Source organism: Hydrogenophaga electricum, from assembly GCF_030160815.1.
Classification (GTDB): domain Bacteria; phylum Pseudomonadota; class Gammaproteobacteria; order Burkholderiales; family Burkholderiaceae_C; genus Hydrogenophaga; species Hydrogenophaga electricum.
On record NZ_BSPB01000009.1, the window covers coordinates 55,742 to 112,006 of the forward strand.

Genomic DNA, 56,265 nt, shown 5'->3' on the forward strand with positions numbered 1-56,265 from the left:
AAAGTCCTGGGGTTCGGGAAGGGAAGCCGGGCGCCGCCGCCGGTCATTGCAGCTTGAGCAGCTCCGCGCCTTCGGTCACCTGATCGCCGGGCGCATACAGCAGCTCGGCCACGGTGCCATCGGCCGGCGCGGCGATGGTGTGCTCCATTTTCATGGCTTCCATCACCGCCAGCGGCTGGCCCTTCTTGACCGCGTCGCCGGCCTTGACCGCGAAGCTCACCACCTTGCCCGGCATGGGCGCGGTCAGGCGCCCGCCCTCGGCCGCCGCTTCGCCCGCGTGGGCCAGCGCGTCCAGTTCCGTGATCACGGTGGCGCCGCGGTCGCCGAACACATGCACCGTCTCGTCGCGCTGCCAGGTCTGCACCGTCTGGCGCTGGCCGTCCCACTGCAGGTCCAGCCGCGTGCCGCTGTCGGCCGGCAGCGCCTGGAAGCGCAGGACCGCCGCTTCACCGCCCGCCACGGCGAGCTGCAGCGCGCCGTCGTGCAGGTAGGTCAGCTGTGCCGTCAGGGTTTCGCCCTGGTAGGCGAAATCGAAGCGGCGCCGCGCCAGGCCGAAGGGGCGCCAGCCGTCGGTGCGCGAGAAGGGGTCGGCGCCCTCACCGGCTTTTTCGTGCACCAGGGTCTGGGCCACGGCGGCGGCCACGGCCGTGTCGCGGCCGACCGGGTCCTGCTTGAACAGCACCGCGGCCTCGCGCGGGATCAGCGCGGTGTCGAGCCGGGCCTGGGCGAAGGAGCCGCTGCGCACCACGTGGCGCAGAAACTGCACGTTGGTCGCCAGGCCGATGATGCGGGTGTCGGCCAGCGCCGCGTCCAGCCGCGCCAGCGCCTGCTCGCGCGTGTCGCCGTGCACGATCAGCTTGGCCACCATGGAGTCGTAGAACGGGCTGATGGCGTCGCCCTCGCGCACGCCGTCGTCGAAACGCACGCCGGCCGCCGGGCCGGCCACGGGCGGCCGTTCGAAGCTCGCGTGCGCCGGCTTGCGGTAGACGTGCAGCTGGCCGGTGGCGGGCAGGAACTGGTTGTCGGGGTTCTCGGCGCAGATACGCGCCTCGATGGCGTGGCCGGTGATGCGCAACTGGTCCTGCGTGCACGGCAGCGGCTCGCCACTGGCCACGCGCAGTTGCCACTCGACCAGATCGAGCCCGGTGATGGCTTCGGTCACCGGGTGCTCCACCTGCAGGCGGGTGTTCATTTCCATGAAGTAGAACTTCATCTGCTCGGGGTGCTCGTAGCCGCCGGGCTGCTCGACGATGAATTCCACCGTGCCGGCGCCCACATAGTTCACCGCCTTGGCCGCGGCCACCGCCGCTGCGCCCATCTGCTGGCGCAGCGCGGGCGTCATGCCGGGTGCGGGCGCTTCTTCCAGCACCTTCTGGTGGCGCCGCTGCACCGAGCAGTCGCGCTCGAACAGGTAGACGCAGTTGCCATGCGTGTCGCCGAACACCTGGATCTCGATGTGGCGCGGGCGCTGCACGTACTTCTCGATCAGCACCGCGTCGCTGCCGAAGCTGTTGATGGCCTCGCGCTTGCAGCTCGCCAGTGCGGCCGCGAAATCATCCGCCTTCTCCACTGCGCGCATGCCCTTGCCCCCGCCGCCCGCGCTGGCCTTGATCAGCACCGGGTAGCCGATGCGGTCGGCCTCGCGCTGCAGCAGCGCCGGGTCCTGGTCTTCGCCGTGGTAGCCCGGCACCAGCGGCACGCCGGCCTGCTCCATCAGGCGTTTGGATTCGGCCTTCAGGCCCATGGCCTGGATCGCCGACGAGGGCGGGCCGATGAAGACCAGCCCCGCTTTCGCGCAGGCGTCGGCAAAGGCCTCGTTCTCGCTCAGGAAACCGTAGCCGGGGTGGATGGCCTGGGCGCCCGTGGCCTGCGCGGCCTCGATGATGCGTTCCCATTGCAGGTAGCTCTGCTTGGGCGCGCTGCCGCCGATGTGCACCGCCTCGTCGCAGGCGGCCACGTGCTTGGCACTGGCGTCGGCATCGGAATACACAGCCACGGTGCGCACGCCCAGGCGGCGGGCGGTGGCGGCGACACGGCAGGCGATTTCGCCGCGGTTGGCGATCAGGATCTTCTGGAACATGTGATTTCCTTACCCGGAAGCGGGCGGTGTTGGTTCAAGACAAGGATGTGTTCAACACCTCGTCGAGCAGCGTTTCGAAGTGTTGAACTACTCCACTCATGTGCTCGCGCACTTCTGCGTTCTGCGTCAATGCGACCCCAAAACGCGAATAAAAGGCCTTTTGCCCTGCGAGCCAAACATGACTCCACGCTTTGTCTTTTTGGGCGGTGGTCCAGGGAGTGGATGTCGGTGCCAAACAGGTTTCCCATGCATTTGCACAGAACGAGGCTGCGTCGCCCACATTGGCATATCTACGCACCAAGGTCTCCAGCGCCCCGACCGAATCTGGATCGGGCAGCACACGCTGCAGATAGGCGAAGCGATGTTGTTGCGCGATGGTGGGGAGCTCGCGAAGGAGCGCAAGGTCCGAGGCACCCTGCTCTTCAGCATCCAGCACCACGGCAACCAGTTGAACATCAGACCCACCAGACAAGAAACGAAGGTCGCCAAGCAAGATTGGCAAATTTGAGCGCCCTTTGGCATCAAGGAGCTCCACGTCTCCCTCGCCCAACCCGCGCTGCTCACGAATCCAGCCCAATATTTCGAACTCATCGCGCCCTTCGCACACGATCACGCGAGAGGACTGCAAAGGGCGGTCGGCGGTTTTCTGCAACTTGAAGGCCATCTCAACGAACCTCCCGCTCTTCGGCCATGAGCCGCAGCATACGTTCGCCGTCGATGCAAACCGCCTTCACGTCGTCTTCGTGCCGCTCCAGGCGAATGACCTGAAACATCTCAGGAGAATCTTCAAACTCTTCACATGCGGCGCGCAGACAATCCCAGCTGTGCGTGGTGATCAGAGACTGGACTTGACGCTCTAGGGCGACGGTCTTTATCCCTTTAAACAGGGTGGGCAGCGCGCTGTAGTGGATACCATTTTCTATTTCATCGATCAATGCGATTTCGGATTCAGAGACCAGCAATTCGGAGAATAAGTACACCAAACGGCTAAAGCCATGTCCCAAATGACTAAGAGGCAGGGCTTGTGGAAGGCCATCAAGCTCGGCATAGACACGCTGCTCCCCATCGGGAGCAATTGCATCCAGACTTTCTAGTCGAGGATCCACTGCTCGAAGCAGGGTCAAAAGCGCTTTTTTTCTTCTTGCAAGAATAACTTTTCCGAAAATCTCGACCAAGCGCATTTGTCCGGGCAAATAAAATGGGATTGCTGTACAGCGCCAACGATCAGACCCCCCAATAAACCAACCTTGAATGGCCTCCTTCAGCACTTTGGATTTCTCTCCGTAGAGAACGCCGCCAACCATAGATATAGGAAACGACGAGTGATCACGTCCTCTTGCCCCCAACGCCAAGCCGCGCCGATCACCAGAAAGTACGCACACGAACATTTGGGGATCAAGGAACGCCGTGTCGTACCTGCTCGTGTCCGCGCCTTCATTTGGTCGAAAAGCAGGCCCTGAATCGTGCGGCTTAAGCAACGCGGCAGCGTACACGGCCTCCAGCAGACTGGTCTTCCCTACGTTCTGCCCTCCAATGATCAGATTGACCATCCGAAACGGACCAATTGAGGTCTTCTTGAACCCTTTGAAGTTCTGGATCAGGACTGACTCAAGCATGTGTGTTCTCCAAGACGGAATCAGCCTGCGACTCTAGCCGAGCCCACAAACCAGTTGCGCAGGCGACGGAACGCCGCGCGCAGGAAGGTGAACAGCATCCAGGTGACGATCCACATCAGCACCAGGACGATGAGCAGCAGCACGCCGAAGAGCAACGGGTGGTGGGTGGCGAGCCAGATCGCGGCGACGACCAGCCCGTCTTCGACCAGGCTCATGCCGATGTTGGACAGGGGTTCGGGCGAGGTGTTGATGGCCGCGCGCGTGGTGGTCTTGGCGGCCTGGCTGCTGGCGGCCAGGGTGCCGCCCATCAGCGCCGCCACCAGCGCCATGGTGGTGTTGTCGGCGCCGAACACGCCCGCCGCCAGCGCGGCGCCGGCGGGCACGCGGATCACGCTGTTGACGATGTCCCACAGCGAATCCAGGCCGGGAATCTTGTCGGCGAAGAACTCCACGAACAGCAGCGCGCCGCTGGCCGCGAGCACGAGCGGGTGCTGCAGCACCTGCAGGCCCTCGGGCAACGGCATCCAGCCCACCGCGCCCAGGGCGCCCACCAGGAACACCACCGCATAGAGCCGGAAGCCGCTGACCCAGCCCAGCGCCGCAGCGAGCGCAAGCAGGCTGGGCATGTCCAGGTGGCTGGCGGCCGCCCCGACACCGTCGGCCACCTGGCCGCCGGCCTGGGTGCTCCAGCCCGCGATCCATGCCATCAAGCCGTTCCAGATGCTGTCCATACGCTGACCTCCTGTGAATGAAGGATCAGATTACCCCGCCAGCCAGGCCGGTTTGCGCTTTTGCAGAAACGAAGCCACGCCTTCGCGACCTTGTTCACTCGCGCGGATGTCGGCGATGCCTTCCACCGTCGCGGCGATCAGCGGGGCATCGATGGCGCGCCCGGCCACGTCCTGCACCAGCTTCTTGCAGGCCCGCACGGCGGCCGGGCTGGCGCTGACCAGCGCGGCCGCGAGTTCGGCCACCTTGGCCGCCAGCGCGTCGGCTTCGACCAGCTCGTGCACGAAGCCGATGCGGTGCGCCTCTTCGGCGCTGAAACGCTCGGCCGTGAGGAAGTAGCGGTGCGCCGCGCGCGCGCCCATGGCGCGGATGACGTAGGGGCTGATGGTGGCCGGGATCAGGCCCAGCTTCACCTCGCTCAGGCAGTAGGTGGCGGTGCGCACGCTCACCGCCATGTCGCAGGCCGCGACCAGGCCCATGCCGCCCGCGAACACGTCGCCCTGCACCGCGGCGATGGTCGGCTGGGGGCATTCGTAGATGGCCCTCAACATGGCGGCGAGCTGGCCGGCGTCGGCGATGTTTTCGTCGCGCGTGTAGTCGGCCATGCGGCGCATCCAGTTCAGGTCGGCACCGGCGCAGAAGGCCGGACCTTCGGCGGCGAGCACCACGGCGCGCACGTCGTCCCGGGCACCGACCGTTTCAAAAGCGGCCTTGAGTTGCTGGATCACGTCGTCGTTGAAGGCGTTGCGCACCTCGGGACGTGTGAGGGTGATGCGGGCGATGCGGTCCTGCACCGCCACGGTCAAGGCTGGGGTCATCGGGAAGCTTCCTCTTGCAGCAGGTAAACCAGATCCAGCTCGGGGCTGGCATGGCCGAGCGCGGTCAGCGCGGCGGTGATCTGGCCGCGGTGGTGCGTGCCGTGGTTGAACACGTGGGCCAACGTGGCGGCAAACGGCAGGCTGGCGGCCGTGCCACGCATGGTGGTGTAGGCCAGCACGCCGTCGAAACGCTCGGCGGGCCAGGTTTCGATCAGCGGGGCCCAGCGCGCCACGCCCGCGCGCAGCGCCTGCGCCAGCGCGGCGCGATCGGTTTCCACCTCGGCGTCCAGCGCCAGTTGGGGCGACACCCCTTCGGCAAAACGCCGGAACCACAGCCTGTGTTCGCCCACCAGCAGGTGGTTGAGCGTGCCGTGGATGCTCTTGAAGAACAGGCCCACGTCCTGGCGGTAGCCGGCTTCGGGCACGGCGGCCACAGCGTCCAGCAGGCGCTGCGTGGCCCACACGTTGTAGCGCGCCAGGGTCAGGAAGTGGTGGGTCGCGTGCATGGTCGGGGGTCTCAGCGGACGGCGGGTGCGGCAAACCCCTGGGCATCCAGAAAGGCCGACACCACCGGTTGCCAGGTCGCGGGAAAACGGGTGAACAGGCTGTGCCCGTCGGCACCCTGGGGGCCGAACTGCACGAACTGCGCCGTCCCGCCAGCCTGGGTGAAGGCGGCGTGCCATTCGCGCGGCAGGCGGGCGCCGAAATAGCGGTCGTTGTCGGCGTACACCCACAGCATGGGCACACGCGCCGTGCGGCCATAGGCGGCAAACAGTTGCGCCAATTGGGCGGGCGAACACGGCTGCTCCGGATGGCGCTCCGGTGAACCCCCGCCGCCACCGGCAAAGTTGATCGCGGCGCGCACGCCCGGCGGATTCATTGCCGCCAGGGCCACCGCCGTCGCACCGCCGAACGACTGCCCCAGCACCAGCACGCGGTCCGGGTCCACGTCCGGACGCTGGCGCACGGCCTCCAGCACGGCCAGCGTCTGTTCGGCGGCCGCGGCGAACACGGCCGGATAGCGGCGCTGCGCGCAGGCGCCGGAAGCCTCCACATCCTCCCCACCCGACACGCCGTAACCAACGCGCGTGGGCACGGCGACGACAAACCCCCGGCCCACCAGGTAACGGGCGGCATCGCTGTAGCGCGCCCGGCCCAGCGCCGCCCGCCCCGACGCGCTCGGGGCGCGGCCGTGGTTGATGAGCGCGATGGGCGCCGGCCGGGGATTCGTGGTGTCGGCAAAAACGGTCACGCGGATGGGCTGGGCGACCGCCCGGCCCCAGGCGTCCTGAACCCGCACCGGCACATCGATCTGCGTCTCGACCAAGGCCGCCTGGGCGCGCCCGACCAGGGCCCACAGGGCCAGCGCGCAGCAGAGAAAGCCCAACGGACGCATGCTCACCGGCTCACATCCGGAACAGACCGAACTTGGTGTCCGGGATCGGGGCGTTCAGCGAGGCGGAGAGGCCCAGGGCGAGCACGCGGCGCGTGTCGGCCGGGTCGATCACGCCGTCGTCCCACAGGCGGGCGGTCGCGTAATAGGGGTGGCCCTGCACCTCGTACTGCTCCTTGATCGGGGCCTTGAAGGCGGCTTCTTCTTCCGCGCTCCAGCTGCCGCCCTTGCCTTCGATGCCGTCGCGCTTGACAGTGGCCAGCACGCTGGCCGCCTGCTCACCGCCCATCACGGAAATGCGCGCGTTGGGCCACATCCAGAGGAAGCGGGGCGAGTAGGCGCGGCCGCACATGCCGTAGTTGCCGGCGCCGAAACTGCCGCCGATGATCACCGTGAACTTCGGGACCGCGGCGGTCGCCACGGCCGTCACCATCTTGGCGCCGTTGCGGGCGATGCCTTCATTTTCGTACTTGCGACCGACCATGAAGCCGGTGATGTTCTGCAGGAACACCAGCGGCGTCTTGCGCTGGCAGCACAGCTCGATGAAGTGCGCGCCCTTGAGGGCCGATTCGCTGAACAGGATGCCGTTGTTGGCGATGATGCCGACCGGCATGCCTTCGATGCGCGCGAAGCCGCAGACCAGGGTGGTGCCGAAGCGCGCCTTGAACTCGTCGAACTCCGAGCCGTCGACGATGCGGGCAATGATTTCGCGCACGTCGAACGGCTTGCGCGTGTCGGTGGGAATCACGCCATACAGCTCTTCGGCCGGGTACCGCGGCGCCACCGGATCGATGGTCGTGATGGGCGGCACCTTGCGGGCATTCAGGTTCTTCACCGCCTGGCGCGCCAGCGCAATGGCGTGCAGATCGTTCTGCGCCAGGTGGTCGGCCACGCCGCTCAGGCGCGTGTGCACGTCGCCGCCGCCCAGGTCTTCGGCGCTCACCACCTCGCCGGTCGCGGCCTTCACCAGCGGCGGGCCACCCAGGAAGATCGTGCCCTGGTTCTTGACGATGATGGTCTCGTCGCTCATGGCCGGCACGTAGGCGCCGCCCGCCGTGCACGAGCCCATGACCACCGCGATCTGCGCGATGCCCTGCGCGCTCATGTTGGCCTGGTTGAAGAAGATGCGGCCGAAATGGTCGCGGTCGGGGAAGACCTCGTCCTGGTTGGGCAGGTTGGCGCCGCCCGAGTCCACCAGGTAGATGCAGGGCAGGTGGTTCTGCTGCGCCACTTCCTGCGCGCGCAGGTGCTTCTTCACCGTCAGCGGGTAGTAGGTGCCGCCCTTCACCGTGGCGTCGTTGCAGACGATCATGCAGTCCACCCCGCTGACGCGGCCGATGCCGGCGATGACGCCGGCGCAGGGCGCGTCGCCGTTGTACATGGCGTGCGCGGCCATGGGGCTGAGTTCGAGGAACGGCGTGCCCGGGTCCAGCAGCATCTGCACGCGGTCGCGCGGCAGCAGCTTGCCGCGTGCGGTGTGCTTGGCGCGGGCGGCCTCGCCGCCACCGAGTGTGGCCTTCTCGATCTGGGCCTTCAGGTCGTTCACCACGGCGCGCATGGCAGCGGCGTTGGCCTGGAAATCGGCAGAGCGGGCGTTGAGTTGGGTGTCGAGGATCGTCATATCAGGGGTCCAGCGTGCGGCGCAGGGGCCGCTGTCAGGCGGTGTGGGCTTCGGCCAGGCCCAGTTCTTCTTTCATCGCCTCGCGAATCCTGAATTTCTGGATCTTGCCGGTCACGGTCATGGGAAAGGCGTCGACGAAGCGGATGTAGCGCGGCACCTTGTAGTGCGCGATCTGGCCCTTGCAGAAGGCGCGGATGTCGTCCTCGCCCAGCACCTGGCCGGGCTTGGCGATGATCCAGGCGCACAGTTCTTCGCCGTACTTCTGGTCGGGCACGCCCACCACCTGCACGTCCTGCACCTGGGGGTGGCGGTAGAGGAATTCCTCGATCTCGCGCGGGTAGACGTTTTCGCCACCGCGGATCACCATGTCCTTGATCCGGCCGACGATGTTGACGTAGCCCTCGTCGTCCATGATGGCCAGATCGCCGGTGTGCATCCAGCCTTCGGCGTCGATGGCTTCGGCGGTGCGCGCCGGATCGTCCCAGTAGCCCTGCATCACCGAATAGCCGCGCGTGCACAGCTCGCCGCGCTCGCCCACCGGCACGGTCCGGCCGCTGTCGGGTTCGATGATCTTCACCTCCAGGTGCGGCTGCACCAGGCCCACGGTCGACACCCGCTTGTCCAGCGGGGTGTCGGTGCTGCTCTGGCAGCTCACCGGGCTGGTCTCGGTCATGCCGTAGGCGATGGTGACCTCGCCCATGTGCATCTCGGCCTGGACCCGCTTCATCACCTCGATCGGGCAGGGCGAGCCGGCCATGATGCCGGTGCGCAGGGTGGACAGGTCGAACTCCGCAAAACGCGGATGGTCCAGCTCGGCGATGAACATGGTCGGCACGCCGTGCAGGCCGGTGCACTTTTCCTGCTGCACCGCCTGCAGCACCGACAACGGCTCGAAAGCGTCGTTCGGGTACACGATACAGGCGCCGTGCGTGAGGCAGGCCAGGTTGCCCAGCACCATGCCGAAGCAGTGGTACAGCGGCACCGGAATGCACAGCCGGTCGGCCTCGCTCAGCTTCATCGCCTCGCCGATGAAGAAACCGTTGTTCAGGATGTTGCGGTGCGTGAGCGTCGCGCCCTTGGGGAAGCCCGTGGTGCCGCTGGTGAACTGGATGTTGATCGGGTCGCGCGCCGTCAGCAGCTTGGCCACCACATCCAGCCGGGGGTCGGCTGGGTCGCCGCTGCGCATCAGATCGGAGAACCGGCGGAAGCCGGGCACGTCCTCGCCCTGCCCGGCCTCGTCGATCCAGATCGCGTGCTTCAGGTGCGGCAAGCGCTCCGACTGCAAGGTGCCCGGCTGCGCGTGCGCCCATTCCGGCGCCAGCTCGCGCAGCATGCCGATGTAATCGCTGGTCTTGAAGCTGGGCATGGTCACCAGCGCCTGGCAATCCACCTTGTTGAGCGCGTATTCCACCTCGGCCGTGCGGTAGGCCGGGTTGATGTTGACCAGCACCAGCCCCGCGCGGGCGGTGGCGATCTGCATCAGCACCCATTCGGCGTTGTTGTGCGACCAGATGCCCACGCGGTCGCCCGCCTTGAGCCCCAGGCCCAGCAACGCGCTCGCCAGCCGCCGGCTCTCGGTCTGCAGCTCGCGGTAGGTGTAGCGCCGCCGCTGGTGCAGCACCACCAGCGCCTCGCGCTCGGGCACCCGTTCCACCATGGCATCGAAAAAGGCACCAATGGTCTGCTCGATCAGCGGCTGGTCGGTAGCGCCGCGGGCATGGCTTTCGCTCAGGGGGCCCATGTGCGTTGTCTCCTCAGGGTCTGTGTGGCAAGCGTGTGCCCTGGCAATGTATACCCGGCGCGCACGACCTTGAACCGGCAGCTTACCCGCGACCGCACCACCTTTGGCGTCACCATGGTTGCAAAATGCGCCACCATATCGCCCCAAAGTGCTCCACCATGCCCACCCGCCCCAGCCTGCCGCCCGCGCGCACACCCTTTGCTTTCGTGCAATGTGTGCTGACCGCCTACGAGCGCCGGCACCAGGCCGCCGACGCGGCGCTGGAAAAGGCACAAATTGCGCCAGATGCGAGAGGCCGGTGGCCGGCGCGGGTGTCCTCGCTGCAGTTCGAACGCCTGTGCGCCGCCGCGATGCAGGAGCTGGACGACGAGGCCCTGGGCTGGTTTGAGCGCCCGCTGCCCTGGGGCAGCTACGGCATGCTGGCCCGCGCCTCCATCAGCGCCCCGACCCTGCGCGTTGCCCTGCGCCGCTGGTGCCGCCACCACGGCCTGCTCACGCGCGACGTGCTGCCCGCGCTGGACGAAGCCGACGGCACCGCCTGCATCACGGTGCACGAACACCGCGACCTGGGCCCGCTGCGCGAATTCGCCCTGCTCTCGCTGATGCGCAATGTGCACGGCCTTTCATGCTGGTGGGTGGACTCGCGCATCCCGCTGCAGGCGGCCGAATTCCCGGTGCCGAAACCGGCGCACGCCGATGTCTACGACACGCTGTTTCCCGGTCCGGTGCGTTTTGGGGCCCCGCTCGCCCGGCTGCGCTTCGACGCCGCCTACCTCGACCTGCCGCTGCACCGCGACGAAACCGCGCTGGCCCAGATGCTGCGGCGCGCCCTGCCCATCATGGTGCTGCCCTACCGCCGCGACCGCCTGCTGGCCCTGCGCGTGGGCCAGCAGCTGCAGTTGCGGCCCGATCTGGGTACCGAAGCGCTCGCGGCCACCCTGTCCCTGTCCTCGCGCACCCTCCAGCGCCAACTGGCCGACGAGGGCACCTCGCTGCAGGCGCTCAAGAACGAAGCCCGGCGCGACCGCGCCATCGCCCTGCTGCAGCGCACCCAGCGCCCCATCAAGCAGATTGCCGAGGCCACAGGCTTCCGCCATGAAAAGAGCTTCATGCGCGCCTTCAAGGACTGGACCGGGCTGACGCCCGGCGAATGCCGCCTGGGCGGCTCCCCGCGCACGCCCTGAACCGCGCGCCCACGCGCACGGCCACGCCCGGCCCACCCGTTTTCCGCGCCCGTGGCCGGGCGCCCCTGCACGCGCAAGCCTGGGTGGTGCGCGCACCACCACAAGGCGCCCGCACGCCCCATTTCGGCACAAGCCGCCGCCCGATCGCGCGCCGTCCCGGGGCACCCTGCGGCGGGGCATGCCGCGCTCAGCTCCACGTCTCCCGCAGGCCACACGGTGCGTCAGAGGGCACACCCCTGGGGCAGGGCCGCCAGCCCCCGATCTGGCACAGGCATTGCTTATTTTGATCAAGAGATTTTTGGATCCAATTATCAAAACCCCAGTCATGCGGAACTTCGAACAACCCGGCCGGTCCCTGGTGCGCTCCACGCACGGCATGGCCGCCACGTCCCACCCGGCCGCCTCCCTGGCCGCCATCGACACCCTGCGGCAAGGCGGCACGGCCATGGACGCGGCCGTGGCCGCCTGCGCCGTGCAATGCGTGGTGGAACCCGGCTCGACCGGCATCGGGGGCGACTGTTTTGCCCTTTACGCCCCCCGCGGCACCGACCGCATCGTGGCCTTCGACGGCTCCGGCCGCGCGCCCATGGCCACCACGGCCGCCGCGCTGCGCGACATGGGCATGAGCAGCATTCCCCGCAGCTCCGCACACGCGATCACCGTCCCCGGCGCCGTGGACGCCTGGTGCCAGTTGCTGCGCGACCACGGCGCCCTGCCGCTGTCGCAGGTGCTGGCCCCGGCCATCGAAGCCGCCACGCAAGGCTATGTGGTGGCCGAGCGCGCCGGCACCGACTGGGCCAAGCAGGAGAAGCTGCTGGCCGGCGACGACAACGCCCAGCGCCACCTGCTGGTGCAGGGGCGCGCGCCCGCCATCGGCAGCGTGCACCGCCAGCAGGCGCTGGCCGCCACGCTGCAGGCCATCGCCGCCCAGGGGCGCGACGCCTTCTACACCGGCGCCATCGCGGGCGACATGGTCGACTACCTGCAATCGCTGGGCGGCCGGCACACGCTGCAAGACTTCGCCGCCTGCCAGGGCCACTACGTCACACCGATCAGCACCGGCTTCGCGGGGCACGAGGTGCACGAATGCCCACCCGCCGGCCAGGGCGTGATCGCGCTCATGATCCTGCGCCTGCTGCAGGACCTGCCCGCCGGGCACAACCCGCTCGACCCCGACCGGCTGTTCCGCGAACTGGAAGCCTGCCGGCTGGCGTATTCGGTGCGCGACGCGGTGATCGGCGACCCGGCCGGCGCCGCGGTGGACGTCGACTGGCTGCTGTCGGACGGTCTGATCGACGCGCTGCGCCAGCAGATCCTCGACGGCCGGGTGAACCGCGACATCCCGGCCTTCACGCCGCCCACACACAGCGACACCGTCTACATCACCGTGGTCGACAAGGACCGCAACTGCGCCAGCTTCATCAACTCGGTGTTCAGCCCGTTCGGCAGCGGCCGCGTGTCGCCGGCCAGCGGTGTGCTGTTCCACAACCGGGGGCAGAGCTTCACGCTGGCCGAAGGCCACCCCAACGCCATCGGCCCCGGCAAACGGCCCATGCACACCATCATTCCCGGCATGGTCACGCGGGATGGCCGGGTGCGTTTCTCCTTCGGCGTGATGGGCGGCCAGTACCAGGCCATGGGCCACGCCTGGTTCCTCTCCCGCGTGCTGCAGTACGGCATGGACATGCAGGCCGCCATGGCCCTGCCCCGGGTGTTCGCCAGACCGGGCGGTTGGACGGTGGAGCACGAAGGTACGCTGGCCCCGGCCACCGTCGAGGCGCTGCGCGCGCGCGGCTACGACATGGTGCCGCCCGACTGGGCCATCGGCGGCGCCCAGGCGATCGAAATCGACTGGGAGACCGGCACCCTGACCGGCGCTTCCGACCACCGAAAGGACGGCTGTGCGCTTGGATACTGATCTTCACCGGGTGGCCAACGCCCACCAGCTTTCGGCCGTGCAGGAGGCCTACGCCTTCATCGACAACCGCATCCGCAGCGGTGTCTATGCCGCCGGCCAGCGCTTGGTGGCCGACGACATCGCGGCCGAGCTGTCCATGAGCCGAATGCCCGTGCGCGAAGCCTTCCGCCGCCTGGCGGGCGACGGGGTGATCATGCTGCGCGCCAACCGCGGCGCCATCGTCACCTCGCTGGGCGAGCAGGACGTGCGCGAGGTGTTCGAGATGCGCGCAGCCCTCGAAGGCCTGGCCGCCGGCAACGCCGTGGCCCGCATCAAACCTTCGCAGATGCGCGACCTGGAGCTGCTGCTGGAGCGCATGGAGGAGGCCAACCTGGAGCACCAGACCTGGGTCACGCGCCACCGCGAATTCCACGAATACCTGACCGACCTGGCCGGCATGCCGCGGGTCAGCCGCCAGATCGCGGTGCTGCACACGGTGATCGAGCCATACATGCGCGTCTGGGTCTCGCGCGAGGTCAACTCCATGCAGTCCAAGGCGTGCCACGAGCACATCCTGGAAGCGCTGCGCACCGGGGAGCGCGAGGCCGTCGAGCAGGCCCTGCGCACGCACGTGCTGTCCACCATCCCGCCGTTCGCCGGCTGCCTGCCGCCCGGAGTCTGACCATGGCGTATTTCGAACAGCTGGTGCTCAACGGCCTGCTCATGGGGGCGATCTACGCGCTCGCGGCCGTGGCCTACACGCTGGTCTACGGCGTGGTCAAGATGGTGAACTTCGCGTTCGGCGAACTGTTCATGCTCGGCGGCTTCCTCACCGCCACGCTGATGCTCGACAAGGTCACCCTTTTTGGCACAGACATCGCCATGCCGGGCCTGGGCTTCGGCACCGCCGCGGCGCTGGCGATGGCGATGGTGGCCGCGCTGGGCGGCCTGATCGACCAGGTGGCCTACAAGCCGCTGCGCAGCGCGCCGCGGCTGGCCCCGCTGATCACCTCGATCGCGGTGTCGGTGGTGCTGCAGAGCCTGGCGCAGGCCGCCTGGGGCCCGGGCTCGATGCTCTTTCCGGCGATGCCTTTCGAACACGTGCCCGCCATCCCGCTGGGGCCGGACCTGCTGATCGAAGGCACCGAATGGGTGGTGATGCTGGCAGCGCTGCTGGCCATGCTGGGCGTGCACCTGTTCGTGCACCGCACCCCGATGGGCAGCGCCATGCGCGCAGCGGCCATCGACCCCATGGCCGCGTCGCTGGTCGGCATTCCGGTCAACCGCGTGATCGGTGCCGCGTTCATGATCGGCTCGGCCCTGGCCGCGCTGGCCGGCCTGCTCTACGCCCAGACCTTCCAGTTCACCAGCGCGACCATGGGCTTCCTGCCCGGCCTCAAGGCGCTGACCGCGGCCGTGCTGGGCGGCATCGGCAGCGTGCCCGGCGCCGCGCTCGGTGGCCTGCTGCTGGGCCTGATCGAATCGCTGGCCGCGGGCTACCTGCCCGAGGGCGCGGTCTACCAGGACGTGGTGAGCTTCGTGCTGCTGATCCTGCTGCTGCTGTTCCGACCGCAGGGCCTGCTGGGCAAAAAGGAAATGAACAGCGCCGCACCGGGCAGCCTGACCTCGGGGCGCGGCCTGCAGCCGGGCCGGGTGATGGCGGCCGTGCTGGGCGGCTTCGACCGCCTCTTCACCACCCCGGCGCTGCAGAAACCCCAGGCCCGGCTGCTCCTGCTGGGCGCGGCCATCGCGCTCGGCTTCGTGGTGCGCTCGGACTACTGGCTCGGCATCTTCGTCATGGTGCTGATCTACGGTCTGCTGGCCACCGGGCTCAACGTGGTGGTCGGTTTCGCCGGCCTGCTGGACCTGGGCTTCGTCGCGTTCTGGGCCATCGGCGCGTACTTCACCTCCATCCTCTTCATCGACGTGATCCAGCAGGGCTGGGGCCTGGACACCAGCGCCTGGTGGTGGCTGCTCTACCCCAACCTGCTGGTGGGCGGCCTGGTCGCCGGGCTGGCGGCCATGCTGATCGGCTACCCCACGCTGCGCGTGCGGGGCGACTACCTGGCCATCATGACCCTGGGCTTCGGCGAGATCATCCGCATCGTCGCCACCAACTGGGTCAGCTTCACCAACGGCCCCATGGGCCTGCGCGGGATTCCGTCGCCGCAGTGGTTCGGGTGGGTGCTCGACACCCCGCGCTCGCAGTACTTCTTTGCCCTGGCGCTGGCGGTGCTGCTGATCCTGTTCGTGAGCCGGCTGGCCCGCTCCTACGTCGGCCGCGCCTGGGTGGCGCTGCGCGAGGACGAGCACGCCGCCGAGGCGATGGGCATCTCGGGCACGCGCTACAAGCTCATGGCCTACGCCTGCTCGGGCTTCGTCGGTGGCGTGGTCGGCGTGTTCTTCGCCCACTTCATGCGCTTCATCAGCCCGGCCAATTTCACGCTGTTCGAAAACATCCTGATCCTGCTGCTGGTGGTGCTGGGCGGGCTGGGCACGCTGGCCGGCCCCTTCCTGGGCGCCGCCGTCTGGCTGCTGTTCCTGCAGCTGTCCATGCACATCCCGCTGGTCACCCAGTTCCCCGAACTGCGCTTCGCCCTGCTGGGCATCCTGCTGATCGTGCTCGTGCTCTACCGCCCCGACGGGCTGGCCGGCAAGGCGCGCAGCCGCCTGACGATGGGATGAGACCCGCCATGACAGCCCCAACCACCCTGCACCCTGCGGCCGCCCCGGTGGCCCCCGCCGCCCCCACGGAGGTGGCCCTGAAAGCACGCGGCCTGAGCGTGGTCTTCGGCGGCCTGACCGCGGTCGACGCGCTCGACCTGGACATCCGCAACCACAGCATCCACGCCATCATCGGCCCCAACGGAGCGGGCAAGACCACGGCGGTCAACGCGCTGTCCGGGTTCCAGGCCCCGACCCGCGGCCAGGTCTGGATCGGCACGGCGACCCGCCCGCGCTGGAGCGCCCACCAGATGGCGCAGGCCGGGCTCGCGCGCACGTTCCAGAACATCCGCCTGTTCGGCGGCATGACGGTGCTGGAGACGGTGCTCGTGGGTGCGCACAAGCGCTTTGGCAGCACGCTGCCGGCGCTGCTCTGGCGCTCGGCCCGCGCACGCGCCGAAGAACAGCACGAGGAAACCCGCGCCCGCGAGCTGATCCGCTTCGTCGGCCTGCCGGACACGGCCGTGCTGCAGCCCGCCTCGTCGCTGTCCTACGGCAACCAGCGCCGCGTCGAGATCGCCCGTGCGTTGATGTCCTCGCCCGCCGTGCTGCTGCTGGACGAACCGCTGGCCGGCATGAACGTGAGCGAAAAGGCCGAGGTCAGCGCACTGATCCGCGCCATCCGCCAGCAGGGCACGGCCGTGCTGCTGATCGAACACGACATGGACGTGATCCGCAGCCTGGCCGAGCGTGTCACGGTGATGCACCGGGGCCGCAAGCTCACCGAAGGCAGCGCCGCCGAGGTGCTGGCCGACCAGCGCGTGCAAGACGCCTACCTGGGGAAAGTTCAATGAGCACGCATCCGTACGAACTGCTGCGCGTGGAAGACCTGCGCGTGGCCTATGGCGAAGTCCAGGCCGTCAAGAACGCGAGCCTCACCGTCGGGGCGCACCAGATCGTGTCGCTGGTGGGCAGCAACGGCGCCGGCAAGACCACCTTGCTGCGCGCGATCTCGGGCGTGCTGCCGCTGCAGGCCGGGCGCGTGGTGTTCGGCGGGCAGGACATCACCCGCCTGCCGGTGCACGCGCGGGTCGGCATCGGCCTGGCGCATGTGCCCGAAGGCCGGCACGTGTTCGGCCCGCTCACCATCGCGGAGAACCTGCGCCTGGGCGCCTACAGCGGCACCGACAAACCGGCGATCCGCCGGCGCATGGAGGAGATGTTCGAGCTCTTCCCCATCCTGGCGGAACGCCGCAGCCAGCAGGCCGGCACCATGTCGGGCGGCGAGCAGCAGATGCTGGCCATTGCCCGCGCGCTGATGAGCCAGCCGCGCCTGCTGATCCTGGACGAACCCACCATGGGCCTGTCGCCCAAGATGATCGGCCTGGTGCTCGAAACCCTGGTGCGCATCCGCAGCCAGCAGATTCCCATCCTGCTGGTCGAGCAGAACACGGTGGAAGCCATCCGCATGGCCGACACCGTCTACGCCCTGCGTGTGGGCGAAATCGTCGCCCAGATGCCCGGCACCGGCGTGACCGAAGACGTGCTCAAGCACTTCTACCTCGGCTGAAGCCGTCCCCCCTTTCCCGTTTCCCTCGTTTCTCCGTTTTCCTCTTTTCATTCTTTAGGAGTTGGACATGCGCACCTCTGCTTCGCTTCTCGCCGCCACCGCCCTGATGGCCGCCTCGGCCTGCGCCTCGGCGCAGGACACCGTCTCGGTGGCCTTCACCGGCACGCTGACCGGCGACTTCGCTTCCTACGGCGTCACCGGCAAACAGGGCTTCGACCTCGCCATCGAGGCCTACAACGCCAAGAAAGGCCCCCAGGTGAGCGTGACCGTGGTGGACGACCACGGCAACCCGGGCGACGCCGTGCTCGCGGCCAACCGCTTCTGCTCGGACAAGAACGTCTCCGCCGTGGTGGGCTACACCTTCAGCTCCGTGGCGCTGGCTTCGATGCCCATCCTCGACAAGTGCAAGCTGCCCGTGATCGGCACCGCCGTGACCAGCCCCCAGCTCACCGGCACCAGCCCCTACTTCCGCCGCGTCGCACTGACCGACGCCACCCAGGGCAAGCTGATGGGCGAGTACGTGGCCAAGACGCTGGGCCTCAAGAACGTCTACCTGCTCTACCAGCAGGACGACTACGGTATCGGCGTGCAACAGGCGTTCAAGGCCGCCTACGAAGCCGCCGGCGGCACGCTGCTGGGCAACGACCCCTACATGCTCGGCACCAAGGACTTCCGCACCCTGCTGACCAAGGTCAAGAGCAAGCGCCCGGAGGGCATCTTCATCGCCGGCTTCTACACCGAGGCCGCCAGCCTGGTCGCCCAGGCCAAGGCCATGCGCATCAACGCCCGCATGCTGGGCAACGACGGTTCGCTCTCGCCGCAGCTGATGGCCCTGAGCAACGGCGCCGCCGAAGGCATGACCCTGTACGGCACCTTCGACCCCAGCGCGTCCGCCGACGCATCGCCGGTGGCCGCCGGGTTCGTCAAGGCCTTCACCGCCAAGTACAAGAGCGAGCCCGACAGCTGGGCCGCCCTGGGCTACGACGCCGGCCTGGCGCTGACGGCCGCCATCGACGCGGCCAAGGCCAAGGGCGGCATCGACCGCGCCAGCCTGCAGACGCAACTGGGCGCGATCAGCGGCCTGCCCGGCGCCACCGGGCAGGTGCAGTTCGAAAAATCCGGCGACCGCAACGCGTCGGTCCTGTTCTTCACGGTCAAGAACGGCAAGTTCGCACTGGCCAAGTAACCCTCACGAGACGGACATCCCCATGACCTGTGCCGCAAAAACCGACGGCCGCTGCACGCAGACCCCGCAGGCCTTCGTCTGGTCCGGCAAACCGCTGGGCCAGGCCCGCAGCGCCCCGGCCAGCTTCTACACCTCGCAGGAGGTCTTCCAGGCCGAGGTGAACCAGATTCACCTCAAACACTGGATCTTCATCGGCCGCACCGACCAAGTGGCCGAGCCCAACAGCTACCTGGCCGTGGACACGGTGGGCGGCCCCGTGCTGCTCACGCGCGACCAGAACGGCGAACTGCACGCCTTCGCCAACTACTGCCGCCACCGGGGTGCGCAACTGGTCGAAGGCTGCGGGCGCCGCCAGCGCCTGGTGTGCCCGTACCACGCCTGGGGCTTCGGCCTCGACGGCCGGCTGCTGCGCGCCCCCGGCATGGAAGACGTGCCCGGCTTCGATCTGGACAAGGAATCGCTGATCCCCATCCGCATGGCCGAATGGGCCGGCAACGTGTTCGTCAACTACGACGACAGCGCGCCCGACCTCATGACGCATCTGGGCGGCTTCCCGGCGTTGTTCGCCTCGCACAAGGTCGAAGACATGCGCTGGGTCTTCGGTGTGGAGATTCCGGCCGCCTGCAACTGGAAGATGCTGCTGGAAAACGCCATGGAGACCTACCACACCGGCATCGTGCACGCCCGCACCGTCGGTGCCCAGACCAGCATGACCTTCGACGGCGAGGAAAACTGGGCCGCGATCCAGGTGCAGTCCACCATGACCACCGCCGTGCTCGACAAGAGCGCGCCCGCACCGTTCCCGCAGATCGCGAGCCTGGACGAGCAGGCCAAGAAAGGCACCTACTTCACGCTGCTGCACCCGACCACTCAGTTCGTCTTCGCGCAGGACTGCATGTGGTGGCTGGCGGTGCGCCCGGTGGCGCCCGACCGGTCGGTGCTGAGCGTGGGCGGCTGCTTCCCCAAGGACTACGTGGCCCTGCCCAACTTCCAGGAACTGGCCCAGCCCTATTTCACCCGCTGGGAATCGGTGGCCAAGGAGGACGTCGGCATCCTGGAGCGGCAGCAGAAGGGCGTGAGCTCCGTGCTGTTCAAGCCCGGCCTGCTGTCCTCGCGCGACGACGTGGTCCACACCATGGGCGAGTGGATCCGCCAGCGCATCGGCACCGCCATCTACAACGACCCGTTCTGACGCGCGTCCGGCAGTGCCCACGCACTGCCGACCCGCCGGCGCCGCAGCCGGCGGGCCTTCGTTCCCTGTTTCTGCCGCACGCCGCCGGCCGCCCCGGGTGGCCGGCGATGCCTTGCGCCCTTTTTCCGCCTGTCTTTCCATGACCCACGCCTACCCCGACACCCGGTTGCTGATCGCCAACGAATGGGTGCCCAGCCAGACCGGCGCCACCCTGCCGGTGATCAACCCCGCCACGGGCGAAGCCATCGGCCGGGTCGCGCACGCCGCCCCGGCCGACCTCGACCGCGCGCTGGCCGCCGCCGAACGCGGCTTCGCCACCTGGCGCCGCCTCAGCGCGCACGAGCGCAGCGCCCTCATGCGGCAGGCGGCCACCCTTTTGCGCGCCGACAGCGAACGCATCGCCCACTGGCTGACGCTGGAACAGGGCAAGCCGCTGCGGGAAGCCCGCGCCGAGGTGGCTTCGGCGGCCGGCATCATCGAATGGTTCGCCGACGAGGGCCTGCGGCTCTACGGGCGCATCGTCCCGGCCCGCAGCGAGCGCATGCAGCAATGGGTGACCAAGGAGCCGGTCGGGCCCGTGGCCGCCTTCACGCCCTGGAACTTCCCCATCAACCAGATCGTCCGCAAGCTCAGCGCCGCCCTGGCCTCGGGCTGCAGCTTTCTGGTCAAGGCGGCCGAGGACACGCCGGCCTCCGCCGCCGCGCTGATCGACGCCTTCGTGCGGGCCGGCGTGCCGGAAGGCGTGGTCGGCCTGGTGTTCGGCGACCCGCAGGCCATATCGGCCTACCTGATCGCGCACCCGACCATTCGCAAGGTGTCGTTCACCGGATCGACGGCGGTCGGCAAACAGCTCGCCGCCCTCGCCGGCTCGCACATGAAGCGCGTCACCATGGAACTGGGCGGTCACGCCCCGGTGATCGTGGCCGAAGACGCCGACGTGGCCACGGCCGCCACCGTCCTGGCGGCGGCGAAATTCCGCAACGCCGGCCAGGTGTGCATTTCGCCCACACGCTTCCTGGTCCACCGGCGGATCAAGCGCGACTTCCTGGAAGCCCTGATCGCGCAGACCGAAACCCTGCGTCTGGGCGCAGGCCTGGACGAGACCACCACGCTCGGCCCCCTGGCCCACGCGCGGCGCGTGCACGCCATGGAACAGCTGGTCACCGATGCGGTGGACAAGGGCGCCCTGCTGCTCACCGGTGGGCAGCGACCCGACGGGCCCGGCTTCTTCTACGCCCCCACCCTGGTGGACGAAGTGCCGCTCGATGCGGCGCTGTTCAACCAGGAACCGTTCGGCCCGGTCGCCGGCATCCGCGGTTTCGACACGCTGGACGAGGCCATTGCCGAGGCCAATCGCCTGCCTTACGGACTGGCGGCCTACGCCTTCACCCAGTCGTTCACCACCCTTCACCGGCTGAGCCGCGACGTCCAGGCCGGCATGCTGTGGATCAACCAGGGAGCCACCCCGTCGGCCGAACTGCCCTTCGGCGGCATCCGGGATTCCGGCTACGGCAGCGAAGGGGGCCCCGAAGCGCTGGAGGCCTACCTCTCCACCAAGGCGGTGGCGGTCACGGCGCTGTAGGGCCGGCGGGGTCTGCGGCGGCGAGGTGGCGGGCCACCTCGCCCATGTGGTACATCACGCGCGCCACCGGCAGGCCGGCGAAGGCGCGGCCGTCACCGTGCTGGCAATAGCCCCAGACCGTGGCACCGGCGGCCAGGCCGGCCTGCGCGCCGGTCGCGGTGTCCTCGATCACCAGGCAGCGCGCCGGATCGACACCCAGGTGGTCGGCAGCAGCCAGGTAGACGTCGGGATGCGGCTTCGAGCGCGGCAAGTCGTGGCCGCTGAAGATGCGCTCGCCGAAATACGGTGCCATGCCGGCCATGCCGATCTGCATCACGACCTTGGGCCGGTCGGCGCCCGAAGCACAGGCGATGCGCCCGGCGGTGTGGGCGTGCGCCTCCACCACCGCGTCGAGCGCGCCGACCACCGCCTGCAGCTCGGCCATCAGGCGCTGGTTGCGCCGTGCGTAGAAAGCGCGCATCCAGTCTTCGGTCAGCGGTTGGCCGGTTTCCGCCTCGATCAGGGCCCGCTGGTCGCGCACCGCGCGGCCGATGAAATGGTGCTCGCACTCGGCGGCGCTCAGCCCCCAGCCCGCTTCGTTGAGCATCTGGCGCAGCACGCCGTTGGTGATCGGCTCGCTGTCGACCAGCACGCCATCGCAATCAAACAGAACCGCATCGAATCGCATGCCCCGATTGGAACACGCGCCCCGGCCCGAGGCGGTGCCGGTCAGCAGCGGCCAGCCGCCTTGAGCAAGGCGTTGCAGGTGCCCGAGGGCACGGGCGCCGGTGCGCCCGAGGTGCCGAAGCGCGTGCACAGAGCGTCGGAGTTCGGTGTCATGCCGAAGGTCATCGCGCGCTGAAACCCGGTCGGGGAATAGAGATAACACTTGTAGACGGCGCCGTCCTTGGTGCGGGCGACGTAGTTGATGCGACCGCCGCTCTCTTCGCTGCGGTCGGACAGGGTGAACGTGCCCACCTCGCGGCCAATGGCCATGGAGGTGCGCTGCTCAAGCCCCCCGTCGTCGATGGTGGCGGCGCAGGCCGTCAGGGCCAGGACCACGGCGAGGGCCATCGGTGTGCGGAAATTCGGTGTGGTGTGGTTCATGGGGTTTTGCCGCGATGGCGTTCAGTAGGACTGGAAGAACCGGCCTTTGCTGCCGTTGATGATCTTCATGCTCACGCCGCCATCGAGCAGCGACACGGTCATCACGGAGACGTCCGACGTGCCCTTGTCGGCGATCCAGTTGTAGTCGGCGCGGTTGTCGTAACGCGACTCGCCGTTGTTGTGGGCGTAGCCCACGAGGGACTCGACCTCGGCCAGGCTCATGCCTTTGCCGATCTTGTCGTAGGCGGCGTAAAGGGCGGCGGCATCGCCCCCCTCACCGCCGCCCGAACCCACGTCCCCTCCGCCGCCGCCACCGCCGCAGGCCGGCAACAGGGCCGGCAACAGGGCCGTCAGCATCACCATTCCGCATCCGATCAGAAATTTGCGCATCGATCACCTCGTCGTAAGAGCCCCCGGAACCCGGTGTCCGGGTTCGCTGCGGGGCGGTCAACACCATCAGTCATGGCGCGCCATTGGGCCACCGGCCCCGGTCGGCAACAACCCTACCGAAGTGGGGTGCCGCAACGCGCGCCAACACGGCGGCGGGCGGTAGGATGTCGACCACCCCACGGCGCCCCTCATGGACCATCCACCCCCCTACGCCATCGTTCTGGACGACCATCCGCTGGTCGGTCGCGGCATGGCGCAGTACCTCGGCACGGTGCTGCCGGCCCTGGAGGTGGCGGTGGCCACACAATGGCGCGATGTGCCCCTGCTGAGCGCACAACGGGGCTGCCCCCGCCTGCTGGTGGCCGATGTCTGGCTCGCCGAGGGCCCCTGCCTGGACGCCCTGGTCGCCTGGCGGCGGGGCTGCGTCGACACCCCCTGGCTGGCGGTCAGCGGCGACGACGACCCGTCCGTGATCGAGCGCGTGCGTGCGGCCGGCGCGCTGGGTTTCGTGCCCAAGAAGGCCGCCCCCGAAACCTTTGGCGCCGCGCTCAGGGCGGTGCTGGCGGGCCGGCCCTGGTTCGAGCCGGCGCCGGGCGCCGACGCCCGTGGCAGCGTGCCACACCAATGGACCATCGCGCCCCGGGAGCTGGGGCTCACACCGCGCCAGGGCGAGATCCTCGCGCTGGTGCTGCGCGGGCTGCCCAACAAGCGCATCGCCTCGCAGCTCGACATCTCGGAAAGCACCGTCAAGGAACACGTGACGGGCATCCTCGAACGGCTGGGCGTGCGCAGCCGGGTCGAAGCCATCACCCTGCTGCGCGGCCGGCGGCTGGAGCTGTCCTGATGCCCGCCTTCCGGTCCCTGCTGCTGGCCGGGATCCTGTGCCTGCAGGGTGCCCTCCCCGCCATGGCCCAGGCGCCGAACCCGGACCTGGCCGAACTCGACCGGCTGCAGACCCTGGTGCAACGCAACAGCGCCGAAGCCCTGCAGGCGCTGCAAGCCGAAGCGCCGCGCTTCGCCAGCGCGGCCGATGCCGATACCCGGCGCACCTACCTGGCGGCGCTGACGGACGCCGCCTTCGAGACCGGACAGGCCGCGGTGGTGACCCAGGCCATTGCGCAACTGAAGGCGCTGGCAGCCGCACAGCACGACGTTTCCGCCCACGTGCTGGCCGTCGCTTTCGAAGCCCGGCAACTGGCCATCGCGGGCAAAACGCGCGCCGGGCTGGACGCCCTGGCGCGCGAAACCGCCGCCGCCGAGCAGGCCACCGACCCCTGGGTGCGCTGGCTCTACCACCTGACGCTGGGCGTCCTCCACAGCGGCAACGGCCAGTTCGAAACGGCACTGCCCCACATGCTGCGCAGCCTGGAGCTTTCGCGCACGCTGCCGCGCCAGGCGGCCACGGCCGAACTGCGCTCGCTCACCCACCTGGAGCAGCTCCACTTCGACATGAAGAACCCGGAGCGCGCGCTGCAGACCATCCGCGAAACGCTGCCGCTGGCCGAGCGTCTGGGCGCCCGGCAGGCGCAGGGCTGGCTGCACCTGCACCGGGGCAACGTGGCCAACGTGCAGGGCGACCTGGGCACCGCCATGTCCGCCTACCGGCAGGCGCTCGCCATCGCCCGGGACGGCGGGCTGGCCGGGCTGCGGGCGACAGCGCTGAACAACCTGGGCGACATCCTGCTGCAGCGCAAGGCCTATGCCGAGGTCGAACCCCTGATGCGCGAGGCCATGGCCGCCTACCGCGACGCGCACGAGCTGAGCGGGGTCGCCCTGGCGCAAGCCAACCTCGGTTTCTCGCTGATGGGCCAGGGCCGCATCGCGGCCGGTGTGCAGGAAGTGGAAGCCAGCATCCGGTTCATGCGCGAAGCCGGCGCCCAGCCGATGGAAGAGCAGTTGCTCGCCGAGCTTTCGCGCATGTACGAGCAGGCCGGCCTGTACCGCGAAGCCATCGACACCACCCGCCAGCAGCAAGCGCTGGCCAGGGACCTGTTCCACACCGAGCGCGACCAGGCCGTGGCCGCGCTGCAGGAACGCTTCAACAGCGCCGAGCGCCAGCGCCAGATCGAGCAGCTCGCCCAGGCCAACCGGGTCCAGGACGCCGAATTGCGCGTGCGGCGCCTGCAGCAAATCGGCCTGGCCGCCACGGTGGCGCTGGCCCTGCTGGCGGCCGGCATCAGCTTCTGGCAGTACCGGCGCACCCGCGCGGCCAATGCGGCGCTGGCCGCCGCCCGGCACCAGGCCGAAGGCGCGCTGGCCGAAAAGAACCTGTTCCTGGCGACCGCCAGCCACGACCTGCGCCAGCCGGTGCACGCCATGTCGCTGATGGTGGAAGCGATCGGCCTGCGCAACAGCGACCCGGTGCTGCGCCCCCTGGTGGCCGACCTGCGCACCAGCATGCAGGCCATGAGCCAGCTGTTCAACGCGCTGCTGGACCTCTCGCGCCTGGAGTCGGGCCAGCCGGTGGGCACCCAGGGCGCGGTGGACCTGAACGCGCTGCTCGCAGACGTGGTGCGCCTGTTCCGCGAGCAGGCCAGCCTCGGCGGTCTGGCCCTGCGGCTGCGCCTGCCGCGTGGCGGCGCCACCGTGTGGGCCGAACCCGTGCTGCTGCGCCAGGCGCTGACCAACCTGGTGCAGAACGCGATCCGCTACACCCCGCAGGGCAAGGTGCTGGTGAGCGTGCGAGCACGCGGAGGCGACTGGCTGGTCGAGGTGCGAGACACCGGCATCGGCATCGCCGTGGCCGAGCAGGACCGGGTGTTCAGCCCCTACTACCGGGGGGAGCGGGCAGACCAAATGGCCGACGCGGGACACGGCCTGGGGCTGGCGGTGGTGGCCCGCTGCGCCGAACAGATGGGCGCCACCTATGGCCTGCAATCGCGGGCCGGCCGGGGCTCGTGCTTCTGGCTGCGGCTGCCGGCCCACGCCACCCCGGCAGCGGTCGCGCCCGCCGGGCCCGTTGCCATGCAGGCGATCACGGCCGATCCGCTGCGAGGCCGCTGCCTGGTGCTGGACGACGACCCGCACGTGCTCAAGGCCTGGCGCGCCATGCTCGACGCCTGGGGCGTGACCGCGGCGTATGCGAGCACCGGGGCGCAGGCCCATGCCCGGCTGGATGCGGGTTTTGAGCCGGACGCGATCTTCTGCGACCAGCGACTGGGGCCGGGCGACAGCGGCTTCACCGTGCTGCGCCAGTTGCTGGCCCGCTGTCCGCAGGCCAGCGGCGCCATGGTCAGCGGGGAGTTGCAGTCGGCCGAACTGTCGCAGGCGGAGGACGAGGGCTACCTGGTGCTGCGCAAGCCGCTGGACCCGGCCGCACTGCGGCCCCTGCTGGAGACCTGGCTGGCCCGGCAGCCGGCGCACACGGCCACGCCGTGACCCGCCTTCCTGCCCCCCTCAGGCCAGGTCCCCGTCCACGTACCACCAGCGCCCGCCCTCGCGCACGAAACGGCTGGTTTCGTGCAGGCGCTGGCCGCGGCCGGCCACCCGCGAACGCGCCACGAACTGGACCTCGGCATGGTCCGCGTCGACCATCCGGTGCGCTCTCACGTCCAGCCCCAGCCACTTCACACCCGGCTCCAGCGCCAGATCGGCCGGCCGGGTGCTGGCGTGCCAGCTCTCGCTCAGATAGGCCACGCGCTCCAGCACGAAGGCGCTGTAGCGCGAGCGCATGAGGCTTTCGGCGTCGGGGGCAGGATCACCGGCCTCCAGGAAACGCCCGCAGCAGGCATCGAAGGCGAAGGGCCGGCCGCGCGCATCGGCACGGCCGCAAGGGCAGAGAGCAGGCAGCATGAAAAAAGAAAACCCGTCGGTGCACACACCGGATGGCGTGCAGACCATGGGCCTATCGTAGCGGCAACAGGCAGCCCGGCGCGCCGGGTGCTACGGTCTGGAGCTGGATGCCGGCACCTGCCCGGCATTCCCCCAACCCCGAGGAGTCCCCCATGACCGATCTGTCCGCCTTTCCCATCACCCGCAAGTGGCCCGCCGCCCACCCCGACCGCATTCAGCTCTACAGCCTGCCCACGCCCAATGGCGTGAAGGTGTCGATCGCGCTGGAGGAACTGGGTCTGCCCTATGAGGCGCACCGCGTGGCCTTCGACACCAACGACCAGCTCTCGCCCGAATTCCTTTCGCTCAACCCGAACAACAAGATCCCGGCCATCATCGACCCCGACGGCCCGGGCGGCCAGCCGCTGCCGCTGTTCGAATCGGGCGCGATCCTGATCTACCTGGCCGACAAGACCGGCCGCCTGCTGCCCGCCGACCCGGCCACGCGGTACCAGGCCCTGCAATGGCTGATGTTCCAGATGGGCGGCATCGGCCCCATGTTCGGCCAACTCGGTTTCTTCCACAAATTCGCCGGCAAGGACATCGAGGACAAGCGCCCCCTGGGTCGCTACGCCACCGAATCGCGCCGCCTGCTGGGCGTGCTGAACCAGCATCTGCAAGGCAAGGCCTGGCTGGTGGGCGACGACTACAGCATCGCCGACATCGCGGTCTTCCCCTGGGTGCGCAACCTCGTCGGCTTCTACGGCGCCGGCGACCTCGTGGGCTTCCAGGACTTTCCCGAAGTCGAACGCGTGCTGCAAGCCTTCCTGGCCCGCCCGGCGGTGCAACGCGGCCTGACGATTCCGGGCTGATTCAGCCGACCCCACGCCCCTCATCCGGAGCGCGTGCCTCGTCCAGGGCACCCGTGGAACCGGCTCCGCCGGGCCACAGGGTGCGTCCCCCCTCCCAGCGCCGCAGGCGCGCCAGAGAGGGGGGAAGCCGCCCCCGGCGGCGCAGGGGGGTGCTCTCTACTTCCTCCAGAAGTGCCCGGTGAAAAGCACCAGGAACGACAGCAGCTCCAGCCGGCCCAGCAGCATGGCGAAACTCAGAATGTTGAGCTGCAAGCTGGTCAGCACGCCATAGTGGCTGGACGGCCCCACCAGCCCCAGGCCGGGGCCGATGTTGTTGACCGTGGCCACCACGGCCGAAAACGCGGTCACGATGTCCAGCCCCGTGAACAGCAGCAACATGGTCAGGCCCATGGTGGCAGCGCCGTAGATCAGCATGAAGCCGAGCACGGCGTTCATCACCTGCGGCGGCACGACCTGGTGGCCGAGCGTCACCGGGTTGACCACGCGCGGGTGGATGATGCGCACCAGCTCGCGCCGGGCCTGCTTGAGCAGCAGCACCATGCGCACCAGCTTGATCCCGCCGCCGGTCGAGCCCGCGCACGAGACGAACGTGCCCAGGAAGATCAGCAGCACCGGCGCGAACACCGGCCATTGCGCGTAATCGGTGGTGGCGTAGCCGGTGGTGGTGGCGACCGAAATCACGTGGAACGCGCTCTTGCGCAGCGCTTCGCCGATGTCGGCGTACACCCCATGCACCATGAGCAGCACCGTGACCAGCACGATGGCCAGCGCCATCACGACCAGGTAGGTGCGGATCTCGCGGTCCTGCGTCAGCGGCTTGAGCGTGCGGTTGCGCAGCACGATGAAGTAACGCACGAAGCTGATGCCCGAAATCACCATGAAAAACATGCTCACGTACTCGACGCGGTCGGACTGGAAGTAGCCCAGGCTCTCGTCGTGCGATGAGAGCCCGCCCAGCCCCATGGTCGTGCACATGTGCATGAAGGCGTCGGCCCAGCCCATGCCGGCCCAGCGGTAGGCCAGCAGGCAGGCAGCGGAAAACAGGAAGTACACGCCCCAGAGGCCGCGCGCCGTCTCGGCGATACGGGGCGTGAAGCGGGTGTCCTTCATCGGCCCGGGCGTCTCGGCCTTGTAGAGCTGCACCCCGCCCAGGCCCAGCAGCGGCAGCACCGCCACCACCAGCAGCATGATGCCCAGCCCGCCCAGCAGCTGCAGGAAACACCGCCACACGTTGACCGACACCGGCAGCGCATCCAGCCCGTTGAGCGCCGTGGCGCCCGTGGCGGTGAGGGCGCTCATGGCCTCGAAGTAGGCCTCGGTCCAGGTGATGCCGGGCACTGTGAACATCAGCGGCACGGCCGAAAACGCCGGCAGCAGCAGCCACACCATGTTCACCAGCAGGAAGCCGTCCTTGGCCTGGAGTTCACGCCGGTGCGGTCGCGTCAGCATCCAGATGACCCAGCCACTGGCCAGCGCCAGCCCGAAAGCCCCCTCCCAGACAAAGCGGTAGCTCTCGTGGTCCTCGCTCCAGGCCCAGGCCAGCGGCACCAGGAAGGCGAACGAAAAGGCCACGAGCACACGCGAGAAGACGTTGAGGGCCGGCAGGATGCTGGTCATAAAAAAAGGCGCAGACCGGAAAAAACAGGATCAGCCGAAGAACGTGGCGCTGACCTGGAACAGGCGCTCGACCTCACGCACCTGGCGCTTGTCCGGAATGAAGATGATGATGTGGTCGTCGGCCTCGATCAGGGTGTCGTGGTGCGGCATCAGCACCTGCGACTTGCGCCCCTGCCCGCGCACGATGGCGCCGAAACGCGCCCCGGCCGGCAGGCGGATCTCGTCGACTCGGCGGCCCACGAGCCGCGAGGTCTTCACGTCGCCGCGCGCGATGCCTTCCAGCGCCTCGGCGGCACCGCGGCGCAGGCTGTGCACCGCCGCCACGTCGCCCCGGCGCAAATGCGCCAACAGCTCGCCGATCACGGTCTGGGCTGGCGACACCGCGATGTCGATCGCGCCGCCCTGCATCATGTCGGCGTAGGCGCGGCGGTTGATCAGCGACATCACCCGGTTGGCGCCCATGCGCTTGGCCAGCATGGCCGACATGATGTTGTCCTCGTCGTCGCTGGTCAGGGCGATGAACATGTCCATATCGCCCACGTTTTCTTCGTGCAGCAGGTCCTCGTCGGCGCCGTCGCCCTGCAGGATCAGCGTGCTCGACGGCAACTGGCTGGCCAGGTACTCGCAGCGCTGGCGGTCGCGTTCGATGATCTTCACCTCGCACTGCCCGGCCAGGCTGCGCGCCAGCCGCAAGCCCACCTTGCCGCCGCCGGCGATCATCACGCGCTGCACCGGCTTGTCGATGTTGTGGATGGCCGCCAGCACCTGGCGGATCTGCTGCTTGTCGGCCAGCACGAAGACCTCGTCGCCCGGCAGGATGCGGGTGCTGGGCTTGGCCTCCATCTCGGTGTCGAGCCGGTACAGCGCCACCACCCGCATCTCGGCGTGCGGAAAGCGGTCGCGCAGCTCACCGATGGTGTGCCCCACCACCGCCCCGCCCACCGCCGCGCGCACCACGATCAGGCAGGCCCGCTGCTGCGAGAACTCCACCACCTGCAGCGCCTCGGGGTAGCTGATGAGCTTGTGGATGTAGCGCGTGACCGACTCTTCCGGGCAGATCACGTTGTCCACGGCGAAACCGCTCTTGCCCAGCAGATCGTCGCCCTCGACGAATTCGGGCGAGCGCAGGCGCGCGATGGTGGTGGGCACGTTGAACAGGTCGTGCGCCACCTTGCAGACCACCAGATTGGCCTCGTCGGCGGCCGCGCAGGCGATCACCATGTCGGCATCGCGGGCGCCGGCCTCCTGCAACACCGAGGGCTGGATGCCATTGCCGACCACGCCGCGCAGATCGAGCTTCTCTTCCAGCAGACGCAGGCGGCTGGGGTCCTGGTCGATGACGGTGATGTCGTTCTGCTCGGACACCAGGCTCTCGGCCACGCTTTCACCGACACGGCCTGCGCCCAGGATAATGATTTTCATGATGGGGAATTATCCCCCCCGCGCCACTGGACGGGTTCACCCCCGCCGCGCTTCGCGCGCCCCCTCAAAGGGGCGGCGCTGGCGGCTCGGCAGAGGCGGTTCCGCGGGGCCCTGGCACGAACGGCCCTTCGCTCACAACGCGCGCTGAATGATGATTTTTTGCACGTCGCTCGTGCCTTCGTAGATCTGGCAGACGCGCACATCGCGCCAGATGCGTTCGAGCGGGAAGTCGTTCACGTAGCCATAGCCGCCGAGCGTCTGGATCGCCGCCGAGCAGACCTGTTCGGCGGTTTCGCTGGCGAACAGCTTGGCCATCGCGGCCTCTTTCAGGCACGGCAGCCCCGCGTCGCGCAACGCGGCGGCGTGCCAGATCAGTTGCCGCGCCGCCTCCAGCTTCGTCGCGCATTCGGCGAGTCGGAAACCCACGGCCTGGTGGTTGAAGATCGCGGTGCCGAAGCTCTGGCGTTCCTTGGCGTAGGCGATCGCCACGTCCAATGCGCTGCGCGCCATACCCACGCTCTGCGCCGCGATACCGATGCGCCCGCCTTCAAGCGCGCTCAACGCGATCTTGTAGCCCTCGCCCTCCTCGCCGATCAGGTTCTCGGCCGGGATGCGGCAGTTGTCGAAGTTGATCTGCGCCGTGTCGCTGCTGTGCTGGCCGACTTTGTCTTCCAGCCGCGCGACCTGCCAGCCTGGGTTGTCGGTCGGCACCATGAAGGCGCTCATGCCCTTCTTGCCAGCTCCCTTGTCGGTCACGGCGATGACCACTGCCGCCTGGCCGTTCTTGCCCGAGGTGATGAACTGCTTGACGCCGTTGATGACGTATTCGTCGCCTTCGCGCACCGCCGTGGTCCGCAGGCCGGAGGCGTCCGAGCCCACGTGCGGCTCGGTCAGGCAGAAGGCTCCCAGGATGTCGCCGCGCGCCGCCGGCACCAGCCATTGCTGCTGCTGCGCAGGCGTGCCGTACTTCATCAGGATCGCGTTGTAGGGGCAGTTGGTGACGCTGATGGCGGTGCTGGTGCCGCCGTCGCCGGCCGCGATCTCTTCCAGCACCAGGGCCAGCGTCAGGTAGTCCAGCCCCGCGCCGCCCAGTTCTTCGGGCACGCAGATGCCGTAGGCGCCCAGTTCGGCCAGCCCCTTGTGCACGTCCTTCGGGAAGTGGTGTTCCTTGTCCCATTTCGCAGCGTTGGGCCAGAGTTGCTCCTGCGCAAAGCTGCGCACGGCGTCGCGAATCATTTCCTGGTCTTGGGTCAGCAGCATGGTCAGAAAGCTCCGGATGGGCGCACCACAGGGCGCCGATGTCTGTCTAGAAAAAGGCCACGCTCACCACCCACTCAGGCGGGTACCGTCGTGGTTGAAAAAGCCGCCGTTATCGGCCGCCTGGGCCGCGGCCAGCGTGGCACGCAGGCCGGCGGCGCTGTCGCTCACCGACACGGGCGCCTGCTGGCCGCCCATGTCGGTCTGCACCCAGCCGGGGTGGAAGCACAGGAACAGTGCCCGCGGGTAGGCATGGCGCGCCGATGCCACCGCCATGTTGAGCGCCGCCTTGCTGACGCGGTAGAGCCAGGCCCCGCTGCCCGGCACGGTGCCGATCTGGCCCATCGCGCTGGAGAGAAAACCGAAGCGGCCGCCACCCGCATCGCGGCTGTCCTCCACGAGCGGGGCCACCTGCGGAATCACCTGCATGGCGCCAAGCACGTTGGCGTGCATCACGCGGTCGAACATCTCGCGCGTCGGCGGTTGCTGTGCATCGGTGCGGGCGCACATCACCCCGGCCACGTACCAGGCGCGGTCGATGCGCTCGCCGTCCAGTTGCCAGGCCAGACCGCTCACACTGGCGGGCTCGGCCACATCCAGGCGCAGCGTCTGGCAGCCCATAGCCTGCAAGGCTTGCAGGCCCGCATCGTCGCGCGCGGTCGCGATCACACGCTCGCCCGCGGTCAGGCTCTGCCGCGCCAGTTCGTGGCCGATGCCGCGCGAGGCACCGATGATCAAAGTGGTCGTCATGGGGTGTCCTGTCTGCAGCGGTTCAGGGCAGCCGGTCGGCCAGGCCTTCGGCCGCCAGTTGGGCCTGGTAACGGGCGCGCGCCTCGTCGTCCGTTTCGGTGACCACCGTGCTGCCCAGCTGGGCCCGCAGCATCGCGTTCATGGACGGGAAGGCGGCCGCGGCCGCCTGCGGTCGCCACACCCGCGCCCGCAGCAGCGCCTTGGGGCAGTGCAGGTAGGCCTCGCGCACCGTCACCTCGATCACGAGGCGCGGGCGCCAGCTTTGGCCTTCGGGCGCAAAACGTTCGGTATAGGCGGGTTCGTCGCGCAGACGCGCCGTGCCGTTGACCCGCAGCACCTCGTCCACCCCCGGCACCAGGAACAGCAGGCCGATGCGGGGATCGGCCAGCAGGTTCTCCAGCGTGTCGAGCCGGTTGTTGCCCGTGGCATCGGGGATCAGCAGCGTGTGGGCATCGGGCGCCAGCACGAAACCGGCCGGCCCGCCGCGCGGCGACGCGTCGAGCCCCGCCCCGTCGCCGCCTGCACTGGCCACCACACACAGCGGCGCCTGCGCCACGATGCGGCGCATGGTGGCGTCGAGGTGGCCAAGCTGCTTGGCCTGCGAACGGGGTGAGGCGCCCGGGTACAGGCGCCGCAGCGCGTCCAGCGAATCGATCACAGCAGTTCCACCGCCATCGCCGTGGCTTCGCCGCCGCCGATGCACAGCGTGGCGACGCCCTTCGTCTTGCCCTGCGCCTGCAAGGCGTGCAGGAGCGTGACCAGGATGCGCGCGCCGGAAGCGCCGATGGGGTGGCCCAGCGCGCAGGCGCCGCCGTTGACGTTCACCTTCTCGTGCGGGATCGCCAGTTCGGTCATCAGCGCCATCGGCACCACGGCGAAGGCTTCGTTGATTTCCCACAGGTCCACGTCGCTCACGCTCCAGCCGGTTTTGGCCAGCAGCTTCTGCGTGGCGCCCACGGGTGCGGTGGCGAACCAGTTGGGCTCCTGCGCGTGGGTGGCGTGCGCCACGATGCGCGCCAGCGGCTTCAGCCCCTGGGCCTGGGCGGTGGACTGGCGCATCAGCACCAGGGCCGCGGCGCCGTCGTTGATGGACGACGACGAGGCGGCGGTGATGGTGCCGTCCTTCTTGAACGCGGGCTTGAGGCCGGGGATCTTGTCGAGCTTGACCTTACCCGGGCCTTCGTCCACCGACACCATCCGTTCACCGCTGCGGTCCTTGACCTTCACGGGCGCGATTTCCTTGGCGAAGGCACCGCTCTCGGTGGCGGCCTTGGCACGCGTGACCGAGGCGATGGCGAACGCGTCCTGCTGCTCGCGGGTGAAGCTGTATTTGGCGGCGCAGTCTTCGCCGAAGGTGCCCATGCTGCGGCCGGCTTCGTAGGCGTCTTCCAGGCCGTCGAGCATCATGTGGTCGTAGATTTTGTCGTGGCCCATGCGGTAGCCGCCACGGCCTTTGAGCATCAGGTAAGGCGCGTTGGTCATGCTCTCCATGCCGCCCGCGACCATCACGGTCGCGCTGCCGGCCAGCAGCATGTCGTGCGCCAGCATGGTCGCCTTCATGCCCGAGCCGCACATCTTGGACATGGTCACCGCACCGGCGGACAGCGGCAGACCGCCTTTGATGGCGGCCTGGCGGGCGGGCGCCTGGCCCTGCCCGGCCATCAGGCAGTTGCCGAACAGCACTTCGTCGACCAGCTCGGTCTTGACGCCGGCGCGCGCGACGGCGGCCTGGATGGCGACGCCGCCCAGGTCGTGCGCGGACAGGCTGGCGAAGTCGCTCTGGAACGAGCCCATGGGGGTGCGGGCGGCGCCGACGATGACGACGGGATCATTCATAACTTGTGCTCCTTACTAATGAAGTTTCTGATGTCTTCCACGGTATAGGGTGGATTTCTGAAATGCGCCACCGCGTGGCAATTTGCGCACAGTGGCACCATGTCGTTGATGGGGTCACTGGCGCCAGCCGACCCCATTGCAGACAGGGGGTTCAAGTGATGCACTTGAATGTAGTGAGACGCAACCGTCCCATATGTCACTCCGAAGCTAAAGCCACAGGCCTGGCAGGCGTACCCATGCTGCGCAAGGCATGTTCGCCGCGCACCATCACTTCGCTCATACCTTGTGGTTTGGGTCGCGATAGGGTGTCCTTCGAAGAACTCTACGATGTCAGGGTCACCTTCATTAGATGGCGTCTGAGCGACGCCACCATTCGTGCGGCCACAAAACGCTCTGGCGTATTCGACCAGCCCTTCTGAATGGCTGCGCCTGTGGATCGTCCCGTGCCTGACCCTTCCCGTTGACGTTTGAAGGGCCGCTTCCAGGTAGCGTTGATGAGCTGGCCTCAGCCTTTCGTACCACTGACCAAGCTCCCCAGCCTGCTCAAATGACAGGAATACCGCGTGCTGTGGCCCGGAGATGGGTTTGTACGAAATTGCCCGAACATCTACATGTGATGATTGCTTCTGCGAGGCTTTGAGCACCTCGGAAGGCAGCTTTCCCAAAGTCAGCACCCGAACCGAACGCAAGTACCTGCCACCAACAGGTTCGTCGCTTTCAACGACACCGCAAGTAAACGCTTCAACGATGCCCACATTGAGCCGAAACCGGTTGCCAAACAAGGTGACGGCCCATGCCTGGGAGGCTCTGCGCTCGACATAAGCGATTGAATCCAGCAGGCATCGGAGAACTTCATACCGTTGCGCCGCATGCGGGCAGATTGCGGACATCACGGCTGCTGCGTCAACGGCCGAACAGCGGTCCAATTTCTCGTTCCCTCGGGTCAATTGAGCAGCTCCTTGTTCTCCTCTGCGCAAAAGCGCCTCTCGCGCTCGTACGGGAACACGTCGGGCATGTGGCCGGCGGCGATGCGGGCCTGGTGGGCTTGCCAGAACGCGGGGTCGAGCAGGTCGGCGTGGTGCTCCAGGAAGGCTTGGCGCACCAGCGGGTTGCCCAGCAGGAAGGGGCCGAAGGTTTCGGGGAACACGTCGCGCGGGCCGACGGTGTACCAGGGTTCGCCCGACAGTTCGTCCGCGTCGTCGCGCGGTGGCGGCACGCGGCGGAAGTGGCAGTCGGTGATGTACTCGATTTCGTCGTAGTCGTAGAACACGACCTTGCCGGGCCGCGTGATGCCGAAGTTCTTCCACAGCATGTCGCCGGGAAAGATGTTGGCCGCCACCAGGTCCTTGATGGCGTTGCCGTATTCGGTCACGGCACGGCGGATCTGCGCGTGCGCCCGCTCCCGCGCCGTCTCGTCGGCCCCGCTGTCGGGCACCAGCACGTCGAAGGCTTCCTGCAGGTAAAGGTTGAGCGGGATCATGCGCCGCTCGATGTAGACGTGCCGCAGGATGACCTCGACGTTGCCGTCACCGTCGCGGTCGCTGATTTCGAGCTGGCTGGGCGCGTGCTTCTGGATTTCGGCGATCAACTCGTCGCTGAAGCGCGCACGCGGGAAACCGACTTCGGAAAACTCCAGCGTGTCGGCCATGCGGCCCACGCGGTCGTGGTGCTTGACCAGTTGGTACTTGGCGCGCACCTGTTCGCGCGTGGTGTCCTTGGGCGCCGGGAAATGGTCCTTGATGAGCTTGAACACAAAAGGAAAGCTCGGCAGGTCGAACACCAGCATCACCATGCCCTTGATGCCCGGCGCGATGCGGAAACGGTCCGTGGAATGCCGCATGTGGAACAGGAAGTCGCGGTAGAACAGGGTCTTGCCCTGCTTGGCCAGACCCAGCGCGTTGTAGAACTCGGCGCGCGGTTTGCGCGGCATCAGGCTGCGCAGGAACTGCACGTAGGCGCTGGGCACCTCCATGTCGACCATGAAGTAGGCCCGCGCGAAGCTGAACAGCATGAGCAGGTCGTCCTCGCCGAACAGCGCCGCGTCGACGAACAGCCGGCCGCGGTCGTTGTGCAGGATCGGCAACGCGAACGGCACTTCCTGGAAGCCGTTGATGATCTTGCCGACGACGTAGGCACCCTTGTTGCGGAAGAACAGCCCCGAGAGCACCTGGAACTGGCAGTTGGCCCGCAGGCGGCTGTGGTCGAAGTGGCGCTTCATCGCCGCCAGCACCCGGGCCGCGTCGCCGGCCAGGTCCTCGAAGGGCACACGCAGGTCGAAGTCTTCGAGCAGATGCCGCACGTCGGCCAGCATGCTGTCCGGCGTCGGGTAGTAGCAGCGGTAGGTGGGCGCCGCGCGCGGCTCTTCGTTTTCGATGTACTCGGTCGACACCGCCGGGCGCACGAAGATGAAGTCGTTCTGGAAGTAGGCGCGCTTGAGGATCTTGGTCGTGACCGAGTTGAAGAAGGTCTCGGCCAGCTCGGGCTGGTGGTGGTTGACCAGCAGCCCGATGTAGTGAAGCTTGACCTGCTCCCACACCGGCATGGGCTGGGCGTCGGCCCTGAACTCTTTGACCAGCCGCTGCAGGCATTCGCGCACGCGCAGGTCGTAGAACTCGATGCGTTCGCGCTGCGCGCGCTGCTGGGCCGGCCAGTCGCGCGTCTCGAAGCGGTGCTGCGCGCGCGCGGACTCGGCACGGAACAACCGGTAATGCCGGTTGAAACCGTCCATCATCGCCTTGGCGATGTCGTAGGCCACGGAAGAATCCAGCCGCTGCGGAAACATGGCCTACATGCGGGTGTCACCCGCCCATGGGGTAACGTTTGAGCGCGGTGCGGAACACGCCCATGACCTCGCCGGGGTGGCTCATGCTCACCCCGAGGTCTTTGACTTTGCCGTCCTTGAGACCGTAGCACCAGCCGTGCACCGACACCTTCTGGCCCCGCGCCCAGGCATCCTGGATCACGTTGGTCAACGCCACGTTGCCCACCTGCTCGATCACGTTCATCTCGCACAGCACGTCTTCCTGCGCTTCGAGCGGCAGGTGTTCCAGGCGCTTGCGGTGGCGGATCATCACGTCATGCACATGCCGCAGCCAGTTGTCGGCCAGGCCCACACGCATGCCCTTGAGCGTGGCCAGCACGCCGCCGCAGCCGTAATGCCCCACCACCAGGATGTGCTCGACCTTGAGGTAGTCGACCGCGAACTGGATCACCGACAGGGCGTTCAGATCCGAGTGCACGATCACGTTGGCCACGTTGCGGTGCACGAACACCTCACCAGGCGCCAGCCCGATCACCTGGTTCGCCGGAACGCGGCTGTCGGAGCAGCCGATCCACAGGTATTTGGGGCTTTGCTGCTGGGCCAGGGTGTGAAAAAAACCCGGGCGCTCGAGCTCCACCTGCTCGGCCCAGCGGTGGTTGGCATCGATGAGATTTTGGACGGTTGAGTTCATGCCGCGATTGTGACCCACGCCCGCACGGTCAATCTTGCGTGGCGTGGTTGCCCATGGTTGCCCGCAGGTGTTCAGCAGGTCTCGGCAAACAGCTCGCGGCCGATCAGCATGCGGCGGATTTCGCTCGTGCCCGCGCCGATTTCGTACAGCTTGGCGTCGCGCCAGAGACGGCCCAGCGGGTACTCGTTGATGTAGCCGTTGCCGCCGTAGATCTGCACGCCCTCGCCGGCCATCCAGGTGGCTTTCTCGGCGGTCCACAGGATGACCGAGGCGCAGTCCTTGCGCACCTGGCGCACGTGCTCGGTGCCCAGCAGGTCCAGGTTCTTGGCCACGGTGTAGGCGAAGCTGCGGGCCGCCTGCAGCACGGTGTACATGTCGGCCACCTTGCCCTGGATGAGCTGGAATTCGCCGATGCTCTGGCCGAACTGCTTGCGGTCGTGGATGTAGGGGATCACGTTGTCCATGACGGCCTGCATGATGCCCAGCGGACCACCGGTGAGCACGGCGCGCTCGTAGTCCAGACCCGACATCAGCACCTTGGCGCCCATGTTCAGGCCGCCCAGGATGTTCTCGGCCGGCACCTCGACGTCCTGGAACACCAGTTCGCCGGTGTGGCTGCCGCGCATGCCCAGCTTGTCGAGCTTCTGCGCGATGCTGAAACCCTTCATGCCCTTTTCGATCAGAAAGGCGGTGACGCCGCGCGCGCCCATCTCCGGTTCGCTCTTGGCATAGACCACCAGCGTGTCGGCATCGGGGCCGTTGGTGATCCACATCTTGCTGCCGTTGAGCAGGTAGTAGCCGCCCTTGTCCTCGGCCTTGAGCTTCATGCTGATGACGTCGGAGCCGGCTCCCGGCTCGCTCATGGCCAACGCGCCCACGTGTTCGCCGCTGATTAGCTTGGGCAGGTATTTCGCCTTCTGCGCATCGGTGCCGTTGCGGTTGATCTGGTTCACGCACAGGTTGCTGTGCGCGCCATAGCTCAGGCCCACCGAGGCACTGGCGCGGCTGATCTCTTCCATGGCCACCATGTGCGCCAGGTAGCCCATGTTGGCGCCGCCGTACTGCTCCGGCACGGTGATGCCGAGCACACCCAGCTCGCCCATCTTGCGCCAGCAGTCCATCGGGAACTGGTCGTCGCGGTCGATTTCGGCGGCACGGGGGGCGATCTCGGCCTGGGCAAAGTCGCGCACCGCATCGCGCAGGGCGTCGATATCTTCACCAAGCTGGAAGTTGAGGCCGGGCAGGTTGTTCATGAAGGCTCCTGGAATCGGGGTCAAAAAGGTCGGAAAAACAAACGGTCAGCCGGCAATGCCTTCGCGGCCGATCACCGCCATGAGCGTGCAGCCCATGGTGGCGATCAGTTTCTCGCGGTCGCCGTCGATGGCGTAGGCCTGGCCTTCGCAGACGGTGACGGTGCGGCCCGGCTTGATCACCGTGCCGAGCATGCGAAAGCGTTCGCCCTGGGCGGGCGCCAGCAGATTGATCTTGAATTCGATGGTCAGCACGGCGGCGTCGGTCGGCATCAGCGAAAACCCGGCGTAGCCACAGGCCGAGTCGAGCGCGGTCGACACCATGCCCGCGTGCAGGAAACCGTGCTGCTGCGTCAGCGGTTCGGCCCAGGGCAGCGTGATCTCCACCTGACCGGGCCGCACGGCTGCCAGCGTCGCACCCAGGGTGCGCATGGCGGCCTGACGCGCGAAACTGGCGCGCACCCGCTGTTCAAAGTCCGGGTCACGGGGTTCGAAAGAGGGGGTCATGGCTGTCTCCTGGTGCAACGCGCCTCTGTGGGCTGGGGCTTTTTTTGATTTACGTTTACGTAAACGTCAATTATGCGGCATGCCCGCCCCCGCGCCAAGCCCCGCGCCGCGTGCCCGCTATGCTCGGGCCATGCCCTACACCCTGCCGGCCGCTGCCCACAGCGAGCTGGTCATCAAAAAGAGCCGCTTCATCGGCTGCGTCGAGCCGGTCCCGGACCGGGCCGCCGCACGGGTCCGCGTGGCCGCGCTGCGCACCGAACACCCCACCGCCTCGCACGTGTGCTGGGCGCTCATGGCCGGCGGGCACTCGGCCGCCCACGACGACGGCGAGCCCGGCGGAACGGCCGGTCGGCCCATGCTGGAAGTGCTGCGGCACCAGGATCTGGAAGGCGTGCTGGCCACGGTCGTGCGCTACTACGGCGGCACGCCGCTGGGTGCGGGCGGCCTGGTGCGCGCCTACACCGACAGCGTGGCCCAGGCCCTGCTCACCGCCCGGAAAGTGCCGGTGATCCGCCCCACCACGCTGCGCTGCGTGGTGCCCTACGCCCTCGAGGGCTGGCTGCGGCGCGAACTGGCCACGCACGACGCCACCTTGCTGGCCGCGCAACACGGCGCCCACGTGACGGTGACCCTGCAACTGCCCGAGCCCCAGGGCCCGGCACTGCGGGCGCGGCTGAACGAAGCGGGCCAGGGCCAGGTGGTCTGGCTGGAGCCGGATGCCCCGGCCGGCTGAGGCCCCTCAGCCTTGCGGCGACGGGCCGTCGGGTGGCCCGGCCTTTTCGACCTTGGCGAGCAGCGCCCGCGCCTCCTTCTCGTGCACCTTCACCTCGTCAAGGTTGGCCATCAGATCGGCCAGCTGGTCTTCGAGCTGGCGCTTGTGGTCGGCCAGCACCGTCAGGAACTTGCGCAGTTGCGGCCCGGTGTCGCGCGGGCTGTCGTACATGTCGATGATGTCCCGGGCCTCGGTCAGCGACAGGCCCAGGCGCTTGGCGCGCAGCGTGAGCTTCAGGCGCGTGCGGTCGCGCGAGCTGTAGACCCGGTTGCGCCCGCCTGGCCCCTCGCGCTGCGGCTGGATCAGCCCCATGTCCTCATAGAAGCGGATGGCGCGCGTGGTCAGGTCGAACTCGCGCGCGAGATCGCTGATGGTGTAGGTGCTCGGAGGGGTCGCCATGGGGACGTGTCGGGCCGTGCGCAGCTTCGTAGAATGACAGTGGATTGACGTTTACGTCAACGTCAGTTTAACGGAACCGCCCTGCGCATGACCCCACCCACCAAAGACGATCTGGAAGCCCGGCTGCATTACCCGCTGGCCGACACCCTGCCCGAGCCGGGCCGCAGCCTCGAAGTGGCGCCGGGCATCCGCTGGCTGCGCATGCCGCTGCCCTTCGCGCTGGACCACATCAACCTCTGGCTGCTGCGCGACACGATCGATGGCGTCGACGGCTGGACGGTGGTCGACTGCGGCATTGCCCGGGACACGCTGCGCACGCTCTGGGAGCAGGTGTTCACGCACGAACTGCAGGGCCTGCCCGTGCTGCGCGTGATCGTCACCCACATGCACCCGGACCACATCGGTCTGGCGCACTGGCTGTGCGAACACTGGAGCACACCCGAACGCGCCTGCCCGCTCTGGATCAGCGCCACCGACTACCACCTCGCCCGCCTCGGCACCCAGGGCCCGACCGCCTTCGGTGGCGACGGCGCGGCGGCCTTCTTCCAGGCCCATGGCCTGACCGATCCGGACGCGCTGGCGCAGGTCCGCGCACGCACCAGCTACTTCCCCAGCCTTGTGCCCAGCGTGCCACCGCGTTTTCACCGCCTTCTGGACGGCATGCCGGTGACCATCGGCGGCCGGGTCTGGCGCTGCATCGCCGGCTATGGCCACGCGCCGGAGCACATGGCGCTGTACAGTGACGCGGCCGGCGTGCTGATCAGCGGCGACATGGTGCTGCCGCGCATCAGCACCAACGTGAGCGTGTACGACAGCGAGCCCGAAAGCGATCCGCTGACCCTGTTCCTGGACTCGCTGGAACGCTACCGGCCGCTGCCGCCCGACACCCTCGTGCTGCCCTCGCACGGCAAACCGTTCACCGGTTTGCACGAACGCATCCAGCAGCTGCAGGACCACCATGCCGAGCGCCTGACCGAGGTGATGGCCGCCTGCCGCACACGACCGATGAGCGCGCACGACATCCTCCCGGTGCTCTTCACCCGCGCCCTCGACCTGCACCAGACCACCTTTGCCATGGGCGAATCGGTCGCGCACCTGCACCGGCTGTGGTTTGCGGGGCAGCTGCGACGCAGGCATGACGCCGACGGCGTCTACCGCTTCGCAGCGGTCTGAACGATGACCCGGCTTCGCCGCTGGCGCGGCAGGTGATCCGGTCCAGGCGCAGCGGCCCTATTCCGCCAACGGCACCGCAGCCTGCTGCAAGGCCTTGCGGCGCTGCGCGTGGTCGGGCATCACGCTGGCCACCACATCCCAGAACTGCGGACTGTGGTCCATGTGGCGCAGGTGGCTGAGTTCGTGCACCACCACATAGTCCAGCATGTCCGGGCTCAGGTGGATCAACCGCCAGTTCAGGCGAATGGTGCCGTCGGCGCTGGCGCTGCCCCAGCGGGTGCCGGCGCTCGACAGCCGCAGGCGCGTGTAGCGCACCCCGAGCAGCGGCGCAAAGTGGTCCAGGCGCTGCACGAACAGCGGCTGCGCCTGGCGCATCAGCCAGGCCTGCGCCGCGTCGCGGATCTGGGCTTCGCTCGCGGTCTTGGGCAGGCCCAGCCGCAGGCGCGCCGGCGCACCGTCATCGCCCGCACACAGCTCGGCGCCCACGCTGGCGAAACCGTGCGCAGGGTCAAGCTGCAACAGGACCCGCTGGCCCAGGTAGTGAAACTCGGCACCGTCGGCCCACACGGTGCGGGCCCGCGCCAGTTCGCCCGCGCGGGCCTGGGCTTTCTGCAGCTTTTCCAGCACCCAGGCCGACTTGGCCTGCAGCAAGGCCTCCACCTCACCCAGCGGCGTCCAGCGCGGCGCGCTGACCGTCAGCCCGTCGGCGCCGACACTCAGGCCGATGGTGCGGCGTTTGCCACGCTTGAATTCGTAGGCAACGTCGCAATGCCCCAGGCGCAGCAGGCGGTTGGCCCGGGGATGGTGCCAGGTGCCGGGCTGGAACACCGCGTGCAGCGGTTCCGCCGGGGGCGCAGGGACCGGTGGCGGGGAAGGTGCGGGAGGCGATGGCGCCGGCACCGGGGCCCGTGCCGGGTCGGGCCCGGTCAGGAAGTCCAGCGCCAGTTGCACGAAGCGCTGCATGGAACGCCTCAGGCCTGGGCCGGCGCGGGATAGGCCGACGGGTCCAGCCGGCGCATTTCGGCCTCGATCCAGGCTTCCACCTCGCGCATCAGCTCGTCGGGTTCGCGGCCCGCACTGGGGATGGGTTTGCCGATCGAAAACTCCACCGTGCCCGGGCGTTTGATGAAGGCCTTGCGCGGCCAGCATTTGGCCGACGTCACGGCCACCGGGATCACCGGCGCCCCGGTGGCGATGGCAAGCCGGGTGCCGCCGCTTTTGTAGTGCCCTTTTTGGCCACGGTCGATGCGCGTGCCTTCGGGGAACATGATGACCCAGGTGCCCTGCGACAGCAGGCGCCTGCCCTGCGCCACCACCCGGTTGAAGGCCTGCGCGCGCTTGCTGCGATCGATGTGGATCATGTCCAGCCGGCCCATGGCCCAGCCGAAGAACGGCACGTAGAGCAGTTCCTTCTTGAACACGTAGGCCAGGGGGTGCGGCATCAGCCCGGGCATGCAGAAGGTCTCCCAGGTGGACTGGTGCTTGACCAGCAGCACAGCCGGTGCCTGGCTGTCCACGGGCAGGTTCTCGTAGCCGATGACGTGGTTGCGGATGCCCAGGATCACCTTGCCGCCCCACACCGCCGTGTTCAGCCAGCCCACGCACATGGCGTAGACGCGCCGCCGGCTCAGGAACGGGGAGGCCACCACCACCGCCAGGGCCCAGGGCACCACGGTGACGGCCATGAACAGCAGGTGCAGGACGGATCGGATCAGGTTCATGCGAAAACAGCAAACAGCGGTCAGTTGGGGGCCACGACCCGGCCTTCGGCGGGTTCATCCTGCGCCAGCAGCCAGTCGGCAAACGCCGGGAGGCTGTCGTGCACCTGGGTGCCGGGGGGCAGTTGGGCCAGTTCGGGGGCGTTGGCCATCAAAAGCGAGCCGGGCGCGGCGCGCAGGTGTTCGGATTTGCCCGTCAGCAGCAAATGGGCCGGGCAGCCGGCCGCCGCTGCCGCGTGCACGTGCCGCAGGGCGTTGCCGGCGGCCGGCACCTGCGCCAGCGGCACGCCGAAACGCCGGCCGATCTGCTCGAACAGGCCGGGCGCCGGCTTGCGGCAGTGGCAGGCATCTTCGGGTGCGTGCGGGCAGAAGAACACCGCCTCGACCCGTGCGCCCACCGTCGCCAGCTGGCGGTGCATCTTGGCGTGCACGGCGTTGAGCGCGGCGATGTCGAAGGTGCCACGCCCGATGCCGCTCTGGTTGGTGGCCAGCACCACGCGCCAGCCCCCGTGGTTGAGCCGCGCCACCGCTTCCAGCGCGCCGGGCAGCGCCTCCCACTCGTCGGGCGAGGCCACGTAGTCGTCGCGGTTGCGGTTGAGCGTGCCGTCGCGGTCGAGGATCAGCAGCTTCATGCGAGGCTCCCGAAAGAGGGCTGCAGCAGACCGCCGGCCCGAAGCCGGTGCTGCGCCAGTGCCCTGCCCACCCCGGCCTTCAGGCAGCAACCGGCGAAGCGGTGGCGCAGGCACATGGTCAGGCCGCCAGGCGCGACAGATCGGCCACGCGGTTCATGGCCTCGTGCAGCGCCTTCAACAGCCCCAGGCGGTTGGCCTTGAGTGCCGGGTCGTCGGCGTTGACCATCACACCGTCGAAGAAGGCGTCGACCGGCGTGCGCAACGCGGCCAGCGCCTGCAGGCTGGCGGTGTAGTCGCCAGCATCGAACTTCGCGCTGGCAGCGGGCACGGCGGCCTGCATGGCGGCGTAGAGGTCTTTTTCGGCGGGTTCGGCGAACAGCGCCGGATTCACCGCCGCGCCCTCGCCTTCGGACTTCTTGAGGATGTTGCCGATGCGCTTGTTGGCGGCGGCCAGTGCGGGCGCTTCGGGCAGCGCGGCGAATGCGCGCACGGCCTGCAGGCGCTGGGCCACGTCGGCCAGACGCTGCGGACGCAGGGCCAGCACGGCGTCGACTTCCTGCGCGCTGGCGCCCTGCTCGCGCAGGCTGCCACCCAAACGGTCGTACATGAACTCTTCAAGCTTTGCCTTGTTAAAGCCAAACTGGAATTGGGCTTCCTCGGGGTCTGACTGCTTATCCAGCCATCCATTGAAGGCTTCAGAAGCGCTGTAAAGCAGCTGGTCTGCCAGCTTCAGTGGCACGTCCTTCTCCACCAGCATCCGGATCACCCCCAGCGCATGCCGGCGCAGCGCGAACGGGTCCTTGTCGCCGGTCGGCAGGTTGCCGATGCCGAACATGCCGACCAGGGTTTCCAGCTTGTCGGCCAGCGCCACCACCACACCGGTCTGGGTGCGCGGCAGCTCGTCGCCCGCGAAGCGCGGCTTGTAGTGGTCTTCGATGGCGAAGGCGATGTCGTCACCCAGGCCATCGTGGCGAGCGTAGTAGCCGCCCATGATGCCCTGCAACTCGGGGAACTCGCCCACCATGTCGGTCAGCAGATCGGTCTTGGCCAGGCGCGCGGCGGTGTCGGCGCTCTGCGCCAGGGCGTCGCCGCCGAGCTGCTGGCCGATGGCGCGCGCAATCGCACGCACACGTTCGACGCGCTCGCCCTGCGTGCCCAGCTTGTTGTGATAGACCACCTTGCCCAGCCCTTCGACGCGGCTTTCCAGCGTCTTCTTGCGGTCCTGGTCGAAGAAGAACTTGGCGTCGGCCAGGCGCGGGCGCACCACGCGTTCGTTGCCGCCGATCACCGCGCTCGCATCCGCCGGGCTGATGTTGCTGACCACCAGGAATTTATTGGTCAGCTTGCCGGCCGCGTCCAGCAGCGGGAAGTACTTCTGGTTGGCCTTCATCGTGAGGATCAGGCACTCCTGCGGCACGGCCAGGAATTCGGGCTCGAACTGGCAGGTCAGCACGTTGGGGCGCTCGACCAGCGCGGTCACCTCGTCGAGCAAGTCAGGATCATGTATCGGGCGAACATCATCACCAACCTCGACAGCAGCCACATTGAGCTGTATGAGGATATTGGTCCGGCGCTTCTCAAAACTTGCAATAACCGCGCCATCTCGCTCAAGCACTTCTGCATACGCGTCGGCATCGGCCAGCAGCACCGGGTCCATGGCGGCTTCAAAACGGTGGCCGTGGGTGGTGTTGCCAGCGGTCAGTCCCAGGGCCTTGACCGGCACCATGTCGGCCCCGTGCAGCGCCACCAGGCCGTGGGCCGGGCGCACGAAGTGCACGCTGCTCCAGCCCGGCTGCTCGCAGTCGGTTTCGAGCTGGTAGGTCATGACCTTGGGAATGGGCAGCTTGGCGATGGCCTCATGAAGCGCCTTCTGCAGGCCTTCGGCGAGGTCGACACCCGGCTGCACGCTGTCGAAGAACAGCGCTTCGGCCTTGCCGTCCATGGCGCGCTTGAGGCCCGACACGGCCGAGGCATCGGCACCCAGACCGGCCAGGCGCTTGAGCAGCGCGGGCGTGGGTTGGCCATCAGCGGTCAGACCGACGCTGACCGGCATGAGTTTTTGCGACACGGCCTTGTCGGCGGCCTTGGTGGCGACACCGGTCACATGCACGGCCAGACGGCGCGGCGAGGCGAACGGCGTCACCACCGCATCGGCAGCAGCCAGGCCCTGCGCCTTGAGCTGGTCGGCCAGCACGCTGGCGAAGGCGTCACCCAGTTTCTTGAGCGCCTTGGGCGGCAGCTCTTCCACGAACAGTTCGACGAGGAGGTTCTTCGTTGTCATTTTTGTGCGCTCCCGCTCAGGCGGCTTTCTTCTGTTCGGCCTTGGCCAGTTCGGCCAGCACTTCGTCGCTCCAGGCCTTGGGCGCCATGGGGAAGCCCAGGCGGGCGCGGCTGTCGAGGTAGCTGCGCGCCACCTTGCGGGCCAGATCGCGGATGCGGCCGATGTAGGCAGCGCGCTCGGTCACCGAAATCGCACCGCGCGCGTCCAGCAGGTTGAAGCTGTGCGCGCACTTGAGCACCTGCTCGTAGGCCGGCAGCGCCAGTTGCTGTTCCATCAGGTGCTTGGCCTGTTTTTCGTGCGCACCGAAGGCGGTGAACAGGAAATCGGCGTCGGCATGCTCGAAGTTGTAGGCCGACTGCTCTTTCTCGTTCTGCAGGTAGACGTCGCCGTAGCTCAGGGTGTCCGTCCACTTCAGGTTGTAGACGTTGTCCACGCCCTGCAGGTACATGGCCAGGCGCTCCAGGCCGTAGGTGATCTCGCCGGTGGCGGGCTTGCAGTCGATGCCGCCCACCTGCTGGAAGTAGGTGAACTGCGTCACTTCCATCCCGTTGAGCCAGACTTCCCAGCCCAGGCCCCAGGCGCCCAGCGTGGGGTTTTCCCAGTCGTCCTCGACGAAGCGGATGTCGTTCTTCTTCAGATCGAAGCCCAGCGCTTCGAGCGAGCCCAGGTACAGCTCCAGGATGTTGCTGGGGGCGGGCTTGAGCACCACCTGGTACTGGTAATAGTGCTGCAGGCGGTTGGGGTTCTCGCCGTAGCGGCCATCTTTCGGGCGCCGGCTGGGTTGCACGTAAGCGGCCTTCCAGGGTTCGGGGCCGATGGCGCGCAAGAAAGTGGCGGTGTGGCTGGTGCCCGCGCCCACTTCCATGTCGTAGGGCTGGAGCAGTGCGCAGCCCTGGGCATCCCAGTAGGATTGCAGCTTGAGAATGATCTGTTGGAAGGTCAACATCGTCGAGCGCGGCGGCCATCGGCCCACCGAAAAGAAGGAGACCCAGCAAAAACAGCCGGCGCGGACAGCCCGTCACCGGCAAGGGTCAAACCCGTGATTTTAGGCGCCGGCCCGCGGGCGCCGCGCGCGGGTGGGCCACAAAAGGGCCGCCAGTGCCAACCCCAGGCACCCGATCCACAGCGGCCACAGCCCCCAGCGCGAGGCCCAGCGGGCGTAGAGCGTGAGGCCGCTGCGGCCTTCCACGGTCACGTCGAGCCGGTCTCGGGTCAGGCGTGGCAGTTGTGCCACCACGCGCCCGGTGTGATCGATGGCCGCCGTGGCCCCGGTGTTGGTGGCCCGCAGCATGGGCCGGCCAAGCTCCATGGCGCGCAGGCGCGAGATCTGCAAATGCTGGTCGATGGCGACCGAATCGCCGAACCAGCCAATGTTGCTCACGTTGACCAGCACCGTGGGCGCGGTGGCCGGGTCCTGGAACGCGGCCGCCAGTTCTTCACCGAACAGATCCTCGTAGCAGATGTTGGGCGCCAGCCGCTGTCCGGCCCAGCCCCACGGCGCCTGCGGCAGCGCCCCCCGGCCGAAATCGCCCAGGGGGATGTTCATCAGGTCGGTGAACCAGCGGAACAGTGGCGGGATGAATTCACCGAAGGGCACCAGGTGGTGCTTGTCGTAGCGGTAGAAGCCCACGGCAGGCGGCTGGGCCTGCAGCAGATCGCTGCGCCCGGTGTCGGCCAGCAGCCGCCGTGCGCGCTCGGCCCGGTCCGGGGCAATGCCCCAGACCGAATTGGTGTACCCCGCGTCCAGGCTGCCCAGCGGCAGGCCCGCCAGCCAGCCCGGCTGTGGCCCGGTGGCGCCGTCGGGTGGCGTGAGCAAGGCCTCCCAGAAAGCCGGCTCCAGCTGCGCCGGCAGCAACGGCAGCGCGGTTTCGGGCGCCACCACCAGTTGGGGGCGCTGCGCAGGCGCGGCCCGTTGCGCCTCGGCAAACTGGGCCGGGTACCACGTCAGCGCCTGCGCGATGCCGGTGCCGGCCTCGAATTTCTCGTCCTGCGCGATGTTGCCCTGCAGCAGCCAGGCCCGCAGGGCGCCGGTGGACTCGGTGTTCTGTGCCCCCGTCCCCAGCATCCGGGGCGCCATGACCAGGACCACCAGACCGCAGAAGGCCGCTGCCGCTTTCAGCGAGAAGCCCCCGGAACGTCCTGCTCCGCTGGCGGCGGCCGCGGTTCTGGCCGAGAACGGCACGGCCAGGGCGTACGCCAGCCCGGCCGACAGAAAGCCCATGCCGTAGACCCCGACCCAGGGCGCCCACACGCCCAGCGCCTCCACCTGCGCATAGCCGCCCGCGCCCCAGGGGAAGCCCGTGAACCAGGTGCCACGCAGCAGCTCGGCCAGGGTCCACAGCGCGGCGAACAGCAAGCCCTGGCGCCAGCGGCCGTACGGCGCCCAGCGACAGAGCACGCCAGCGGCCACCGCGTAGTACAGCGCCAGGAACCCGGCCAGGGCCAGCACCGCCAGCGCCGCCAGCGGTGCTGGCAGCCCCCCGTAGGTGTGCATGGAAATGAACAGCCACCAGAACGTGCCGGCCAGCCAGGCTGTGGCAAACACCCACGCCCGCCACACGGCCTGCCTCACCCGCCAGGCATGGCGCAAAGCCAGCACGAGCAGGGCCAGCGACACGATCTGCAGCCCGCCCGAGGGTTGCCCTGCAGCCAGGCCCGGCGGTACCCAAGCTGTCAGCGGCCAGGCCAGCGAAGCGGCTTGCAAGGCACCGGCCAGCACGCACAGCAGGAACCAGCCCACACCGTGTCCGCGCGCCGGCCGCCCGGGTGCCTGGCCGCTGAACGGCGAGAAGCCCGACGGGGGGTGCAGATTGCCGAACAGGCTGCGCATCAGACCGGAACCACCCCGACCACCGGCTCAGTCGCGCTCGGCCGCCGGCATCGCCTTGAACCAGCGCACCGCGCCGCCCTTGGCGTGCAGCACCACCAGTTGAAGACCATCCAGGTCGTACACCTCGCCCCGCTTGGGCACATGGCCCAGCGTGTGCGCCACCAGGCCGCCCAGGGTGTCGAAATCGTTCACCGACAGGTGTTGGCCGAAAGCCTCGTTGAAACGTTCAAGTGGTGTGTCGCCACTCACGCGCCATGTGCCGTCGGCCAGGGCGAAGATTTCGCCGTTGTCTTCGGCCACATCGAATTCGTCCTCGATCTCGCCGACGATTTCTTCCAGCACATCTTCGATGGTGATGAGCCCGGCCACGCGGCCGAACTCGTCGATCACGATGGCGAGATGGTTGCGGTTGCCGCGGAACTCGCGCAGCAGATCGTTGAGGCCCTTGTTCTCGGGCACGAACACCGCCGGGCGCAGCAGGGCGCGGATGTTCAGGGCCGGCGAGCGCTGCAGCTTGAGCAGGTCCTTGGCCAGCAGGATGCCAATGATGTTCTCGCGCTCCCCTTCGTACACCGGAAAGCGCGAGTGCGCGGTGTCGATGACCAGGTGCAGCAGTTCGTCGTAGGGAGCGTGGATGTCGAGCACGTCCATGCGCGGCGCGGCCACCATCACGTCGCCGGCCGACATGTCAGCGATGCGGATCACGCCTTCGAGCATCACACGCGACTCGGCGTTGATGATGTCGTTGTCCTCGGCGTCGGCCAAGGCCCCGATCAGCTCGTCCTTGGAATCCGGTCCAGGGTGGATGAACTCCGCGAGCTTCTGCAGGAAACTGCGCTTGTCTTTGCTGTCTTCATGCCGCAGGCTGCTGCGCTGCGGCCCCGGACTGGGGGGGTGGTCGGCCACTGAACGTCATCGGCTGGTTGAACTGCGGCAAAGGATACCGCAAGGCCATGACGGCGGCCAACGCCGGGGTCCAGGGGCCCCGCCTCAGCGCACCCGCTCGCGAGAATCCCGCACGCCTTGGCGGATTTCCTGCAACAGGGCAAGCGCATCGCGGAAATGCCGCGCCTGCGCCTTGAGGTGGTAATCGGTCAGGCCGGTCTGCTCGTGCCAGAACGCGGTCACGCGCGAATCGAAGTCGGCCGGCGGCAGGCGCAGATGGGCCTCAGCCTCCGAGCCTTCGCGCACCACGTGAGCGCCGCCCTTGCGCGCGATTTTGAGCATGGCCGTGTTTTCCGACAGCGCATGGATGAACAGCAGGCTGACGCCTTCGTTGCGCGCGTGCATGACCGCCCGCTCGAACAGCCGGCTGCCGTAGCCGCGTCCGCGCGCGCTGGCCGACACGGACACGCCGAACTCGGCGCAGGCCGTGCAGTCCGGGTCGACCGAGAACGCCAGATGCGCCATGGCGATGAGTTCAAGCCGGCGGTTGAAGATGCCGAACAGCTCGTCGCGGTCGAAGCGCAGGCCATCGACGTAACGGCCGATCTGCTCGTCGTTGGCGGCGTAGCCGAAACGCAGGTAGCGGTCGTGTTCCCCCAGCGCCAGCAGGTGGGCACGAATGCGATCGGCATGGGCCGGCCCGAGCGAACGGATGGGCACCGCGACCGGAGCCCGTGCGGCGGGCGCGGCCTCTGACAGCGATGTTTCATCCGCCGGAGACGGGGCGGCCGATGCCACGGATTTGAGCCACTGAACAGGATCGAACATGACCTGAAATCTAAGGGTTTCCCCTCAGTTCCTGAAAGACCAATCGGACACAACACCGGAAAGATCGACAGACGGGTGACTTGACACCCCGTTGGGGTTCTTCATGTTGTTGCAGTGCAGCATTTTACCGTCAGCCACCGGTAAGCCGACACCCCGGGCAGGCCGATTCCCTGTCGGCGCCGGGGGTTTTGGTGATCAGACTGGCAGGGCCGTGGTGGCTTTGACACGGTCCATGACAAAGCTGGTCTTGCAATCCTGGACGCTGGGGTGCTTGAGCAGGGTATCCATCATGAAGCGCGAATAGGCCGCCATGTCGGCCACCACCAGCCGCAGCAGAAAGTCCATCTCGCCTGTGAGCGCCACGCAGTCCACCACCTCGGGCCAGGTCAGCACGCTGGCGCGGAATTCGTCCATGGGGTTGCGCTTGGCCGCCCCGGTGTGCTTTTCCAGCCGCACGTTGACGTAAGCCGTCAGGCCCAGGCCCACCGATTCGGGCCGCACCAGGGCCACATAGCGGTCGATGACCTTGTGCTCTTCCAGACGCCGCACGCGCCGCAGCACGGCGCTCGGCGACAGGCCCACGGCTTCGGCGATCTGGTCATAGGTGGCGCGGCCATCGGCCTGCAGGCTGCGCAGAATGTGGCGGTCGAGCTTGTCAAGCGCTGGCATGCCCATCATTTTGCAGCATTCCTGCATTCGAGAAGAAAGATGCGCCCACAAACGCAGAAATCATGACACCCTGCGCCGATACAGTGGCGCATTGCCCCGACACCCCCACAGGAGACCGCCATGAACGCCGCACTGCCCCCGTCCGCCGCCCCCGCCTTTCAGGGCTGGGACAACCCCATGGGAACGGACGGTTTCGAATTCATCGAATACGCCGCGCCCGATCCGGTCGCCATGGGGGAACTCTTCGAGCACATGGGCTTCAAGGCCGTCGCCAAGCACCGCCACAAGAACGTGACGCTGTACCGCCAGGGCGACATCAACTTCATCATCAACGCCGAGCCCGACAGCTTCGCCCAGCGCTTCGCCCGCCTGCACGGCCCCAGCGTCTGCGCCATCGCTTTCCGCGTCCAGGACGCCAAGTCGGCCTACGAGCGCGCCGTTTCGCTGGGCGCCTGGGGGTATGCCAACGCCGCCGGCCCGGGCGAGCTGAACATTCCGGCGATCAAGGGCATTGGCGACTCGATCATCTATTTCATCGACCGCTGGCGCGGCAAGAACGGCGCCCAACCGGGCGAGATCGGCAACATCGGCTTCTACGACGTCGACTTCTACCCGCTGCCCGGCGCCGAGCTCAATCCGGTCGGCCACGGCCTGACGGTCATCGACCACCTCACCCACAACGTGCACCGCGGCCGCATGGGCGAATGGGCGGACTTCTACGAGCGCATCTTCAACTTCCGCGAAGTGCGCTACTTCGACATCGAGGGCCAGGCCACTGGCGTGAAGAGCAAGGCCATGACCAGCCCCTGCGGCAAGATCCGCATCCCCATCAACGAGGAAGGCAACGACAAGGCCGGTCAGATCCAGGAATACCTGGACCGCTACCACGGCGAGGGCATCCAGCACATCGCGCTGGCCTCCACCAACCTCTACGACTCGGTCGACGCGCTGCAGATGGACGGCGTGAAGCTGCTGAGCACCAGCGAGACCTACTACGAGCTGCTGCCCCAGCGCATCCCGCACCACGGCGAGGACCTCGAAGCACTCAAGGCCCGCAACATCCTGGTCGATGGCACCCCGGGCGAATTGCTGCTGCAGATCTTCAGCGAGAACCAGCTCGGCCCCATCTTCTTCGAGTTCATCCAGCGCAAGGGCAATCAGGGCTTCGGCGAAGGCAACTTCAAGGCGCTGTTCGAGACCATGGAACTCGACCAGATGCGCCGCGGCGTGCTTCAGGGCTGACCATCCCCCGCCGGCGGCGTCACATCCAGTTCTTCGGCCAGTTGCAGGGCCGCGCCCACCACGGCCGGATGAAACGCCAGCCCGACGTGGGGCGCGCCGCTCACGAGCCGGTTGTCCGCGCCAGGCAGGGTCGCAGTGCGCACCGGGAACACCACGTTGTCGGTGTCGGCGTACCAGCAGATGAAGCACCCGTAGGGCTCGGCATGCTGTTGACGTTCGCGCGCGGCCAGCGCCTGCAACCACTTGCTGCCCCGCTGCATCTGGCGCCCGTTGACCGTGCGGCTGAAGCGCGCGAGCCAGGTGCCGTGGTGGGGTGAGCCGATGGTGAGCACACGCGCCACCCGCGTCTGCGCAGCCGGCGTCGAGGCCAGCCAGGCGCGGATGGCCAGGCCCCCCATGCTGTGCCCGACCAAAAGGGGCGGACGGCCCGTCAGACGCTCGGCCTTCTGCACCGCCGCCTCGATCTGCGGCACGTAAGCATCCAGCGAGCCCGTCAGGGGCTCCAGGCTGACGCTCACGTAGGGACGACCGACTTGGCGCAGACGGCGCATCCAGGGCATCCAGAATCCCCGGTTGCAGACGAACCCGTGCACCAGCACCACTGCCGTGCGTCCCGCAACAGCTTCGGCTGTATCGGGACACGCCCGCCAGCGAAAAGGCTGCCACCAGCCAAACACCCGTGGCCCCCAGCCACACTCCTGCCACCAGGCACGCATCCAGACAGCGCGCTCCGCAGGCAGCGGCTGGCCTTCGGCGCGGCCGACACGGGCCGCCCACAGGAATTCGATCGCCAGAGACGCGGCGTAGCCCGTCCAGCCGATCGCGGGCAGGACCAACGCCCACGCCCACCCCAGCCACAACGCGCTCACGGCGCTGGCCAGCGCGCCCAGAACCACCAGCGCCTGCTGCAAGCGTGCCAAGCGCGAAGCCGGCCGCACCGGCTGTCTGGGGAAATCATCGTGAGGCCAAGCCATGGCCCCACTATGCCCCACCCGTGGCAGCACCGCACCGTCTGACCCCAAGGCGACAGGGCATAAGGGTCGGCCCGGTATGGCCGCAAACCCCGTGTCGTCAGAATGGCGCCATGGACTTCGCTACCCACCAGACCCAACGCCCCTGGCTTGCCCACTACCCCGAAGGCGTTCCCGCCGATGTGCAGCCCGACGAATACCGTTCTCTCGCGGCTTTGCTGGAAGAGTCGTTCCAGCGCCATGGCAAGCGCCCGGTTTCGGTCTGCATGGAGCGCTGGATGTCCTATGCACAGCTCGATGAACTCAGCGCCGCCTTGGGCGCCTGGCTGCAGGCGCAAGGGCTCGCCCCAGGCGCCCGCGTGGCGGTGATGCTGCCCAACGTGCCGCAGTTCCTCGTCGCCATGGCTGCGGTGCTGCGGGCAGGGTATACGGTGGTCAATGTCAACCCGCTGTACACGGCACGCGAACTCCAGCATCAGCTCCAGGACTCGGGTGCCGAAGCCATCATCGTGCTGGAGAACTTCGCCCACACACTGGAAGAGGTGATTGACCACACACCCGTGCAACACGTGGTCGTCGCCAGCCTCGGGGATCTGCTGGGCTTCTGGTACGGCCGCTGGATCACCTTCGCCGTGCGGCACCTGGCCAAACTCGTTCCCAGCTACAAGCTCCCGCTCACAGGCCCCCGGGGTGCACGCCACATCGTCAGCTTCGCCACGGCCCTGGCCGCCGGCCAGACCCAGACACTGCGCCCGAGCCAAGCCAACGGCGACACCATTGCGTTCCTCCAGTACACCGGCGGAACGACCGGTCTCTCCAAAGGAGCTGTTCTGACACATCGCAATGTGGTGGCGGCCATTCTTCAGGCCGAAGCCTGGTTCCGGCCTGCCGTCCAGCGCGTCGGCGATGTGCGCGACGTCAACGCCATCGCGGCCTTGCCGCTTTACCACATCTTTGCGCTGACCCTGGGCCTCCTGACCGTGCGTTGGGGCGCGCACATGACCCTGATTCCGAATCCACGGGACATTCCCAAGTTTGTCGAAACGCTCAAGAAGCGCCCCTTCCACCTCTTGCCGGCGGTGAACACCTTGTTCAATGCCCTCCTGCAAAACCCGCAGTTCCGGCAACTGGATTTCTCCAGTTTGGCCGTCAGTCAGGCGGGGGGCATGGCGGCGTCTGAAGGGACAGCGCGACAGTGGAAGCAGGTGACGGGTTGCACCATGGTGGAAGGCTGGGGCATGAGCGAAACCTGTGCCATCGGCACCAACAACCCTGTGACCAGTGAACGCTTCAGCGGCACCATTGGACTGCCCTTGCCCGGCATCGACATTGCCATCAAGGACGACGACGGCCATGATGTGCCGCTCGGAGGGTCCGGGGAAATCTGCATCCGTGGCGCCAACGTCATGGCCGGCTATTACAACCAGCCCGAGGAGACCGCGCGCGCCTTCACGCCGGACGGCTTCATGCGCACAGGGGACATCGGCGTGATGGACGAACACGGCTACACGCGCATCATCGACCGAAAGAAGGACATGATCCTGGTCTCGGGCTTCAACGTCTTCCCCAACGAGCTCGAAAACGTCATCTCCACCTGCCCGGGCGTCTTGGAGTGCGCGGTCGTCGGCGTGCCGGACGAACACCAGGGCGAAGCGGTCAAAGTGTTTGTGGTGCGCAGCGACGCATCGCTGCGGGAAGAGGATGTGGCCCGCTTCTGCCACGACAACCTCACCGGCTACAAGCGTCCCAAGTACATCGAATTCCGCGATGACCTGCCCAAGACCAACGTGGGCAAGATCCTGCGACGCGCCTTGCGGGCAACGGTCGCATCATGATCGACGGTCCTCCCCGGCTGGAGCTCGCATGCTGAACGACCGCCTGGCATCCGCAGGCGTCACGTTTCTGGAGCGAGGCTGGCTCTCCGCCAACAATGTGATCATCCGCGGCGATGGACGCAATGCGGTTGTCGATACGGGCTACGCCAGCCATGCCGAGCAGACCGCTGCCCTGGTCCGGCAAGCACTGGGTGCCGAGCCCCTCCACGCGATCATCAATACGCACCTGCACAGCGACCATTGTGGTGGTAACGCAGCGTTGCAAGACGCGTATCCGCTCGTCGAAACCCATATTCCGCCCGGACAAGCCGATGCGGTACGCAATTGGGACCCTCACGCGCTCAGCTACACCCCGACCGGTCAGGTATGCCCCCGCTTCAAGATCCAGGGACTGCTGTCACCCGGGGAATCCGTCCAACTTGGCAGCCACGCCTGGGAAGTTCATGCAGCCAAAGGGCACGACCCCCATGCCGTGGTCCTCTTCGAACCGAAATCGGGCATCTTGATATCGGGTGATGCCCTGTGGGAGAACGGGTTTGGTGTCGTG

52 protein-coding genes (1 of these 52 running past the window's edge) are annotated in these 56,265 nt (G+C 67.9%); 17 read left to right on the forward strand and 35 right to left on the reverse strand.

Annotated elements, in window-relative coordinates:
* Positions 1–43 precede the first annotated feature (43 nt).
* Genes QQK43_RS23405 through QQK43_RS08095 form a run of 9 tightly spaced genes read right to left on the reverse strand, consistent with a single transcriptional unit; the run spans position 44 to position 9,998 of the window.
* Positions 44–2,080, reverse strand: coding sequence for an acetyl/propionyl/methylcrotonyl-CoA carboxylase subunit alpha (locus QQK43_RS23405; RefSeq protein ID WP_348533525.1), 2,037 nt, complete (start codon positions 2,078–2,080; stop codon positions 44–46).
* A 34-nt stretch (positions 2,081–2,114) separates the two neighbouring features.
* Positions 2,115–2,744, reverse strand: coding sequence for a DUF3226 domain-containing protein (locus QQK43_RS08060; protein ID WP_284307341.1), 630 nt, complete (start codon positions 2,742–2,744; stop codon positions 2,115–2,117).
* Position 2,745: 1 nt separating this feature from the next.
* Complete coding sequence (locus QQK43_RS08065) at positions 2,746–3,696, reverse strand: AAA family ATPase (RefSeq protein WP_284307342.1); 951 nt, start codon at positions 3,694–3,696, stop codon at positions 2,746–2,748.
* A 20-nt stretch (positions 3,697–3,716) separates the two neighbouring features.
* On the reverse strand, positions 3,717–4,427 hold the full coding sequence (locus QQK43_RS08070) for a DUF4126 domain-containing protein (protein ID WP_284307343.1): 711 nt from the start codon (positions 4,425–4,427) through the stop codon (positions 3,717–3,719).
* A gap of 30 nt (positions 4,428–4,457) precedes the next feature.
* A complete protein-coding gene (locus tag QQK43_RS08075) occupies positions 4,458–5,243 on the reverse strand; it encodes an enoyl-CoA hydratase/isomerase family protein (RefSeq protein ID WP_284307344.1) in 786 nt (261 codons plus the stop codon).
* The gene (locus QQK43_RS08080; protein WP_284307345.1) at positions 5,240–5,749 is read right to left on the reverse strand and encodes a DinB family protein; all 510 of its coding nucleotides are present in this window, start codon (positions 5,747–5,749) and stop codon (positions 5,240–5,242) included. Before QQK43_RS08080 ends, QQK43_RS08075 begins: the two co-directional genes overlap by 4 nt.
* A gap of 11 nt (positions 5,750–5,760) precedes the next feature.
* On the reverse strand, positions 5,761–6,639 hold the full coding sequence (locus QQK43_RS08085) for an alpha/beta hydrolase family protein (protein WP_234266449.1): 879 nt from the start codon (positions 6,637–6,639) through the stop codon (positions 5,761–5,763).
* Between the two features lie 10 nt (positions 6,640–6,649).
* Positions 6,650–8,257, reverse strand: coding sequence for a carboxyl transferase domain-containing protein (locus tag QQK43_RS08090; protein WP_234266401.1), 1,608 nt, complete (start codon positions 8,255–8,257; stop codon positions 6,650–6,652).
* A gap of 34 nt (positions 8,258–8,291) precedes the next feature.
* Positions 8,292–9,998, reverse strand: a complete 1,707-nt coding sequence (locus tag QQK43_RS08095) for an AMP-binding protein (RefSeq protein WP_284307346.1) — start codon at positions 9,996–9,998, stop codon at positions 8,292–8,294.
* A 158-nt stretch (positions 9,999–10,156) separates the two neighbouring features.
* Between QQK43_RS08095 and QQK43_RS08100 the strand changes: the two genes are divergently transcribed.
* From QQK43_RS08100 to QQK43_RS08140, 9 genes are all read left to right on the forward strand, one after another.
* Entirely contained in the window at positions 10,157–11,182 is a 1,026-nt protein-coding gene (locus QQK43_RS08100; protein WP_284307347.1) for an AraC family transcriptional regulator, read from the forward strand.
* 325 nt (positions 11,183–11,507) lie between these two features.
* On the forward strand, positions 11,508–13,100 hold the full coding sequence (locus QQK43_RS08105; protein ID WP_284307348.1) for a gamma-glutamyltransferase family protein: 1,593 nt from the start codon (positions 11,508–11,510) through the stop codon (positions 13,098–13,100).
* On the forward strand, positions 13,090–13,761 hold the full coding sequence (locus QQK43_RS08110) for a GntR family transcriptional regulator (RefSeq protein WP_284307349.1): 672 nt from the start codon (positions 13,090–13,092) through the stop codon (positions 13,759–13,761). Before QQK43_RS08105 ends, QQK43_RS08110 begins: the two co-directional genes overlap by 11 nt.
* Positions 13,762–13,763: 2 nt before the next feature.
* Positions 13,764–15,764 (forward strand): ABC transporter permease, encoded by a 2,001-nt coding sequence (locus QQK43_RS08115; protein ID WP_284307350.1) that lies wholly within the window; start codon positions 13,764–13,766, stop codon positions 15,762–15,764.
* An 8-nt stretch (positions 15,765–15,772) separates the two neighbouring features.
* The gene (locus tag QQK43_RS08120) at positions 15,773–16,597 is read left to right on the forward strand and encodes an ABC transporter ATP-binding protein (protein ID WP_284307351.1); all 825 of its coding nucleotides are present in this window, start codon (positions 15,773–15,775) and stop codon (positions 16,595–16,597) included.
* Entirely contained in the window at positions 16,594–17,313 is a 720-nt protein-coding gene (locus QQK43_RS08125) for an ABC transporter ATP-binding protein (RefSeq protein ID WP_284307352.1), read from the forward strand. Before QQK43_RS08120 ends, QQK43_RS08125 begins: the two co-directional genes overlap by 4 nt.
* 67 nt (positions 17,314–17,380) lie before the next feature.
* Complete coding sequence (locus QQK43_RS08130; RefSeq protein ID WP_234266409.1) at positions 17,381–18,499, forward strand: ABC transporter substrate-binding protein; 1,119 nt, start codon at positions 17,381–17,383, stop codon at positions 18,497–18,499.
* A gap of 22 nt (positions 18,500–18,521) precedes the next feature.
* A complete protein-coding gene (locus QQK43_RS08135; protein WP_284307353.1) occupies positions 18,522–19,691 on the forward strand; it encodes an aromatic ring-hydroxylating oxygenase subunit alpha in 1,170 nt (389 codons plus the stop codon).
* A 139-nt stretch (positions 19,692–19,830) separates the two neighbouring features.
* A complete protein-coding gene (locus QQK43_RS08140; RefSeq protein WP_284307354.1) occupies positions 19,831–21,273 on the forward strand; it encodes an NAD-dependent succinate-semialdehyde dehydrogenase in 1,443 nt (480 codons plus the stop codon).
* On the opposite strand, the gene QQK43_RS08145 is transcribed toward QQK43_RS08140, so the two are convergent.
* From QQK43_RS08145 to QQK43_RS08155, 3 genes are read right to left on the reverse strand one after another with little or no spacing between them, the layout of a single operon-like run.
* Positions 21,260–21,940: an HAD family hydrolase gene (locus QQK43_RS08145; RefSeq protein ID WP_234266412.1), complete on the reverse strand. Its 681-nt coding sequence runs from the start codon at positions 21,938–21,940 to the stop codon at positions 21,260–21,262. The two genes, QQK43_RS08140 and QQK43_RS08145, sit on opposite strands and share 14 nt — an antisense overlap.
* 41 nt (positions 21,941–21,981) lie before the next feature.
* Positions 21,982–22,359 (reverse strand): hypothetical protein, encoded by a 378-nt coding sequence (locus tag QQK43_RS08150; RefSeq protein WP_284307355.1) that lies wholly within the window; start codon positions 22,357–22,359, stop codon positions 21,982–21,984.
* A gap of 21 nt (positions 22,360–22,380) precedes the next feature.
* Positions 22,381–22,716 (reverse strand): hypothetical protein, encoded by a 336-nt coding sequence (locus tag QQK43_RS08155; protein WP_284307356.1) that lies wholly within the window; start codon positions 22,714–22,716, stop codon positions 22,381–22,383.
* A gap of 223 nt (positions 22,717–22,939) precedes the next feature.
* On the opposite strand from QQK43_RS08155, the gene QQK43_RS08160 reads away from it, so the two are divergent.
* Together QQK43_RS08160 and QQK43_RS08165 are read left to right on the forward strand one after the other, a co-directional pair.
* Complete coding sequence (locus QQK43_RS08160; RefSeq protein ID WP_284307357.1) at positions 22,940–23,593, forward strand: response regulator transcription factor; 654 nt, start codon at positions 22,940–22,942, stop codon at positions 23,591–23,593.
* Positions 23,593–26,127: an ATP-binding response regulator gene (locus QQK43_RS08165; RefSeq protein ID WP_284307358.1), complete on the forward strand. Its 2,535-nt coding sequence runs from the start codon at positions 23,593–23,595 to the stop codon at positions 26,125–26,127. The genes QQK43_RS08160 and QQK43_RS08165 overlap by 1 nt, the downstream gene beginning before the upstream one ends.
* 18 nt (positions 26,128–26,145) lie before the next feature.
* Here the strand turns inward: QQK43_RS08165 and QQK43_RS08170 are convergent, their stop codons facing one another.
* Entirely contained in the window at positions 26,146–26,541 is a 396-nt protein-coding gene (locus tag QQK43_RS08170; protein WP_284307359.1) for a YchJ family protein, read from the reverse strand.
* A 152-nt stretch (positions 26,542–26,693) separates the two neighbouring features.
* On the opposite strand from QQK43_RS08170, the gene QQK43_RS08175 reads away from it, so the two are divergent.
* The gene (locus QQK43_RS08175) at positions 26,694–27,392 is read left to right on the forward strand and encodes a glutathione S-transferase N-terminal domain-containing protein (protein ID WP_284307361.1); all 699 of its coding nucleotides are present in this window, start codon (positions 26,694–26,696) and stop codon (positions 27,390–27,392) included.
* 156 nt (positions 27,393–27,548) lie between these two features.
* Here QQK43_RS08175 and QQK43_RS08180 read toward each other — a convergent pair whose 3' ends face one another.
* The 11 genes from QQK43_RS08180 to QQK43_RS08230 form a co-directional block, all read right to left on the reverse strand.
* Positions 27,549–29,009, reverse strand: a complete 1,461-nt coding sequence (locus QQK43_RS08180) for a TrkH family potassium uptake protein (RefSeq protein ID WP_284307362.1) — start codon at positions 29,007–29,009, stop codon at positions 27,549–27,551.
* A 30-nt stretch (positions 29,010–29,039) separates the two neighbouring features.
* The gene (trkA, locus tag QQK43_RS08185) at positions 29,040–30,431 is read right to left on the reverse strand and encodes a Trk system potassium transporter TrkA (RefSeq protein ID WP_284307363.1); all 1,392 of its coding nucleotides are present in this window, start codon (positions 30,429–30,431) and stop codon (positions 29,040–29,042) included.
* A 132-nt stretch (positions 30,432–30,563) separates the two neighbouring features.
* Positions 30,564–31,691 carry an acyl-CoA dehydrogenase family protein gene (locus tag QQK43_RS08190; RefSeq protein WP_284307364.1) on the reverse strand — a complete coding sequence of 376 codons (1,128 nt, stop codon included), beginning with the start codon at positions 31,689–31,691 and terminating at the stop codon, positions 30,564–30,566.
* A gap of 63 nt (positions 31,692–31,754) precedes the next feature.
* The gene (locus QQK43_RS08195) at positions 31,755–32,438 is read right to left on the reverse strand and encodes an SDR family oxidoreductase (protein ID WP_234266422.1); all 684 of its coding nucleotides are present in this window, start codon (positions 32,436–32,438) and stop codon (positions 31,755–31,757) included.
* Between the two features lie 22 nt (positions 32,439–32,460).
* The gene (locus tag QQK43_RS08200) at positions 32,461–33,096 is read right to left on the reverse strand and encodes an MSMEG_1061 family FMN-dependent PPOX-type flavoprotein (protein WP_284307365.1); all 636 of its coding nucleotides are present in this window, start codon (positions 33,094–33,096) and stop codon (positions 32,461–32,463) included.
* A complete protein-coding gene (locus QQK43_RS08205; RefSeq protein WP_284307367.1) occupies positions 33,093–34,274 on the reverse strand; it encodes an acetyl-CoA C-acyltransferase in 1,182 nt (393 codons plus the stop codon). The genes QQK43_RS08200 and QQK43_RS08205 overlap by 4 nt, the downstream gene beginning before the upstream one ends.
* Positions 34,271–35,164 carry an HNH endonuclease gene (locus QQK43_RS08210; RefSeq protein WP_284307402.1) on the reverse strand — a complete coding sequence of 298 codons (894 nt, stop codon included), beginning with the start codon at positions 35,162–35,164 and terminating at the stop codon, positions 34,271–34,273. Before QQK43_RS08210 ends, QQK43_RS08205 begins: the two co-directional genes overlap by 4 nt.
* Before the next feature lie 53 nt (positions 35,165–35,217).
* Positions 35,218–37,056: a bifunctional isocitrate dehydrogenase kinase/phosphatase gene (gene aceK / locus QQK43_RS08215; protein ID WP_284307368.1), complete on the reverse strand. Its 1,839-nt coding sequence runs from the start codon at positions 37,054–37,056 to the stop codon at positions 35,218–35,220.
* 16 nt (positions 37,057–37,072) lie between these two features.
* Entirely contained in the window at positions 37,073–37,726 is a 654-nt protein-coding gene (can, locus tag QQK43_RS08220) for a carbonate dehydratase (RefSeq protein WP_234266427.1), read from the reverse strand.
* 71 nt (positions 37,727–37,797) lie between these two features.
* A complete protein-coding gene (locus QQK43_RS08225) occupies positions 37,798–38,979 on the reverse strand; it encodes an isovaleryl-CoA dehydrogenase (protein ID WP_284307369.1) in 1,182 nt (393 codons plus the stop codon).
* 45 nt (positions 38,980–39,024) lie between these two features.
* Complete coding sequence (locus QQK43_RS08230; protein WP_284307370.1) at positions 39,025–39,483, reverse strand: PaaI family thioesterase; 459 nt, start codon at positions 39,481–39,483, stop codon at positions 39,025–39,027.
* Between the two features lie 130 nt (positions 39,484–39,613).
* Between QQK43_RS08230 and QQK43_RS08235 the strand changes: the two genes are divergently transcribed.
* A complete protein-coding gene (locus tag QQK43_RS08235; protein ID WP_284307371.1) occupies positions 39,614–40,216 on the forward strand; it encodes an IMPACT family protein in 603 nt (200 codons plus the stop codon).
* Positions 40,217–40,222: 6 nt separating this feature from the next.
* Here the strand turns inward: QQK43_RS08235 and QQK43_RS08240 are convergent, their stop codons facing one another.
* Positions 40,223–40,654 (reverse strand): MerR family transcriptional regulator, encoded by a 432-nt coding sequence (locus QQK43_RS08240; RefSeq protein ID WP_234266431.1) that lies wholly within the window; start codon positions 40,652–40,654, stop codon positions 40,223–40,225.
* Between the two features lie 87 nt (positions 40,655–40,741).
* Here QQK43_RS08240 and QQK43_RS08245 point away from each other — a divergent pair, with 87 nt between their 5' ends.
* Positions 40,742–41,827 (forward strand): MBL fold metallo-hydrolase, encoded by a 1,086-nt coding sequence (locus QQK43_RS08245; RefSeq protein ID WP_284307372.1) that lies wholly within the window; start codon positions 40,742–40,744, stop codon positions 41,825–41,827.
* A 57-nt stretch (positions 41,828–41,884) separates the two neighbouring features.
* On the opposite strand, the gene QQK43_RS08250 is transcribed toward QQK43_RS08245, so the two are convergent.
* The 9 genes from QQK43_RS08250 to QQK43_RS08290 all read right to left on the reverse strand — a co-directional run bounded on the left by QQK43_RS08250 (position 41,885) and on the right by QQK43_RS08290 (position 51,670).
* Entirely contained in the window at positions 41,885–42,790 is a 906-nt protein-coding gene (locus tag QQK43_RS08250) for a M48 family metallopeptidase (RefSeq protein WP_284307373.1), read from the reverse strand.
* 8 nt (positions 42,791–42,798) lie between these two features.
* Positions 42,799–43,548 (reverse strand): lysophospholipid acyltransferase family protein, encoded by a 750-nt coding sequence (locus QQK43_RS08255; protein ID WP_284307374.1) that lies wholly within the window; start codon positions 43,546–43,548, stop codon positions 42,799–42,801.
* A gap of 20 nt (positions 43,549–43,568) precedes the next feature.
* Positions 43,569–44,177: a D-glycero-beta-D-manno-heptose 1,7-bisphosphate 7-phosphatase gene (gene gmhB / locus QQK43_RS08260; protein WP_284307375.1), complete on the reverse strand. Its 609-nt coding sequence runs from the start codon at positions 44,175–44,177 to the stop codon at positions 43,569–43,571.
* 118 nt (positions 44,178–44,295) lie between these two features.
* The gene (gene glyS / locus QQK43_RS08265; RefSeq protein WP_284307376.1) at positions 44,296–46,458 is read right to left on the reverse strand and encodes a glycine--tRNA ligase subunit beta; all 2,163 of its coding nucleotides are present in this window, start codon (positions 46,456–46,458) and stop codon (positions 44,296–44,298) included.
* 16 nt (positions 46,459–46,474) lie between these two features.
* A complete protein-coding gene (gene glyQ, locus QQK43_RS08270; protein ID WP_284307378.1) occupies positions 46,475–47,404 on the reverse strand; it encodes a glycine--tRNA ligase subunit alpha in 930 nt (309 codons plus the stop codon).
* Between the two features lie 99 nt (positions 47,405–47,503).
* Positions 47,504–49,288 (reverse strand): apolipoprotein N-acyltransferase, encoded by a 1,785-nt coding sequence (gene lnt, locus QQK43_RS08275; protein ID WP_284307379.1) that lies wholly within the window; start codon positions 49,286–49,288, stop codon positions 47,504–47,506.
* A gap of 27 nt (positions 49,289–49,315) precedes the next feature.
* Positions 49,316–50,152, reverse strand: a complete 837-nt coding sequence (locus QQK43_RS08280) for a CorC family transporter (protein ID WP_370465240.1) — start codon at positions 50,150–50,152, stop codon at positions 49,316–49,318.
* 126 nt (positions 50,153–50,278) lie between these two features.
* Complete coding sequence (locus QQK43_RS08285; protein ID WP_284307381.1) at positions 50,279–51,001, reverse strand: GNAT family N-acetyltransferase; 723 nt, start codon at positions 50,999–51,001, stop codon at positions 50,279–50,281.
* Positions 51,002–51,196: 195 nt separating this feature from the next.
* Entirely contained in the window at positions 51,197–51,670 is a 474-nt protein-coding gene (locus QQK43_RS08290) for an Lrp/AsnC family transcriptional regulator (protein ID WP_234266450.1), read from the reverse strand.
* A 120-nt stretch (positions 51,671–51,790) separates the two neighbouring features.
* Here QQK43_RS08290 and hppD point away from each other — a divergent pair, with 120 nt between their 5' ends.
* Positions 51,791–52,912 (forward strand): 4-hydroxyphenylpyruvate dioxygenase, encoded by a 1,122-nt coding sequence (gene hppD, locus QQK43_RS08295; RefSeq protein ID WP_234266441.1) that lies wholly within the window; start codon positions 51,791–51,793, stop codon positions 52,910–52,912.
* Here hppD and QQK43_RS08300 read toward each other — a convergent pair.
* Positions 52,903–53,886 carry an esterase/lipase family protein gene (locus tag QQK43_RS08300; RefSeq protein ID WP_284307382.1) on the reverse strand — a complete coding sequence of 328 codons (984 nt, stop codon included), beginning with the start codon at positions 53,884–53,886 and terminating at the stop codon, positions 52,903–52,905. The two genes, hppD and QQK43_RS08300, sit on opposite strands and share 10 nt — an antisense overlap.
* A 110-nt stretch (positions 53,887–53,996) precedes the next feature.
* On the opposite strand from QQK43_RS08300, the gene QQK43_RS08305 reads away from it, so the two are divergent.
* On the forward strand, positions 53,997–55,718 hold the full coding sequence (locus QQK43_RS08305; RefSeq protein ID WP_284307383.1) for an AMP-binding protein: 1,722 nt from the start codon (positions 53,997–53,999) through the stop codon (positions 55,716–55,718).
* Between the two features lie 28 nt (positions 55,719–55,746).
* Positions 55,747–56,265 carry the 5' portion of an MBL fold metallo-hydrolase gene (locus QQK43_RS08310; RefSeq protein ID WP_284307384.1) on the forward strand. Its footprint extends 414 nt past the window's final position, so the window shows 519 of its 933 coding nt (coding positions 1–519); its start codon is at positions 55,747–55,749; its stop codon lies off the right edge, out of view.

Bases quoted from the DNA above. Each gene is read 5' to 3' on its own strand.
- QQK43_RS23405 (WP_348533525.1), bottom strand. From the start codon at position 2,080: ATGTTCCAGAAGATCCTGATCGCCAACCGCGGCGAAATCGCCTGCCGT.
- QQK43_RS08060 (WP_284307341.1), bottom strand. From the start codon at position 2,744: ATGGCCTTCAAGTTGCAGAAAACCGCCGACCGCCCTTTGCAGTCCTCT.
- QQK43_RS08065 (WP_284307342.1), bottom strand. From the start codon at position 3,696: ATGCTTGAGTCAGTCCTGATCCAGAACTTCAAAGGGTTCAAGAAGACC.
- QQK43_RS08070 (WP_284307343.1), bottom strand. From the start codon at position 4,427: ATGGACAGCATCTGGAACGGCTTGATGGCATGGATCGCGGGCTGGAGC.
- QQK43_RS08075 (WP_284307344.1), bottom strand. From the start codon at position 5,243: ATGACCCCAGCCTTGACCGTGGCGGTGCAGGACCGCATCGCCCGCATC.
- QQK43_RS08080 (WP_284307345.1), bottom strand. From the start codon at position 5,749: ATGCACGCGACCCACCACTTCCTGACCCTGGCGCGCTACAACGTGTGG.
- QQK43_RS08085 (WP_234266449.1), bottom strand. From the start codon at position 6,639: ATGCGTCCGTTGGGCTTTCTCTGCTGCGCGCTGGCCCTGTGGGCCCTG.
- QQK43_RS08090 (WP_234266401.1), bottom strand. From the start codon at position 8,257: ATGACGATCCTCGACACCCAACTCAACGCCCGCTCTGCCGATTTCCAG.
- QQK43_RS08095 (WP_284307346.1), bottom strand. From the start codon at position 9,998: ATGGGCCCCCTGAGCGAAAGCCATGCCCGCGGCGCTACCGACCAGCCG.
- QQK43_RS08100 (WP_284307347.1), top strand. From the start codon at position 10,157: ATGCCCACCCGCCCCAGCCTGCCGCCCGCGCGCACACCCTTTGCTTTC.
- QQK43_RS08105 (WP_284307348.1), top strand. From the start codon at position 11,508: ATGCGGAACTTCGAACAACCCGGCCGGTCCCTGGTGCGCTCCACGCAC.
- QQK43_RS08115 (WP_284307350.1), top strand. From the start codon at position 13,764: ATGGCGTATTTCGAACAGCTGGTGCTCAACGGCCTGCTCATGGGGGCG.
- QQK43_RS08120 (WP_284307351.1), top strand. From the start codon at position 15,773: ATGACAGCCCCAACCACCCTGCACCCTGCGGCCGCCCCGGTGGCCCCC.
- QQK43_RS08125 (WP_284307352.1), top strand. From the start codon at position 16,594: ATGAGCACGCATCCGTACGAACTGCTGCGCGTGGAAGACCTGCGCGTG.
- QQK43_RS08130 (WP_234266409.1), top strand. From the start codon at position 17,381: ATGCGCACCTCTGCTTCGCTTCTCGCCGCCACCGCCCTGATGGCCGCC.
- QQK43_RS08135 (WP_284307353.1), top strand. From the start codon at position 18,522: ATGACCTGTGCCGCAAAAACCGACGGCCGCTGCACGCAGACCCCGCAG.
- QQK43_RS08140 (WP_284307354.1), top strand. From the start codon at position 19,831: ATGACCCACGCCTACCCCGACACCCGGTTGCTGATCGCCAACGAATGG.
- QQK43_RS08145 (WP_234266412.1), bottom strand. From the start codon at position 21,940: ATGCGATTCGATGCGGTTCTGTTTGATTGCGATGGCGTGCTGGTCGAC.
- QQK43_RS08150 (WP_284307355.1), bottom strand. From the start codon at position 22,359: ATGAACCACACCACACCGAATTTCCGCACACCGATGGCCCTCGCCGTG.
- QQK43_RS08155 (WP_284307356.1), bottom strand. From the start codon at position 22,716: ATGCTGACGGCCCTGTTGCCGGCCCTGTTGCCGGCCTGCGGCGGTGGC.
- QQK43_RS08160 (WP_284307357.1), top strand. From the start codon at position 22,940: ATGGACCATCCACCCCCCTACGCCATCGTTCTGGACGACCATCCGCTG.
- QQK43_RS08165 (WP_284307358.1), top strand. From the start codon at position 23,593: ATGCCCGCCTTCCGGTCCCTGCTGCTGGCCGGGATCCTGTGCCTGCAG.
- QQK43_RS08170 (WP_284307359.1), bottom strand. From the start codon at position 26,541: ATGCTGCCTGCTCTCTGCCCTTGCGGCCGTGCCGATGCGCGCGGCCGG.
- QQK43_RS08175 (WP_284307361.1), top strand. From the start codon at position 26,694: ATGACCGATCTGTCCGCCTTTCCCATCACCCGCAAGTGGCCCGCCGCC.
- QQK43_RS08180 (WP_284307362.1), bottom strand. From the start codon at position 29,009: ATGACCAGCATCCTGCCGGCCCTCAACGTCTTCTCGCGTGTGCTCGTG.
- trkA (WP_284307363.1), bottom strand. From the start codon at position 30,431: ATGAAAATCATTATCCTGGGCGCAGGCCGTGTCGGTGAAAGCGTGGCC.
- QQK43_RS08190 (WP_284307364.1), bottom strand. From the start codon at position 31,691: ATGCTGCTGACCCAAGACCAGGAAATGATTCGCGACGCCGTGCGCAGC.
- QQK43_RS08195 (WP_234266422.1), bottom strand. From the start codon at position 32,438: ATGACGACCACTTTGATCATCGGTGCCTCGCGCGGCATCGGCCACGAA.
- QQK43_RS08205 (WP_284307367.1), bottom strand. From the start codon at position 34,274: ATGAATGATCCCGTCGTCATCGTCGGCGCCGCCCGCACCCCCATGGGC.
- QQK43_RS08210 (WP_284307402.1), bottom strand. From the start codon at position 35,164: ATGTCCGCAATCTGCCCGCATGCGGCGCAACGGTATGAAGTTCTCCGA.
- aceK (WP_284307368.1), bottom strand. From the start codon at position 37,056: ATGTTTCCGCAGCGGCTGGATTCTTCCGTGGCCTACGACATCGCCAAG.
- can (WP_234266427.1), bottom strand. From the start codon at position 37,726: ATGAACTCAACCGTCCAAAATCTCATCGATGCCAACCACCGCTGGGCC.
- QQK43_RS08225 (WP_284307369.1), bottom strand. From the start codon at position 38,979: ATGAACAACCTGCCCGGCCTCAACTTCCAGCTTGGTGAAGATATCGAC.
- QQK43_RS08230 (WP_284307370.1), bottom strand. From the start codon at position 39,483: ATGACCCCCTCTTTCGAACCCCGTGACCCGGACTTTGAACAGCGGGTG.
- QQK43_RS08235 (WP_284307371.1), top strand. From the start codon at position 39,614: ATGCCCTACACCCTGCCGGCCGCTGCCCACAGCGAGCTGGTCATCAAA.
- QQK43_RS08240 (WP_234266431.1), bottom strand. From the start codon at position 40,654: ATGGCGACCCCTCCGAGCACCTACACCATCAGCGATCTCGCGCGCGAG.
- QQK43_RS08245 (WP_284307372.1), top strand. From the start codon at position 40,742: ATGACCCCACCCACCAAAGACGATCTGGAAGCCCGGCTGCATTACCCG.
- QQK43_RS08250 (WP_284307373.1), bottom strand. From the start codon at position 42,790: ATGCAGCGCTTCGTGCAACTGGCGCTGGACTTCCTGACCGGGCCCGAC.
- QQK43_RS08255 (WP_284307374.1), bottom strand. From the start codon at position 43,548: ATGAACCTGATCCGATCCGTCCTGCACCTGCTGTTCATGGCCGTCACC.
- gmhB (WP_284307375.1), bottom strand. From the start codon at position 44,177: ATGAAGCTGCTGATCCTCGACCGCGACGGCACGCTCAACCGCAACCGC.
- glyS (WP_284307376.1), bottom strand. From the start codon at position 46,458: ATGACAACGAAGAACCTCCTCGTCGAACTGTTCGTGGAAGAGCTGCCG.
- glyQ (WP_284307378.1), bottom strand. From the start codon at position 47,404: ATGTTGACCTTCCAACAGATCATTCTCAAGCTGCAATCCTACTGGGAT.
- lnt (WP_284307379.1), bottom strand. From the start codon at position 49,288: ATGCGCAGCCTGTTCGGCAATCTGCACCCCCCGTCGGGCTTCTCGCCG.
- QQK43_RS08285 (WP_284307381.1), bottom strand. From the start codon at position 51,001: ATGTTCGATCCTGTTCAGTGGCTCAAATCCGTGGCATCGGCCGCCCCG.
- QQK43_RS08290 (WP_234266450.1), bottom strand. From the start codon at position 51,670: ATGCCAGCGCTTGACAAGCTCGACCGCCACATTCTGCGCAGCCTGCAG.
- hppD (WP_234266441.1), top strand. From the start codon at position 51,791: ATGAACGCCGCACTGCCCCCGTCCGCCGCCCCCGCCTTTCAGGGCTGG.
- QQK43_RS08300 (WP_284307382.1), bottom strand. From the start codon at position 53,886: ATGGCTTGGCCTCACGATGATTTCCCCAGACAGCCGGTGCGGCCGGCT.
- QQK43_RS08305 (WP_284307383.1), top strand. From the start codon at position 53,997: ATGGACTTCGCTACCCACCAGACCCAACGCCCCTGGCTTGCCCACTAC.